The following is a 56,831-nucleotide window of genomic DNA, read 5'->3' on the forward strand; positions in this document are numbered from 1 at the left end:
CACACCGTGATCGAGAGCGCCGCGATCGCGATCGTCGCGTAGACGAGCGTCTTGTACCCGAAGATCGGCTTGCGGCTGAATACGGGGAAGATCTCGGAGACGATGCCGAAGAAGGGTAGAGCGATGATGTATACCTCTGGGTGCCCGAAGAACCAGAATAGGTGCTGCCAGAGGATCGCTCCTCCCGTCGCCGCATCGAATACGTGCGAGCCGAACATCCGGTCGGAGCCGAGGGCGAAGAGAGCCGCGGCGAGCACCGGAAACGCCATGAGGACGAGCAACGAGGTCACGAGGGTGTTCCACGTGAAGATCGGCATGCGCCACATCGTCATGCCCGGAGCGCGCATCGTAATGATGGTCGTGATGAAGTTCACAGCGCCGAGGATGGTGCCGAACCCGCTGAGGATGAGCCCAAAAACCCACATGTTGCCGCCGAGTCCCGGGGTGAAGGTCTGGGAAGACAACGGTGCGTACGCGAACCATCCGAACGAGGCCGCACCCTGCGGCGTCAGGAATCCCGCAACGGCGATGAGCGAGCCGAAGGAGTACAGCCAGTACGCGAAAGCGTTCAGGCGCGGGAAGGCGACATCAGGAGCGCCGATCTGGAGGGGCATGAGCACGTTCGCGAAGCCCGCGAAGAGCGGCGTCGCGAACATGAGGAGCATGATCGTGCCGTGCATCGTGAACAGCTGGTTGTACTGCTCCTTGGTGGCGACGACCTCGAGGCCCGGCGCGAAGAGCTGAACGCGAATGACAAGCGCCAGCACGCCGCCGATGAGGAAGTACACGAACGACGTGATCAGGTACATATATCCGATGGTCTTGTGATCGGTGGAGGTGATCCACCCGACGAAGACGTTGCCCTTGCGCCCGACGGTGGGAGATACGTGACCGGGCTCGCTCGTCGAGACGGTCGGCCTGGGTGCGGTCGTAGTCATGCCCGCCTACTCCTCTTCCGTGATGCCGGTCGTGCCCGGCAGGTTCGCGTTGGTGTTGAACTCTTCGCCGACGCTGCCGACGTTGCCCTGAGCCCGCAGGACGTCCATCTGGGCGTCGTACTCCTCCTGGGAGACGACCTCGACGTTGAACAGCATGAGCGAGTGGTACTCGCCGCACAGCTCAGCGCATTTGCCCGCGTACGTGCCCTCCTTCTGAGGGATGAAGTACCAGTAATTGGTCTTGGCGGGAATCATGTCCTTCTTGTACAGGAAATCGATGATCCAGAACGAGTGGATGACGTCGCGCGACTCGATCTTGATTTCGACCTTCTTGTCCACGGGAAGGTACAGGGTCGGTAGCGCGTCGACGTCGATCTCGTTGTTCGGGCCCGTCTCCTGAGCCTGGATGCCCTGGTAGAAGACGTCGTCGGTGATGTAGTTGAAGTCCCATGCCCAGCGCTTGCCGTAGACCTCGATCGTCACGTCGGGGTCGGCGAGCGGTGCTTCGATCTCGGCCTGGTCGCGCGCGGTGAAGGCGAAGAAGCCGAGGACGAGGATGAGGGGCACGACCGTGTAGAAGATCTCGATCGGCATGTTGTAGCGCAGCTGCACCGGCAGGCCGGTCTGGCCCTTGCGGCGGCGATAGACGATCGCCGCCCAGATGATGAGGCCCCAGGTGATGGCGCCCACGGCCAGGAGGACGATCCAGGACGTGACCCAGAGACCGATGACACGGTCGACCTGGTTGGTCGTGCCGGGTTCGGTCGGCAGCCAGCCGAGGGTCTGCTGCGTCGTGCAGCCCGCGAGGGCGACCGTAGTGACGATCGCGAGCGGTATGGCCGTCAATCGAAGACGTCGGTTGGAGCGCACCGGTGACCTCTCGAGCTGGGGAGCGGGGAACCGTTTCAGTCTATGTCACCGCGCCCTGCGGAACCGCCCTGCGACGCTCCGAGATGACTGCCAAACCGGTGCACGAACGACAGAAGGGCACCCTCATCAGATGAGGATGCCCTGCTCTCGGGTCTGGCGGGAGAGCCTCAGTGGAAGCTGTCTCCGCACGCGCAGCTGCCGCCCGCGTTCGGGTTGTCGATCGTGAAGCCCTGCTTCTGGATCGTGTCTTCAAAGTCGATCGAGGCGCCTTCGAGGTAAGGGACGCTCATCTTGTCGACGACGACCTCGACACCATCGAAGTCACGACGGCTGTCGCCGTCGAGCATGCGCTCGTCGAAGTACAGCTGGTAGATGAGCCCCGAGCAGCCGCCGGGCTGCACGGCGAGGCGCAGACGGAGGTCGTCGCGACCCTCCTGCTCGAGCAGCGAGCGGACCTTCGCGGCGGCCGCGTCGGTGAGCGAGACGCCGTGCGTGCTGGTCATCGTGTCGGTCATGAGACCTCCTAGGTATCGGGAAAGCTGACCCTCAGTGTACGCCTCTCCCCCGCGCGCTACGGCAGACTCACGGCTCCGTCCAGGCGCGCCAGCAGGAGAGCCTCAGTGAGGATCGCCCGGTGGAACACACCGAGGTGGAGCGACTCGTTGGGACTGTGCGCCCGCGTCTCCGGATCCTCCACGCCCGTCACGAGCACCTGAGCCTCGGGGAAGGTCTGCGCGAGCTGCGCGATGAAGGGGATCGAGCCGCCGACGCCCGTGAGCTGCGGCGTCTCGCCCCACGCCTCCTCCATGGCCGTGAGCACGTCGTCGACGGCCCAGCCCGAGGTGTCGACGAGGAAGGGGTTGCCGAGATCGACCGCCGAGAACGTCACGTGCGCCCCGAACGGCGTGCGTGCTCGGATGTGGCGCTCGATCGCCATGAAGGCTTCCCGCGCGGATTGGCCCGGCGCGACGCGGCAGCTGATCTTGACGGTCACCGAGGGCAGCAGGGTGTTGGACGCGTTCTGCACACTCGGCGCATCGATACCCGTCACCGTGATGGCGGGTTGCGCCCAGAGCCGGTGCAGGATCTCGCCGCGGCCGATCGACGAGACTCCCTCGAGAAGAGCCGCATCCTCACGGAGACGCACCTCCGTGAAGGGCGGCACCTCCTGGGTGTGCGAGGTGAGGCCCTCGACCGCTACGGCGCCATCATCGTCGTGAAGGCTCGCGAGCACGCGCACCAGGGCGAGCATCGCATCGGGCGCGGCGCCACCGAGCATGCCCGAGTGGGATGCATGGCCGAGGGTGGAGACGGTAAGCTGGAAGGCCGTGTTGCCGCGCAGGCCGATGGTGAGCGAAGGCGTCGTCGTCGTCCAGTTGTCGGAGTCGGCGACCACGATGACGTCCGCCGCGAGGAGCTCTCGATGCGCGGCGAGCATCGCCTCGAACGATCGTGACCCGAACTCCTCCTCGCCCTCGATGAAGACGACGAGACCGAGGTCGGGGTCAGAGCCCTGCACCTCCAGGAGCGCGCGGATCGCGGCAACGTGTGCGAGCACGCCCGCCTTGTCATCGGCGGCCCCGCGCGCGTAGAGCCGGTCACCGCGCAGGGTAGGCTCGAAGGGGGGCGACTGCCAGTCCCCCTCCTCCCCCGGGGGCTGCACGTCGTGGTGCGCGTAGAGCATGACGGTCGGGCGACCCCCTCGGGGCTCCCGGCGGGCGAGAACCGCGGGCTGACCCAACTCACCCGAGCCTGGCAGCGGAGCGCGCTCGATCGTGACCGTGTCGAACACGCCGAGATCGGTCAGGAGCGCGGCGACCGTCTCCGCCGACTCCTGGACGTGGCGGGGATCGAAGCCGTCCCACGACACCGAGGGGATGCGCACGAGCCTCGAGAGGTCGGCGATCGCCGCGGGGAGTCCGTCGCGCACGGCATCCGTGAGCCGCTCGCGGATCTCGGTCGGGGTCGACGGGCGGGCAGGACGAGCGTCGGAGGTCATGCCGGTAATCTTAAGACCCTGCCCCACAACGGAAGGATGTGCCCCCGTGGCCGCCCGAGACAAGACGAACGCCGAACCCACCGGCTCCGAGCAGGCGAGCGCCGACGCCGTCGAGCAGAACCCTGGCCCAGCATCCACGAGCAAGGGCCGCCCCACACCGACGCGCAAGGAGCGCGAAGCCGCCCGCAAGCGACCCCTCGTGCCCGATGACCGCCGCCAGGCCCGCAAGGAGGCTCGGGCGAAGATGAACGCCTCGCGCGAGCGCGCCCGCATCGGCATGGCTGCCGGTGAGGAGCGCTACCTGCCCCAGCGCGACAAGGGGCCGCAGCGCAAGTTCGTGCGCGACTACGTGGACGCCCGAACGAGCCTCGGCGAGTTCCTCATCCCCGTCATGTTCCTCGTGATCATCGCGACCTTCATCCCCTCCCTCGAGGCGCAGACCATCTCGATCCTCGTGCTGTGGGGCTTCTTCCTCGTCGCCATCATCGATTCCGTCGCGCTCTCGTGGCTCGTCAAGCGGAAGCTGACGAAGAAGTTCGGCTCCGCCGAGAAGGGCGTGGGGTTCTACGCCGGCATGCGCGCACTGCAGTTGCGCGTGCTGCGCCTGCCGAAGCCCCAGGTCAAGCGCGGCGAGTTCCCCGTCGTCTAGGCCGGCGAGTTCCGCTCGGCCGCGACCGGTCGGCGCAGCCGTGCGAGGCCGCGCGTGATGCCGCGGGCCCACAGCGGCCCGCGGTAGAGGAAGGCCGTGTAGCCCTGCACGAGCGTGGCGCCCGCTTCGAGGCGCGCCGCGACATCCTCCGCCGTGTCGACGCCGCCGACCGAGATGACGCAGAAATCGGCCGGAACGGCGGCCCGCACGCGCCGTAGCACGGCGAGCGAGCGAGCGGCGAGGGGCGCACCGCTGAGCCCCCCCTGACCCGCCTCGGCAACCAGCTCGGGGCTCGACTGCAGGCCGGTGCGCTCGATGGTCGAGTTGGTCGCGATGATGCCCGCGAGCCCCACCTGCACCGCGATATGCGCGAGCTCGTCGATCGTCGCGTCGTCGAGGTCGGGGGCGATCTTCACGAGGACGGGTGTCGACCCGGCCTCCTCGAGCACGCACCGCAGGAGGGGCTCGAGTCGCTCGCGGGCTTGCAGCCCGCGCAGACCCGGCGTGTTGGGCGAGCTCACGTTCACGGCGAGGTAGTCGGCGACGGGGGCCAGGAGGCGCGCGGAGGTGCGGTAGTCCTCGAGCGCATTCTCGACCTCCACCACGCGGCTCTTGCCGAGGTTGGCGCCGATCACGGGTCGCCGAGCGCGCGATCGCTCCCGCCGCAACCGCTCCGCCGCCTGCGCGGCACCCCGATTGTTGAAGCCCATGCGGTTGATGACGGCACGATCGGCGAGCAGCCGGAACAGCCGCGGGCGCGGATTGCCCTCCTGCGGTACCGCGGTGACGGTGCCGATCTCGATGTGGTCGAAACCGAGTGCGTACAGGCCCCGGATGCTCCGCGCATCCTTATCGAATCCGGCAGCCATGCCGAACGGGGAGTCGAAGCGCAGCCCGAGCGCGTCCACCGCGAGAGACGGGTCGGGGCGCGTGGCTCTGCGCAAGAGTCGCGTGAGACCGAGCTGAGGGATGGCGCGGATCGCAGCCACCGCGAGGCCGTGAGCGCGCTCGGGGTCGAGTCGTGCGAGCACCCCGCGGAACAGGAGGTCGTAGAGCGTCACGCGTTCAGGCCTCCGCCGCGCGGGCCGCATCCTCGCGCCGCAGCCGCGCGATGGCCTCTTCGAAGTCGTCGAGGTTCTCGAAGGCCTGGTAGACGCTCGCGAACCGCAGGTAGGCGACCTCGTCGAGCTCGCGCAGCGAGGGCAGGATCGCGAGGCCGATGTCGTTGGCGTCGAGCTGGGAGGCGCCCGTGGCGCGCAGCGTCTCCTCCACGCGCTGCGCGAGCAGGGCGAGGTCGGCGTCGGTGACGGGCCGACCCTGGCACGCCTTGCGCACTCCGGTCACGATCTTCTCGCGCGAGAAGGGCTCGGCGATGCCGCTGCGCTTCGTGACCGTGAGGCTTGCCGTCTCGGTCGTGCTGAAGCGCTTGCCGCACTCCGGGCACTGCCGGCGTCGGCGGATCGCCAAGCCGTCGTCGCTCGTTCGCGAGTCGATGACACGGGTGTCGGAGTGCCGGCAGAAAGGGCAGTGCATGGTGCCCTCAGCCTAGTGGAGCCCGCAGCACTGCTCGGGGAACCAGTGCTGCTCGGGGAGTCAGTTCTGATCGGGGAATCGCGCCCGCACGGCATCCCCGTGCGCGGGCAGCTGCTCGGCGGCGCTCAGCTGGAGCACGTGCTCGGCGACCTCGGCGAGAGCGTCACGGGAGTACTCGACGATCTGCTGCGGACGCAGGAACGTCGACGCGCTGAGCCCCGCGGAGAACCGCGCGTGCCCGCCTGTCGGCAGGACGTGGTTGGAGCCTGCGACGTAGTCGCCGAGACTCACCGGCGTGTGGTCGCCGACGAAGATGGCACCAGCGTTCGTGAGCAGCGGCAGGATGCCCCCGGCATCGCGCACGTGCACCTCGAGGTGCTCGGGCGCGTAGGCGTTGCTGAACGCGGCCGCCTGCGCCAGGTCGTCGACGAGCACGATCGCCGACTGGGGGCCGTCGAGAGCCGTCGCGACCCGGTCGTGGTGATGCGTGGCGGAGACAGCTGCCGGGAGCGCGCTCCGAACGGCGTCGGCGAGCGACTCGTCGTCGGTCACGAGAACGCTGCCGGCGAGCTCGTCGTGCTCGGCCTGGCTGATGAGGTCGGCGACGACGAGCGTCGGCGATGCGCTCCCGTCCGCGATGATGAGGATCTCGGTCGGGCCCGCCTCGGAGTCGATGCCGACGACGCCCTGCACAGCTCGCTTGGCCGTCGCCACGTAGAGGTTTCCGGGCCCGGTGATGACCTGCACCGGCTCGAGGCCGATCTCGGTGACCCCGTAGGCGAGCGCCGCGATCGCGCCAGCGCCGCCCATCGCGTAGACCTCGTCCACGCCGAGCAGAGCGGCGGCCGCGAGGATCGTCGGGTGCACGGAACCGCCGAAGGCGGACTGCGGCGGCGAGGCGAGCGCGATCGAGGGCACGCCCGCGACCTGCGCGGCCACGACGTTCATGACGACGCTCGAGGGGTAGACGGCCTTGCCGCCGGGCACGTAGAGGCCCACGCGATCGACGGGCTGCCAGCGCTGCACGATGCGAGCACCCGGGGCGACCTCGGTGATGCGCTGCTCGGGCACCTGCGCCGCCGACGCGACGCGCACCCGCTCGATCGCCACCTCGAGCGCCTTCCGCACGCCGGGGTCTAGCGACTCGAGGGCGCTCGCGAGCGCTGCGGCGGGCACGCGCACCGAGGTCGGTCGCACGCCGTCGAAGCGCTCCGCCTGCGCGAGGAGAGCATCCACACCCCTCTCGCGCACCTCCGCGATGATCGCCGCGACGGCGTCGACGGCGGAGCCCACGTCGCTCGTCGAGCGCGGCACGAGGGCCAGCAGCTCGGCGGTCGAGAGCTCGCGGCCGCGCAGATCAAGAGTCGTCATCATGGCGCCCTCATGCTATCCGGCGCCGAACCGGGAATACCTCCGAGCCGGCGTGGTTGAGTGGGGTGTGATGACTGAGACGACCGATACCGCCGACAGCACGGGCTTCGACGCCTTCGCGCAGGCATTCCGGCGCCACGCCGCCGGTGTCGCCGCGATCACCGCGCTCGATGCGAGCGGACGCCCGGTCGGGTTCACGGCGACCTCGCTCGCCTCCCTCGCCGCCGCTCCGCCGCTCGCCACCTTCAACTTGGCGCGCATCGCGAGCTCCTGGCCGGCAGTCGAGCAGACCGACCACGTCATCATCCACATGCTGGGTGCCCGCAACAAGGGTCTCGCCCAGAAGCTCGCCGCCGACCACGACGAGCGCTTCATCGGCGATCATTGGGCGCCCGGCCCCCTGGGCCTCCCCCTCCTGCAGGACGTGACGGCGTGGATGCTCGGGCGCATCGTCGCCCGCGTGCCCGTCGAGGCGAACGCCATGATCGCCGTGCAGATCCTGGAGGGAGCGCTCGGCGAGCCCGACGAGGCCCTGCTCTACCACGAGCGCGAATACCGCACGCCGGGCGACCCCGCGTAGTCCCGCGCTGCTCAGGCGAGGGCGCGAGGGCCGAGAAGGCTCTTGACCTCGCCGAAGAAGCCCGCGCTCGGATCGACGCGGTGCGGCAGCTCGAACACTCGCGCCGTGTCGTCCCGCAGCAGGCGCAGCCGCACCTCGGTGCCGCCGCGGTGGCGGCCGAGCACCGAGTCCAGCTCGCTCAGCACGTCCACCGTCGCCCGCGCCTCACGCAGGGTGAGCACGAGCGGGCCCGTGTCGGTCGGCAGACCCAGATCGGGCAGCTGCAGCGAGTTCGCGTGCAAGGAGACGCCGTCGTCCCGATGGTTCACGCGGCCGCGGATCACGACGATCGTGTCAGAGGCGAGCCGAGCACCGAACTCCTGGTGCGTCTTGCCGAGGAACATCACCGAGACGTCCCCGCCGAAGTCCTCCACGACGACGGTCGCGTACGGGTTGCCCGACTGCCGCGCCACCTTGTGCTGCACGCTCGTGATGAGGCCCGCGATCGTCACCTGCTCGCCGTCCGCCGGCGGGTTCTCGTTGAGCTCGGCGATGCTCGTTCCGGCGAGGCGCGCGAGCTGCTGCTCGAGCCCCGCGAGGGGATGATCCGAGACGTAGAGGCCCAGCATCTCGCGCTCGAACGCCAGCTTGTCCTTCTTGGCCCACTCCGGTCGGTCGGGTACGTGCTCGGAGGACTGGTCCGCCTCCTCGAAGAGCGAGTCGAAGTCGAAGCCGATGTCGCCGGCCTCTTCCGCGCGCTTCTCCTTCACGGCGGCCTCGACAGCACTCTCATGGATCTCCACGAGAGCGCGACGGGTCGACCCGAGGGAGTCGAACGCGCCCGCCTTGATGAGCGACTCGATCGCGCGCTTGTTGGCGACCGGGCCCGGAACCTTCTTGAGGAAGTCGTAGAAGCCGGTGAAGCGCCCCTTCTCCTCGCGCGCCCGGCGGATGCCGTCCACAACGTTGTGGCCGACGTTGCGCACGGCGCCGAGTCCGAAGCGGATGTCGTCGTCGACGGCCGCGAAGAAGCCGATCGATTCGTTGACGTCGGGCGGCAGCACCGTGATGCCCATGCGGCGGCACTCGTTGAGGTAGATCGCGAGCTTGTCGCGCGAGTCGCCGACACTCGTCAGCAGGGCCGCCATGTACTCCGCCGGGTAGTGCGCCTTGAGGTACGCCGTCCAGTAGGACACGACACCATAGGCGGCGGAGTGGGCCTTGTTGAAGGCGTAGTCGGAGAACGGGACGAGGATCTCCCACAGGGTCTTCGTCGCCTCCGCCGAGTACCCGTTGGCGGCCATGCCCGCCTCGAAGCCCTCGTACTGCTTGTCGAGCTCCGACTTCTTCTTCTTGCCCATGGCGCGACGCAGCAGATCGGCTTGCGCGAGCGTGTAGCCCGCAAGCTTCTGCGCGATTGCCATGACCTGCTCCTGGTAGACGATGAGGCCGTAGGTCGTGCCGAGCACCTCCTCGAGGGGCTCGGCGAGCTCCGGGTGGATCGGCGTGATCGGCTGTCGGCCGTTCTTGCGCAGCGCGTAGTTCGTGTGGGAGTCGGCCCCCATTGGCCCTGGCCGGTAGAGCGCCAGGACAGCGGAGATGTCTTCGAAGTTGTCAGGCTTCATCTGCCGCAGGAGCGAGCGCATCGGCCCGCCGTCGAGCTGGAAGACGCCGAGTGTGTCTCCCCGCGCCAGCAGCTCGTACGCACCTGGGTCGTCGAGGGCGAGGTCCTCCAGCACGAGGCGCTCGCCGCGGTTGCTCTCGATGTTGTCGAGCGCGTCGTCGATGATCGTGAGGTTGCGCAGCCCCAGGAAGTCCATCTTGATGAGCCCGAGAGACTCGCACGCCGGGTAGTCGAACTGCGTGACGATCTGGCCGTCCTGCTCGCGCTTCATGATGGGGATGATGTCGATGAGCGGCTCGCTCGACATGATCACGCCGGCGGCATGGACGCCCCACTGCCTCTTGAGGTTCTCGAGCCCGAGCGCCGTGTCGAACACGCGTCGCGCCTCGGCGTCGGTCTCGATCACGGCACGGAAGTCGTTCGCCTCCTTGTAGCGATCGTCGTTCTTGTCGAAGATTCCCGAGAGCGGCATGTCTTTGCCCATGACGCTCGGCGGCATGGCCTTCGTGAGCTTCTCGCCCATGCCGAAGGGGAACCCGAGCACGCGCGAGGAGTCCTTGAGCGCCTGCTTCGCCTTGATCGTGCCGTATGTGACGATCTGGGCGACGCGCTCGTCTCCGTACTTCTGCGTCACGTAGCGGATGACCTCGCCGCGTCGGCGGTCGTCGAAGTCGACGTCGAAGTCCGGCATCGAGACGCGGTCGGGGTTGAGGAAGCGCTCGAACAGGAGCCCGTGCTGGATGGGGTCGAGATCGGTGATACGCAGCGCGTAGGCCGCCATCGACCCTGCGCCGGAACCGCGACCCGGGCCGACGCGGATGCCGTTCTCCTTCGACCACGTGATGAAGTCGGCGACGACGAGGAAGTAGCCGGCGAATCCCATCTGCGCGATGATGCCGATCTCGTAGTCGGCGCGCGCCCTGACCTCGTCGGGGATGCCCCCGGGATAGCGCTGCGCGAGCCCCGCGTCGACCTCCTTCACGAACCAGGAGTCCTCAGACTCGCCCTCCGGAACGGGGAACCTCGGCATGTAGTTCGCGCCCGTGTCGAAGCGCGTGTCGACGCGCTCGGCGATGAGGAGGGTGCTGTCGCAGGCCTCGGGGTGGTCGCGGAAGAGCTCGCGCATCTGCGCCGGCGTCTTGAGGTAGAACTCGTCTGCGTCGAACTTGAAGCGATTGGGGTCGTCGAGGGTGCTTCCCGACTGCACGCACAGCAGAGCGGCGTGCGAGCTCGCGTCGCCCGCGTGCGTGTAATGCAGATCATTGGTGGCCACGAGCGGCAGCCCGAGGTCCTTCGCGAGGCGGATCAGGTCACCCATGACGCGACGCTCGATGCCGAGCCCGTGATCCATGATCTCGACGAAGTAGCTGTCGCGTCCGAAGATGTCGCGAAACTCAGCCGCGGCCTCGACGGCCTTCTCGTACTGACCGAGGCGGAGGCGGGTTTGCACCTCGCTGCTGGGGCAGCCCGTCGTCGCGATGACGCCCTTGCTGTAGCGGGTGAGGAGGTCGCGATCCATCCGCGGCTTGAAGTAGTAGCCCTCGATCGAGGCGAGGGACGACATGCGGAAGAGGTTGTGCATGCCCTCCGTGGTCTCGGCGAGGAGCGTGATGTGCGTATAGGCACCCGCTCCCGAGACGTCGTCCTCGCCACCGTTGCCCCAGCGCACGCGCGTCTTGTCGGTGCGGTGCGTGCCCGGCGTGAGATACGCCTCCGTGCCGATGATCGGCTTCACGCCCGCCTCGGTCGCGGTGCGCCAGAAGTCGAATGCGCCGAACATGTTGCCGTGGTCGGTGACCGCGAGAGCGGGCATGCCCTGCTGCGCCGCCTCGGCCACGAGGGGGGCGACACGCGCTGCGCCGTCCAGCATCGAGTACTCGCTGTGCACGTGAAGGTGGACGAACGAGTCGGCTCGAGGGGTCACGGCGTCTTTCGGGTCGAGGCGGGTCGGCGGATCCTCAGTCTAGATCGGCGCCGCCGACCGGCGGGCGCATCCCGGGGCGCGTCACGACTCCCGCAGAGCGTCGAGGGCCCGCTGCAGGTCGAGCGGGTACTGCGAGCGGTACGAGACGGCCTCGCCGCTGCCGGGATGCTCGAATCCCAGCTGCATCGCGTGCAGCCACTGGCGGCTCAGGCCGAGGCGCTCGCTCAGCACCGGATCTGCTCCGTACATGGCGTCGCCGACGCAGGGGTGGCGCTGCGCGGCCATGTGCACGCGGATCTGATGGGTGCGCCCGGTCTCAAGATGCACCTCGAGGAGGGACGCCGCGCGAAACGCCTCGAGCGTGTCGTAGTGGGTGATCGAGGGCTTGCCGCCGGCGACGACGGCGAACTTCCACGCCGAGCTCGGGTGCCGGCCGATCGGCGCATCGATCGTGCCGGACAAGGGGTCGGGATGACCCTGCACGACTGCGTGATAGACCTTGTCGACCTCGCGATCGTGGAAAGCCCTCTTGAGCTCTCGGTAGGCGCGCTCCGACTTGGCAACGACCATGAGGCCGCTCGTGCCGGCGTCGAGTCGGTGCACGATCCCCGCCCTCTCCGCGGGACCGGAGGACGCGAGCGTGTAGCCGCCCGCGGCGAGGGCACCGAGGACCGTCGGGCCCGTCCAGCCGACCGACGGGTGCGCGGCGACGCCGACGGGCTTGTCGATGACGACGAGATCGTCGTCGTCGTGGACGATGCGCAGATCGGCGACCTCGCGAGGCTCCACCACGGGCGCGCGGCGGGGCTCCCACGTGACCTCGAGCCACGCGCCAGCCGCGAGCCGGTCAGACTTGGCCGCGACGCGGCCGTCGACGAGTGCACCGCCTGCCTCGATGATCTCGGCCGCCTGGGAGCGTGAGAAACCGAGCAGAGTGGCGAGGGCCACGTCGACGCGCTCCCCCGCCCGACCCTCAGGAACGGGAAAGGAGCGCGACTCGGTCACCGTCGCGCTCCTCTTCTCGTGCTGGTAGTGGTCGAACGACTCCTGCTGCTCAGGAGCCGTAGCCCGGGAACTGGCCCGGAGGGGGCGACTGCGGTGCGGGCTGGGACGGCGCCGAGCCCGGGTACTGCCCATACGAGGGCTGCGAGCCGGAGTCGCCGAAACCGGGGGCCGAGCCGACGGCGGCCGACGACGCCATGGCGGGCGAGGCGGGCTGGGGCGCGGAGGCCTGGGGAGCGGACGGCTGCGATGCGGCAGCCTGCTGCTGGCTCGAGCCTTCGAGCTCCTGCAGCTGGGACTGGATGTACGAGCGCAACTGGGCGCGGTACTCGCGCTCGAAGACACGGAGCTCCTCGACGCGCTGCTCGAGTGCGACGCGCTCCTGCTCGAGCGCCTGCAGCTGACCCGCTTGGGCGCTCTGCGCCTGGTTCACGATGCGGGACGCCTCGGCCTGACCCTCGGCGATGAGCTCATCGCGCTTCTTCATGCCATCGCGCACATGCTCCTCGTGGAGGCGCCGCGCGAGCTGCAACAGGTTGTTCGTGTTCTCCGACTCGTCGGCCGCGGGCGCACTCGCGAGAGGAGCCGGGGCAGGTGCCGGGGCGGGCGCCGGCACGGGGGCCGAGGCGGGCGCCTCCATCGCGGCCTGCGAGCCTCCGCCGCGCTGCAGCTCGGCGACGCGGGCGTCCGCGGCGACGAGCCGCTGGCGCAGCTCGTCGTTCTCCTGCGTCAGACGGCGAAGCTCGACCACGATCTCGTCGAGAAAGTCGTCGACCTCGTCCTGGTCATAGCCCTCGCGGAACTTGGTGGACTGGAAGCGCTTGTTGACGACGTCCTCGGGCGTGAGTGCCATGTGCGTCACCTCGGTACTTTCTGGAGCGAGTGGATAACGATGGGGTAACGCTAGCAACATCTCGTCACATGCGTCACACCCGCGCCACCAGAGTACAGCCGCGCGGGAGGTCTGTCAGTGCGTACTCAGCGAGCACTCACAAGGGACATCAGGATCAGCAGGACGATGAGCACGATCGTCCAGGCGAGGTCGAGCCGGATGCTGCCGATCTGGAGCGGGGGGATGACGCGGCGCACGAGCCGGATGGGCGGGTCTGTGATCGTGTAGACGACCTCCGCGAGGATCACCACCGCGCCCTGCGGGCGCCAGCCGCGGTTGAGCGCCTGGATCCAGTCGAGCACGAACCTCCCCCACATCGCGATGAACACGATGAGGAGCGCGACGTAGATGATGTTCAGGATCACGGAGAAGACGATCGGCACGTCGTTCAGTCTCTCAGGTCACGCTGAGCGTTGCGGCTTCGCATACCGCGATAGGCCGCGATCAGTCGTGAGCGAGGAACGACGCGTCCACATCGGGCTCGACGTCGGCCGCGTCACCACTCACTGCGACGTGGGCGGGCGAGAGGAGGAACACCTTGCTCGTCACGCGTTCGATGCGACCGTACAGGCCGGTCGACAGACCGCTCGCGAAGTCGATGAGGCGCCGGGCATCCGGCTCGCTCATCTGCGTCAGGTTCATGATGACCGGGATGCCCTCGCGAAAGCTCTCGGCGATCGCCTCAGCGTCGTTGAAACGGCGCGGGTGCACCGTGAGGATCTCGTTCATGTCGTGGGACGGCGCCGAGCCGCGCGTCGACGAGGGCCGCCGGAGCGGCGTGACCGGTGCGCGCTGCCCTGAGCTCGAGCTCGAGGGGGCGGCGGGCGCCGCCGGTGCGTGCGCGGCGGCACTCTGCTCGTACTCGACCTCTTCGTCGGCGAGGCCCAAGTAGACCATGGTCTTGCGCAGCGGGTTGCTCATCAGTCGTCCTTACGTCGTGACGCCTCCGAGATTAACGGTCGGAGGGTCGGTTTCCGGTGATTGCGGTTCCGATCCGCAGGTGTGTCGCGCCCTCGGCGATGGCGTCCGCGAAGTCGCCCGACATGCCTGCCGAGATCTGCACGGCCTCGGGGGCGACGCGGCGCACTGCCTCCGAGTGCTCGCGCAGGCGCGCGAACGCACGCCGCGGCTCCTCCCCCCGCGGTGCGACGGCCATGACCCCGCGCAGCGTGAGGTGGTCGGAGGTCAGCACGCGCTCGGCGAGGTCAGGAAGCTGCGCAGGCTCCGCGCCGCCTCGCCCCGCGTCGTCCGTGAGATTGACCTCGAGGAAGACCTCAACCGGGGCTTCGGCGCGGTCGAGCGCACGCAGGAGCGACGAGCGATCCAGCGAGTGGATGACGCGGCAGTACTGCGTCACGGCGCGAGCCTTGTTCGACTGCAGCTGCCCGACGAAATGCCACGTGAGAGGCAGGTCGGTGAGCTCCCGAGCCTTGGGCTCGGCATCCTGGTGACGATTCTCGCCGATGTGCTGCACGCCCAGGGCTTGCAGCTGCCGCACGAGAGCCGCGGGGTGGAACTTGGTGACGACGATGAGCGTGAGCTCCTCGCTCGAGCGTCCGGTGCTCCGAGCGGCGGCGGCGATCGACGCCGTGACGCCCTCGTAGCGCTCGCGCAGCTCCGCATCGACCTCCACGGCTCAGCGCAGGAAGTCGGGAACGTCGAGATCGCCGTCGTCGTCGCTCTCGATCGGGCCGATCGGCGCTGTCGCTCCCAGGTCGGAGTCGTCGGCCCAGGCGCGGCCCTCGTGCGCCGGCTCGCCCGACTCGACGGCCACGGGCAGCGCCTCGCCCTCGCTCGCCGCGACGAAGCTGCTGCGGCGATCGCGCGTGAGAGCGCTGGGCTCTCCCCCGTCGAATCCCGCCGCGATGACCGTCACGCGCACCTCGTCGCCGAGAGTGTCGTCGATGACGGCACCGAAGATGATGTTCGCCTCGGGGTGCACCGCCTCCTGAACGAGCTTGGCGGCGTCGTTGATCTCGAAAATGCCCAGGTTCGAGCCACCCTGGATCGACAGGAGCACGCCGTGCGCACCGTCGATGCTCGCCTCCAGCAGCGGCGACGCGACGGCGAGCTCTGCGGCCTTGATGGCGCGGTCGGCGCCGCGGCTCGAACCGATGCCCATGAGCGCAGAGCCGGCGCCCTGCATGACGCTCTTGACGTCGGCGAAGTCGAGGTTGATGAGGCCGGGCGTGGTGATGAGGTCGGTGATGCCCTGCACACCGGCGAGCAGCACCTGGTCGGCGGTCGCGAACGCCTCGAGCATGGAGATGCCTCGGTCGGAGATCTCGAGCAGCCGGTCGTTGGGCACGACGATGAGCGTGTCGACCTCGTTCTTGAGCGAGAGGACGCCATCCTCCGCCTGTGCCTGCCGGCGCTTCCCCTCGAAAGCGAAGGGCTTGGTCACCACACCGATGGTGAGCGCGCCGATCGACTTGGCGATGCGCGCCACCACGGGAGCCCCTCCCGTACCGGTGCCGCCGCCCTCGCCGGCCGTGACGAACACCATGTCGGCACCCGCGAGCGCCTCCTCGATCTCCTCCGCGTGATCCTCCGTCGCGCGACGACCCACCTCGGGGTCGGCTCCCGCTCCGAGACCGCGCGTGAGCTCCCGCCCGACGTCGAGCTTCACGTCGGCATCGCTCATGAGGAGTGCTTGCGCGTCGGTGTTGATGGCGATGAACTCGACGCCCCTCAGCCCCAGCTCGATCATGCGGTTGACGGCGTTGACGCCGCCTCCGCCGATGCCGACGACCTTGATGACGGCGAGGTAGTTCTGGTTCGTGGTCACGTCGTGGCCTTCCGCGGTCAACCTTCACCTTCTACTTGAAGGCTAAAGTTATGCTCAGTATGTACTGTTGACTCGAACGGTAGGCCTGTCCGGGGCTCCGCGGCCTGAGGCCGTCCGCGTGTCGCGAATCCCCCGGGGCACACTCGGGCGCCGGTCAGCTCGCGCGGCGCACGACCAGGCTGTCGGGGGCCGAGACGTCGTACTCCCAGCTCACCGACTGGTCGGTAGACGCGAGTGCCGCCGCGAGCACGCGGGCCTTGAACGCCGACCTCTCGGCGCTCCCCCACACCACGGAGTGCTCCGCTCCCCCGAGCGTGAAGCGCACATCATCGCGCGTCGTCGCGCTGATCGTGACCACGGAGCTGCGCAGTTCGCGCGGGAGGGCGAGGAGGACATCCGCAAGGCCCCGGAAGGCGGGGTCGTCCGCGCGCGCACTCTCCACGCTCAGGACGGGGATGCCCGGCGGCACCGTCTCGGCCGTCTCCACCACGACGCCCGCGGCGTCGACGACCTCGAACCCGCCCGCAGTCCGCAGGGCACCGATCGGAGCCCGCTCCACGACGCGCACGATGAGGGTGTCCGGTGGCACGATCTCCGTGGAGAAGGAGCGGATGAGTGCGAAGCCCTCGAGGTCGGCGCGGATCTGCTCGTCGCTCACGAACGCGAGCGGCGCCCCTCGACGACTCTCCAGTGCCGCCGCGACCTCACCCGCGTCGAGGCGCTCCGTGCCGACGATGCGGATCGTCGTGAGCGAGAGCAGCGGTGACACCGAGATCGCGGCGGCTCCCCCGACGAGCGTCAGAAGCGTGCCGAGAGCGATCGTCACCGTGAGCCGACGACGACGAGACTGCCGCGTGAAACGGCGGACCTCCGCCCGCTCGGCACGCCGACGCTCGCGCGCTGCCCGCCGCTCGAGGCGCCGCGCCGACGCCGTGGAGCTGCCAGCGTCCGCCGTGCGCAGCGCCGCCGATGCGGCACGGTCGCGCGAGGAGCGCTCGCGCGGGGCGCGGGGCTCGCGCGCGGGGCGCGCACGAGACGCACCGGCGGTCGGGGTCGGTGCCGCGCCGGGCGACCCGCGCCGAGCATCCCGGGTACGACGCCCCTTCGGCGGCGTCGACGGTGGGTCCGGCGGAGTGCCCCGAAAGCCCTCCGGGCGCTTCATCCCGCCGCACCGCCCGAGTAGCCAGCACCACCCGCGATCGCGGGGCCCTCCCCCACGCGCTCGATCGCCGCGCGCAACCGGGGAATGATGCGGTAGACGTCGCCGCAGCTGAGAGTCATGACGATGTCGCCCGGACGAGCGATCTGCGCGACCCGCCTGGCCGCGTCGTCCCAGTCCGGCCGGAAGTCGACGCGCGCGGCATCGTCGAAGGCGTCCGCCACGAGAGCGCCCGTGACACCGGGGATCGGGTCCTCCCGCGCGCCGAAGACGTCGAGCACGACCGTGTGGTCGGCACCCGACTCGTACGCGGCGGCGAACTCGCCCGCCATCGCCTGCGTGCGGCTGTAGAGGTGAGGCTGGTGCACGGCGATCACGCGCCCCTCTCCGACGACCGAGCGCGCTGTCTGCAGAGCGGCGACAACCTCGGTCGGATGGTGGGCGTAGTCGTCGTACAGTCGCACGCCGCCGGCGTCGCCGTGGGACTCGAACCGTCGCTGCGTTCCGGCGAATCCTTCGAGCGAGGCCACCGCAGCCCGGGCATCATGACCGAGACCGATGAGCACTGCGACGACGCCCGCGGCATTGAGCGCGTTGTGGCGCCCCGGGACCGCGAGCGAACCCTCGAGCTCGACTCCGTCGACGCTGAGGACGAAGCTCACCGGCCCCTCCTCGCTGATCGACACGAGCCGCACGCGCGCGACATCGCTCTCGCCGAACGTCGTGATCTCGGCCGCCGGAAGCGATGCGGCGACACGTCGGGTGCCGTCGTCGTCGGCCGAGAGCACGACGCTCTCCGAGCACGCCCGGGCGAAATTCACGAACGCATCCTCGATCGCGGCCTCACTGCCGTAGTGGTCGAGGTGGTCGGTATCGATGTTGGTGATGAGACCGATGGCCGTCTCGAACAGCAGGAAGGAGCCGTCGGACTCGTCGACCTCCACCACGAAGAGCTCTCCCTGGCCCCACGCCGCGCTCGTGCCCGCATCGTGGATGACGGCGCCGTTGACGAAGCTGGGGTCAGCGCCGAGCCGACGCAGTGCGGTGACGAGCATGGCGGTCGACGTGGACTTGCCATGCGCTCCCGCGACCGAGATGAGCCGCTGGCCACGTGCGAGCCAGGCGAGCGCCTGAGCGCGATGCAGTACCGGGATGCCCCGTCGCAGGGCCTCCTGGTACTCGGGGTTGTCGAGCCACAGGGCTCCCGTCACCACGAGGGCCTCCGCATCGCCGACGTGCCGTGCGTCGTGGCCGATCGCGACCGGGATGCCGCGCTCCCGTAAGGAATCGACAGCTGCGGATCCCGCGCGATCCGAGCCCGTGACGGCGTGTCCACGGTCGTGGAACATGCGCGCGATACCGCTCATGCCGGACCCCCCGATGCCGACGAAGTGAAGACGGCCGAGAGTCTCGGGCAACGGCTGGGAGAGGTCAGGCTTGATCATCGGTCATCACCCTACGCCGGGTGCGCCGACAGCGTCTCGCGCACGAGCCGCAGCAGCTCGTCGGCTCCCTCGCGGCGGCCGACGCCCCTCGCGGCCGCGGCCATGCCGGCGATGACATCCCTCCGCTCCAGGAGTGGTACGAGTTCTCGGGCGACCCACTCGGGCGTGAACTCGGCGTCCTTCACGATGCGGGCGCCCGACGCGCTCACGAGTTCGCGTGCGTTGAGCTCCTGCTCGCCGTTGCCGACCGGATACGGCACGAGCACGGACGGCAGCCCGACCGCCGCGAGCTCCGAGACGGTCGCGGCACCGGCACGGCACACGACGAGGTCCGCGATCGCGAACGCGAGATCCATCCGGTCGCAGTAGGTCTGCACGACGAGCCCCGGAAGCGCTCCGGCGCCGTCGCCCCGGCCTTCCCCGGTGATGTGCAGCACCTGCCAGCCCGCGCCGAGGACGCGCGGCGTCGCGGCGGCCATCGTCTCGTTGAGTCGACGCGCTCCCGTCGAGCCCCCCGTCACGAGCAGCGTGGGGCGATCAGGGCGAAGCCCGAAGTGGTCAGCCGCCTCCGCCCGACGAGCGCGACGATCGAGCTCGACGACCTCCCGCCGCAGGGGCATTCCCACGACCCGCGAGCCGCCCAGCGGCGTGCCGGCGAAGGTCACTCCGACCACACCGCCGAGCAGTCGGCCGAGGCGATTCGCGAACCCCGGGCGGCTGTTGGCCTCGTGCACCACGAACGGCAGCCGCTCACGGCGCGCCGCCCAGTAGGCGGGCGCCGAGGCGTACCCTCCGAAGCCCACGACGACGTCGACGTGCCGCTCGCGCAGTGCCGCTCGCGTGATGCGCACGGCCTCGCGGAACCGCGCGGGAAACCGCAGAGCCGACCGGCCGAGGCGGCGCGGCAGCGGCACCCGCGGAATCGTGATGAGCTCGTATCCCCGCGCTGGCACGAGGCGCGCCTCGAGGCCCTCGGCAGTTCCGAGCACGAGCAGTTCGGCATCGGGCTCCTCCTGCCGCCAGTGGTCGGCGAGAGCGAGCAGGGGGTTCACATGGCCGGCGGTGCCGCCTCCGGCGAGAAGGGCCGTCGTCATGCCGCCCTCGCCTCGCGAGCCTCCGCCGAGCGCGCGAGCGACAGAACGACGCCGATCGCCAGCAGCGAGGCGATGAGCGCGGAACCGCCCACCGAGATGAGCGGCAGGGGCACGCCGAGCACGGGGAGGAGACCCAGAACGACGGCGACGTTGACGAACGCCTGACCGACGATCCAGATGAGCACCCCGCCCGTGACGATGCGGGAGAACGGGTCGCGGTGGGAGCGGATGAGACGCACGAGGCCGATCGCGAGCACGACGAAGAGCAGGAGTACGACCGAGGCGCCGATCAAGCCGAGCTCCTCGCCGATGACCGCGAAGATGAAGTCGCTCTCCGCATGCGGCAGCCACGACCACTTCGCGGCCGAATTGCCGAGACCCACGCCGAACACTCCGCCAGAGCCGAGCGCCCACGTGCCGTGCACGACCTGCCAGCACGACCCCTCGTAGTCCTCCGGGCGGCAGCCGTTGAGCCACACGTCGATGCGGCTGGACCGCGACGAGCTGGAGAGCGCGAAGAGCACGCCGCCGACAGCGACGACCCCGGCCATCGCCGCGAGCCGCCGGAGGGGAGCACCCGCATAGAACAGTGCACCCAGCACGATCGCGATCATGATGGATGCCGTACCGAGGTCCTGGCCGAGCAGCACCATGCCGATCGCCACGAGGGAGACGGGCACCGCTGGCACGACGAGGCTCGTCCAATCGGTGAAGGCATCCGCGCGGTCGGCAAGCACGGTACCGAGCCAGACGATGAGGGCGAGTTTGAGGAACTCCGAGGGCTGCGCCGTGAACCCGCCGATGGAGATCCAGTTCTGGTTGCCGCCGTAGTCGTACCCGAGCCCCGTGAAGACGAGCAGCTGCAGGCCGAGGCCGAGCATGACCGCGACGCGCGCCCAGCGACGCCAGAATCGCGCGGGCAGTCGAGCGATCGAGAGCATGATCGGGATCGCGACGAGGGCGTAGAGCCCCTGACGCAGGAAGATCGCGAAGAAGTCGCCGTCGTTGCTCTGCGAGGACACGATCGAGGAGGAGGAGAGGACCATGACGAGCCCGAACAGCACGAGGAAGACCGTCGTGCCGAGCACGATCATGTAGTCGGAGCTGTCGGATCCGAAGAGCGTGCGCACCGAGACGATCGCGCGCGCAGGGCTCCGCTGGGCCTCGGGCTCTGCGTCGCGCCCCGAGCGCGGTGGTCGCACTGTCGTCACGCGCCCACCCCCTCCTGCGGTCCTGCGAACGGCTCGCTCAGGAGCCGAGGGCCGCCACAGCCATGGCGAAGCGCCGGCCGCGATCGGCGTAGTCGTCGAACTGGTCCATGGACGCCGCGGCGGGCGCGAGGAGCACGGTGTCGCCGGCCTGAGCCACCGACGCCGCGAGCCTGACCGCTGCCGGCATCACCCGCTCAGTGTCGTGCTCCTCGACCTCGAACAGCGGCAGTGCGGGCGCGTGTCGCGCAAACGCCTCGCGCAGCGCATCCCGATCGAGTCCGATGAGGATGACCGCCCGCAGTCGTTCGCGGTGCTGCAGCACGAGTGGGGCGAGGTCCACGCCCTTGAGCAGCCCGCCCACGATCCAGACCACGGAGCGATAGGCGCTGAGCGATGCGGAGGCCGCGTGGGCGTTCGTCGCCTTCGAGTCGTCGATCCACAGCACCTCGTCGGACTCGGCCACACGCTCGGTGCGGTGCGCGTCGACGCGGAAGGCGCGCAGACCGTCGCGCACGGCGGCGGGGGGCGCACCCGCTGCGCGCGCCAGTGCCGCGGCCGCGAGGGCGTTCCCGAGACCGTGCGGCGTCGCGAGGCCAGCGTCACGCAGGTCGGCGAGCGTCGCGAGCTCGAGCGCGGTCGTCGCCCGCTCCTGGAGGAACGCCCGATCCACGAGCACGTCGTCGACGACCCCCACGTCGCTCGGCCCCGGCGTGTCGGCACCGAAGCCGATCGCCCGGCACCCTTCGACGACGTCGGCCTCCTCCACCATCCTCCGCGTGGCGGGGTCGGCGAGGTTGTAGACGCACGCGACGCGCGTATTCGCATAGACCTTGGCCTTCGCAGCGGCATAGGCGGCAGAGCCGCCGTGCCAGTCCAGGTGGTCGTCGGCGAGATTGAGGCACGCGCTCGCGAGCGGCTGCAGGGCGCCGGGGCCGGTCGTCGGCAACGCGTGCAGCTGGAAGCTCGACAGTTCGACGACGAGGACGTCGAAACCCGCAGGGTCGCGCACGGCGTCCAGAACGGGAGTGCCGATGTTGCCGCACGGTGCGACGCGCGTGCCGGCGGCGAGAAGCATCGTCGCGGCGAGCTGCGTAGTGGTGGTCTTGCCGTTGGTGCCGGTGATGGTGATCCACTCGGCTGCGCGCACCTTGTCGCGCACGCGCCAGGCGAGCTCGACATCGCCCCACAGCTCCGCTCCGCTCTCCCGGGCGGCGAGGACGAGGGGATGCTCGGGGGCGAAGCCGGGCGAGACGATCACGAGCTCGGGCTCTCGAGCGAGCAGCGCCTGACGTGCGGCGCGCTCATCGGCCTCGACGACGAGCTCGACCCCGATGACGGGCAGAATGCGCGCTCGCTCCTCGTCAGCGTCGCGGGTGAGGACGGTCACCGCGCAGCCGAGTTCGGCGAGCGTGTCGGCGGCGGCGAAGCCGGACACCCCGAGACCGAGCACGACGACGCGCACTCCGCTCCAGTCGTCGTGCCAGCTGCTGAGCGCGGAGACCCTGGCGCTCACTACTGACTGACCCACTCGAGGTAGAAGAGCCCCACTCCGACGGCGACGAACAGCCCGCCGATGAGCCAGAAGCGCACGACGACGGTCACCTCGGCCCAGCCCTTCAGCTCGAAGTGATGGTGGAGGGGGCTCATGAGGAAGATGCGTTTGCCGCCCGTGAGCTTGAAGTAGACGCGCTGCACGATGACGGAGCCGGTGACGATGAGGAAGAGGCCGCCGATGAGGATGAGCAGCAGCTCGGTGCGCGTGAGGATCGCGAGGGCCGCGATGGCCCCGCCGAGGGCGAGCGAGCCCGTGTCGCCCATGAAGATGTGGGCTGGCGAGGTGTTCCACCACAGGAACCCGATGAGACTCGCGGCGATGGAGGCGGCCACGATCGCGAGGTCGAGCGAGTCGCGCACCTCGTAGCAGCGTGCGGCGACGGAGGGGTCGGGGCCGTTGAAGCACGACTGGTTGAACTGCCAGAAGGCGATGAAGATGTACGCCGCGATCGAGAGGATCGAGGCTCCGGTCGCGAGCCCGTCGAGGCCGTCCGCGACGTTGACCGCGTTGGATGTGCTCACGACGATGAGGTTGACCCAGATCGCGAACAGGATCACCGCAGCGATGGACCCGAAGACGGCGAAGTCGAGCCACTCGATGTCGCGCACCGCCGAGATCATCGTCGACGCGGGTGTCTGACCGTCGGCATTGGGGAAGGAGAGGGCGAGTACCGCGAAGATGCTCGCGACGACGACCTGCCCGGCGATCTTCGCCCATCCCCCGAGACCGAGACTGCGCTGCTTGCGCGTCTTGGTGAAGTCGTCGAGGAAGCCGACGAGCCCGAGCCCGACCATGAGGAGCAGGACGAGAATCGCGCTGAGCGTCACTCTCTCGCCACTGAGCAGGTGCCCCACGAAGTAGCCCAGCACCGCGCCGAGGATCACGACGATGCCGCCCATGGTCGGGGTGCCGCGCTTCGTGTGATGGGACTGCGGGCCGTCGTCGCGGATGAACTGGCCCCACTCCAGCTTGTTGAACAAGCGGATGAACAGCGGCGTCATGAAGAGCGTGAACGCGAGCGAGAACGCTCCAGCGAGGAGCAGGGCGATCATGCGGTGCCGCCCGTGACACGGTCCACGAGGGATGCGAGCGGAGTTCGGGAGGCTCCCGTCACGAGCATCACATCCTCTTGTCTGACCCGAGTACGCAGCACATCGTATGCCTCGTCGGCGGAGTCGACGAGCATCGACTCTCCGTTCCACGAACCTTCCAGCCCCGCCGCATTGTGCACGTGACGGGCGCCGTGGCCGACGACGATGAGCTGACTGATGTCGAGGCGCACGATGATGCGGCCGAGCGCGTCATGGTCGTCGAACCACTCTCGCTCAGTCGACTCCAGCTCTCCCATGACGGCGATCGAGCGCCCGGAGTCTCGGGTGAGCTCGGCGAGGACGGAGAGGGAGCGACGCACGTCGAGCGGGGTCGACGCGCCCGTGTCGTCGAGGAGCAGGGCGCCGCTCGACGTGATGCGTCGCTCGCACCGGCCGGGCACCTCGCTCTGCCGCGCGGCACGAGCAAGCGCTGTCGACCATGGCTCCCCCGCCTCCAGCTCGCCGCGAAGGCGCGCGAGAGCCGCCTCGACGGCGGCGTCCCCGATGGCGTCGATCGCGAGCTCTGCTCGCTCGTGCGCGCTCCTCACGTGGATGACCGCGCCCTCGCGACGGTGCAGCACGTCGTCGACGATGATGACCGTGTCCACCGTCTACCAGCCCGCCTCGCGCAGCGCGGCTCGCGCCTCGTCGCGTGCCGAGTACTCGGTTCGGACCCCGCGAATCTCCCGGTAGTCCTGGTGCCCCGGACCGGCCCACAGGATGGAGTCGCCCTCCTTCGCGAGGCCCACAGCGTGACGAATGGCCTGCTCGGGCGGGCTGACCTCGTAGATCTCGGGGCGGTTGCTCGCTGCTCTCGCACCCTCGAGGAGCGTGCGGCGGATCGACACCGGGTCCTCGAACCGGGGGTGGTGGTCGGTGATGACGAGAACGTCGCACCCCTCGGCTGCCACACGCGCCATCTCGTGGCGCTTCGTCGCGTCGCGGTCGCCGTCCGCGCCGAACACCATGATCGTGCGCCCCGTGGTGAACCGACGCACCGCGGCGAGGGTGTTCTCGAAGGCGTCGGCGCTGTGCCCGAAGTCGACGTACACGCTCGGGCCGCGATCACCGGAGACGCGCTCGGTGCGCCCCGGCAGGTAGGCGTCTATCCCCCGGTCTGCGAGGGCGCGGGCGATGTCGTCGAACCCGTAACCGGCTTCGACGAGCATCACGAGAACGAGGCCGGCGTTGGCGGCCATGTGACCGCCGATGAGGGGGATGCGCGTCTCGAGCGCACGGCCGTCAGCGTGGCGGAGGCGGAAGCCGGTGTACGCGGCATTCTCCTCGGTCACATCGACGTGCCAGTCGGCATCGATGCCGGAACGGGAGGTGATCGTCGTGACGGGGATGCCGGCGGCCTCGACCACGCGGGTGCCGTAGTCGGAGTCGAGAGAGACGACCCCGCGACGACCCCGCTCCGCCGTGAAGAGCGGGAGTTTCGCGGCGAAGTACTCCTCCATGTCCGCATAGTCATCGAGGTGATCGTGGCTGAGGTTGGTGAAGCCCACGACGTCGAAGAGCACGCCGTCCACTCGGTGGCGGCTGAGAGCCTGCGCGCTGACCTCGACGGCCACCGCGCCCACCCCCGCCTCCCGCATGCGCGCGAGGAGTGCGTGGAACTCGGTCGCCTCGGGCGTCGTCAGTCGACTGACGACGGTGAGGCCGGCGATGTGCCGCTCGGCGGTCGAGCTCAGGCCCGTGACGACGTCGAGCTGCCGCAGAACGGCCTCGAGCAGATAGACCGACGAGGTCTTGCCGTTCGTGCCGGTCACACCGAACAGCTGACCCTCGAACTCGGAGGTGCGGTACACCCACGAGGCGAGAGCGCCGAGGACGCCTCGGGGGTTGTCGACGATGAGGATCGGGAGCCCGGAATCAGCCGCGATCTCTCCTCCCGGCACGTCCGTCACGAGCGCGACGGCGCCAGCGGCGCGCGCATCCGCCGCGTAGGACGCCCCGTGGGCGTGAGCGCCGCGCACACCGACGTAGACGTCGCCGGGGAGCAGATCGGTCGTGCTCAGCGTGATTCCCGTGAGTGTGACCCCCGAGAGATCCCCCCGGCTCTCGAGGCCGAAGTGCGCGGCGAGCTCGGCCAGCTCGCGCACGGGAGGGTGCTCCGGCCGCAGAACGGGTGGCGTACGACCGGACAACGGAACCTCGTTTCGTGAGTGGCGGCTACCAGGTCAGAGGATAGGCGGTCGCCTGCTGCGTCGACGGCGGCACCCGATAGGTCTTGAGCACCTGCGTCATGATCGTGCGGAACGTCGGTGCCGCCGCTGCGGACGTCTTCATCGTATCGGGGCGCACGTAGGTGACGACGACGACGAACTGCGGGTCATCGGCGGGCGCCATGCCGGCGACCGAGACGATGCGCTCATCTCCGTAGCCACTGGCGTCCGCCACCTCTGCCGTGCCCGTCTTGGCCGCGACTCGGTATCCGGGAATCTCCAGAATCGGGCGCAACCAACCCTCCGTGACGACCTCTTCGAGGATGCCGACCGTCGCGCGCGCCGCATTCTCGGAGACCACCCTCGTGGGCTCGGTGGCGGCGACATGCGTCGTCGAGCCGTCGGCGTGGTCGCAGCCCGTCACGAGCGTGAGCGGCGTGCGCACGCCGCCGTTCGCGATGGCCTGGTAGGCACTCGCGACCTGGGCACTCGTGGCCGTCATGCCCTGACCGAACATCTGGGTCACGGCACTGTGACCGTCGATGCTGTCCGGATCCCGCACGCTTCCGCTGGCCTCCCCGAGGAAGCTCACCCCGGTGCTCTCACCCAGGCCGAACCGCGTCAGGTAGTCGTAACGCTGCTGCAGGGAGAGTCGCTCGCTCAGCACCGCTGTGCCCGTGTTCGACGAGTTCATGAGCACGCCAGCGGAGGTGAGCCGCAGATCGCCGTGATCCCAGGCATCGCCGATGCGATAGGAGCCGATCGTCGGGTAGGAGCGCGGGGCGATGACCTGGTCGGAGGGCGTGGTCACCCCCGCGTCGAACATCGCGGCGAAGCTCAAGGACTTGATCGTGGACCCCGGTTCGTAGGGGGCTGCGAAGATGCGCGACCCGCGGTCGTCGGACTCACTGCCGTCGACGTCGTTGGGGTCGACCGAGGGCCACTCGGCGGCCGCGATGATGTGGCCGTCGTCGACGCTCACGACCATCGCGGTCGCCCAGTCGGCGCCGATCCTCGCACCTTCCTCGGCGATCGCCTGCTGCGCGAACCACTGCACGTCAGCGTCGATCGTGAGGTGCAGCGTGCCGCCGTCGACGGGCTCCTGCTGCACGATCGTCGTGCCGGGAAGCCGTACCCCGTCGGCACCGCGCTCGTAGGTCGAGGAGCCCGGGCTCGACGCGAGGCACTCCTCGAGGCCGAGCTCGAGGCCCGCGAGCGGGCCGTCCGTGCCCATGAAACCGACCAGATTGCCCGCGACCTGGCCGTTCGGGTAGGTGCGGCTCGGAACCCTCTCGGAGTAGACCCAGGGCACGCCGAGATCACGCACCGCCTGGAAGACATCCGTCTCGACACCGCGCACGAGGTACGCGTGATCGTCCTCGGGATCCTCGGCGAGCTCACCCTCGATGAGAGCGAGCATGGCGGCAGGATCCTCGCCCGTGATCGCGGCAATGCCCGTGAGGGCCTCCCACACCGTGCGCGTCGTGCGCTCCCCGGTCTCCTCGTCGAGCGTGTCGTAGTCCTTCACGAAGCGCGGAGAGACCGTGATGTCGTAGCGGAACACCGAATCGGCGAGCACGGCGCCCCGGCGATCGACGATGTCGCCTCGAGCCCCGTGGAGGGCCACCGGAATCGAGCGACGGGCTTCAGACTCCTGGGCGAGCTGCTCGGCACGGACGACCTGGATGTCGACGAGGCGGACGCCGAAGGCTGCGACGATCGCGACGACGACCAGAATCGTCGCAGCCAGTCGTCGCCGCGTTCTGCGCTGCTCGCTCACGTGCGCCCCCTCCCCCGTCGCGCGGTCCGCATCAGCGCGTGACCGGTGAGGGCAGCGACCCTGCGAAGCCCGGTTGCGCTGATTCGGAGGCTAACGACCCCGGCAGCGGCGGCGTCGACGCCACGCCCGACGCACCCCCGTCCGCTCCCGGGGTCGCGAGCTCCATGTCGGCCAGCAGCACGTTGCCGATCAGGGTGTCACGGCCATCGAGCACCCCCGCGCCCGCGCCAGCGGCGACGGGCGCTCCCAGAACTGTCGCGTCAGCGAGCCGCAGGTAGGCGGGGCTCGCATTGGAGACCATTCCGAGGGATTCCGCATTGGCCGCCAGGTACTGGGGCGACCGCAGCGCGTCGAGCGACTCGACGAGCACCTGAGCGTCCCGATCGAGTTCCGCGGCCTGCGTCTTGAGCGCCGAGATGCGGTAGGCGCCCTCGGAGAGGGTGATGCTCAGGAGCAGCTGGGTCACGAGGATCGCGAACACCCCGATGACCGCCACCGCGGCGTAGACGACGCGAGGTCGACGGCGCCGACGCTCGCTCGGCGCGATGACCGGTGCGAAGGTGGGAGAGGTGCGACCGGGAGCACTCCGTGCGACCCGCCCGGCGGTGGACGGGGCGAAGGCCGGTGCCGCGCTCATGCCGCGTTCCTCACGCGCTCCGCCGCGCGCAGGCGCACGGGGATGGAGCGGGAGTTGCTTTCGCGCTCGGCCACGTCAGCGAGCTCGGCGCCGCGAACGAGCAGTCGGAATTCGGGTCGGTGCTCGGGCAGCTCGACGGGCAGTCCCTCCGGCGCCGTGGAGCGCGCGCGCGCCGCCAGCTCGCGCTTGACGATGCGGTCTTCGAGCGACTGGTACGCCAGAACAACGATGCGTCCGCCGACCGCGAGGGAGTCGAGCGCCGCAGGCAGAGCGGCCTCGAGCGCGGCGAGCTCGCCGTTGACCTCGATGCGCAGTGCCTGGAACACGCGCTTCGCGGGATGACCGGAGCGCTGCACGGCACGCGGAGTCGCGTCGATGATGAGCCGGACGAGCTCCGAGGAGCGCGTGAGCGGCCGCTCGGCCCGGGACTCGACGATGCGACGGGCATACCGCGGTGCGAGCTTCTCCTCGCCGTATGCGTAGAAGATGCGCCGCAGCTCCGCCTCGGTGTAGTCGGCGAGGACTGCTTCCGCGGTGATGCCGGTCGTGCGATCCATGCGCATGTCGAGCGGGGCGTCCTGCGAGTACGCGAAGCCGCGGTCGGCCTCGTCGAGCTGCATGGAGCTGACCCCCAGGTCGAAGAGCACGCCGGTCACGCGCTCGATCCCGAGGCTGTCGAGCGCCGAGCGAAGCCCCGAGTAGACGGTGTGCACGAGGTGCACCCGGTCACCGAAGCGCTCGAGCCGCTGGGAGGATGCGTCGAGCGCGGCAGTGTCGCGGTCCAGCCCGACGAGGGTGAGTGCGGGATGCCGCTCCAGCGCGGCCTCGGCGTGCCCGCCGAGGCCGAGGGTGGCGTCGACGAGAACCGCGCCATCAGCGGCGAGTGCCGGCTCGAGGAGGGCGAGGCTGCGCTCGAGCAGAACGGGAGTGTGCGACGAGGATGCGGTCATGGCGCTGCCGGTCTGGCGCGGGGCCCGGATCCCCATCCGTGCGACCTGGCACCGGGGAAGGTGCGCCAGGGCGTCTCACGGCTGGGAGTCCGAGTCACGCGATCAGAAGAGTCCGGGGATCACCTCCTCGTCGGTGTTGGCGAAGGCATCTTCCTTCTCGGCGTAGTAGCTGTTCCAGGCGGGGGTCGACCAGATCTCGGCACGGTCGCCGGAACCGATGACGGTGAGCTCGCGGTCCAGCCCTGCGTACTGGCGCAGCACCGCGGGCACGGTGACCCGGCCCTGCTTGTCCGGCTCCTCCTCGCTGACACCGGAGAGGAAGAAGCGCTGGTATTCGCGCGCCGTCTTGCTGGTGAGCGATGCCGTGCGCAGCTTCTCCAGGACGTCGCCGAAGGTGGCACGGCTGAAGACGTAGAGGCAGCGCTCCTGACCGCGGGTGAGCACCACGCCGTCAGCGAGCTCCTCACGGAACTTCGCCGGGAGGATGACCCGCCCCTTGTCGTCGAGTTTGGGGGTGTGCGTGCCGAGAAACATCGCCTGGTCCCCCTCTCATCTCCGGCCCGAGATCAGGTTTTCTCCACTTTACTCCACTTTTCCCCACCAAGTAAAGGATCGGGCCCAGAACAGACGACTCATTGCCCACTGTCACCAGTAATTTCCTAGGCTCATTCCGGTGGAGGGCAGTGGAGGGCCGTGGGACTTACAGGCGCGATCCCGGGTGCAACAGCCTCGGACGGCACACAAGAAGACCGGCCCGAAGGCCGGTCGCGACACAAGAAAGACCGGCCCGGAGGCCGGTCGCAGCACAAAAAAGACCGGCCCGGAGGCCGGTCTAGAGCGGGCGGATGAGGCCCGGTGTCAGAGGTGGTGGATGGTGGGGTGGAGAGTGGGGAGTTCGGGAGGGACTAGCCCTCGCGGCCTTCCTGTCGACGATCCCAGCGCTCGTTCATGCGCTCGGTCCACGAGGACCGAGCAGCGCTCGGGCGGGCCGCCCCGACCGCAGCAGGACTGCTCGGCGACTCGGCGGCGTCACGACGCCCCGGCGAGAGCACGATGAGAACGCCCGCGAGCATGAGGCCGAACCCGACGACACCGATCACGGCCAGCTGCGTGATGACGCCGGCGACGAGCGCCGCGACACCCGCGATGGCCAGGAGCGCTCCGACGACGACGAGCGTGTAGTTGGGCTTGCCGCGTCGACCCGCCACGGTCGCGACGAAATCAGCGTCGTTCTGATAGAGGTTGCGCTCCATCTCATCGAGAAGGCGCTGTTCCTGTTCTGACAGCGGCATAATGACCCCTTAGTGGCGACTCGTCGGTACGGAGATCCCCGTCCGCGCACATTCTACGGTCGCGCTCCTGGATAGGCTAGGCAGGTGCCTGAGAGATTGCGGTTAGTCGACGTCGTGCACGACCGGCTCGAGCAGTTCCTCGACGAACGCGCGACGCACCTCGGCACCATCGCAGAAGATCTCGAGCGCTTCACCGATGCAAGCCGTGATCTTCTGAGCGGAGGCAAGCGCTTCCGCGCCCTGTTCTGCTACTGGGGCTGGCATGCCGTCGCCGGCACCGTGAGGCCGGACGATCTGCTCGCCGAGCTCGACGAGCACCCGGATCTGTCGAGCGTCGTCGACGCCGCCGCGGGGCTCGAGCTCTTTCACGCCGCCGCGCTCGTGCACGACGACATCATGGACAGCTCTGACACGCGCCGCGGCATGCCCTCGGCGCACCGTCGGTTCGAGGCAGAGCACGCGCGCCGCCACTGGGTGGGCAGCGCGAGCGGGTACGGCACGTCGTCGGCACTGCTTCTCGGCGACCTCCTGCTGGGGTGGAGTGACGAACTGCTCGATGCCGGGCTCGCGCGCCTCGACGACCAGGACGCGGCCCGGGCGGCGCGGGCTGAGTTCCAGACGATGCGCACGGAAGTCACGGTCGGCCAGTACCTCGACATCCTCGAGGAGGTCGCGTGGCGGGACGCCGAGGATGCCGACATGCTGCCGCGCGCGCATCGCGTGCTCGTCTACAAGTCGGCCAAGTACTCGATCGAGGCTCCCCTCGCGCTCGGGGCGCTCATGGCGGGCGGGACGCTCGAGCAGGTGACGGCTCTGCGCGCGTTCGGGCTGCCGCTCGGCGTCGCCTTCCAGCTGCGCGACGACCTGCTCGGAGTGTTCGGCGACCCCGAGGTCACCGGCAAGCCCGCGGGCGATGACCTGCGCGAGGGCAAGCGCACGGTCCTCATCGCCCTGGCGCGCGACGCTCTACCCGGCAGCGCGGTACGGCTCATCGACGAGCTGCTCGGCGACCCCGAGCTCACCGAGCACCAGATCCGCACGCTGCAGGCGACGATTCGGGATAGCGGTGCCGTCGAGACGGTCGAGTCGATCATCGCGCGGTCGGTCACCGAGGCTCTCGCGGCGCTCGAGTCGGCGACCATCAGTCGCTCCGCCCACGCCGAGCTCATCGGTCTCTCCGATCTCGTGACGCGCCGCTCGCACTAGGAGCGCCGCGCGTCAGCGGTGCACGGCGCTCAGAAGGCGAGCGCCTGCGCCACCCGCCGAACCTCGGCCTTGCGGCCGGCGCGCAGGGCGTCGATCGGCGTCGCGCCCAGGGCGTCCTCCGGCTCGAGCATCCAGCGCATCGCCTCATCGTCGCTGAAGCCGCTGTCGGCCAGCAGCACGAGCGTGCCGCGCAGCTCGCGCACGGGCTCGTCGTCGAGGAGGAACGATGCCGGGACGACGAGGACGCCGTCGCGGCGCACCGCGAGCAGCTGTCGATCCTCGATGAGGCGGTGCACCTTGCCGGGGCTCAGCCCGAGAATCTCGACGAGATCGGGGATCGTCAGCCAGGTCGGAGAGTCTGCATGCACGGTTACTAGAGTGCCACGCGCTCGTGTGGATCGCGCCCCCGGCACGAATCGGATTCCCTGATCACATTCGTCACATCCTTCACATTGGCCACGACGGGTAGTAGCCTGGGCTGCGGACGGATCGGGGGATCCTCCGCGCCCCTCGGGGGCAACACGGGTGAGAGAGGCCAGCGCCACATGACCGACACGCACCTCGCTGCTGGCGGGCGGCACGACTCGCGCGGCTGCGATGCTCCCACTGATCGCGCGCACATCGTCTTCGCCGGCCTCGCCCCCCGCCACCCCATCGCGGTGACGAGCGCACCGCGCCCCGTCGGCATGCGCACGCGCACCGCCCTCTCGAGCTCCGTGCCCCTCGTCCTCACCGGAGCCATCGCCCTGGGGCTCGGCGTCGCGGGCCCCGTCGAGGCGGCCCCGACCCGCAAGCCCTCACCGCCGCAGCCTGGCCAGGCCCCTGCATCAGGAGGCTTGCGGGCGATGCTCTCCCAGTGGGGCGCCGCCATCACTCCCGGCGCCCAGAGTCTCGATGCGGTGGCCAGCTCGGCGGCTCCCGCCAGCTACCTCGTGCAGCCGGGAGACACCGTGAGCGACGTCGCCGCGCGCTTCGGGCTGCCCACCGCGGTGGTGCTCGCCCGCAACGGGCTGAGCTGGAAGTCCACGATCTTCCCGGGCCAGGTGCTCTCGCTCGGCGCCGACGGGGTCAAGCGTGCCGGCCGCCCGGCGGTGCTCGCCGACGGCGGGCTGTACGCCATCGCACGCGGTGACACGCTGTCGAGCGTCGCGCAGCGCTTCGGCATCTCCGTGCGATCGATCCTCGAGCGCAACGGGCTGAACCCCGCGAGCATCATCTACCCCGGCCAGAAGATCGTCATCCCCGGCCACAGCCCGCGAGACGCCGAGCCCCAGCTCGCCCTCGCCCAGGATGAGGGCGAGGGCGTTCCGGAGCTCACCCTCGCCTCGGCTGACTCGAGCACCGCCTCCGAGAGCACGGCCGCTCTCGCCGCCGCTCCCGACGTCTCGGCGCTCGCGATCGCCGAGCGTCCCGTGCTACCGGCAGCTCTGCCGCGCCCCGCAGCGCCCGCCCCGGGAGGCACCGCGCCGAGCGGCCCGCCGAGCGGTGGCGGAAGCGTGACCCCGCTCACGGGCGAGATGCGGGGCCACGCGCTGACGATCATCCAGGTCGGGCGCCAGCTCGGTGTGCCCGACTACGGCATCGTCATCGCGCTCGCCACAGCGATGCAGGAGTCCACGCTGCGCAACCTCTCGTGGGGCGACCGCGACTCGGTCGGCCTCTTCCAGCAGCGGCCGAGCTCGGGGTGGGGTACCGCCGCCGACCTGCAGGTTCCGAGCCACGCCGCCCGACTCTTCTACGTGGGGCGCAGCGGGTACACGCGCGGCTTGCTCGACATCCCCGGCTGGCAGGGCATGTCGCTCACGCAGGCCGCGCAGGCCGTGCAGATCTCCGCCTACCCGAACCACTACGCCAAGTGGGAGGCGAGTGCGTGGGCGTGGCTCTACGAACTCACGTGAACGCGCGCCGCCGAAGCGCCGTGCGCCTCCCCTGCTCGACCGCCTGACCGACCTACACTGGCGCGGTGACTGCCTCCCCGACCGACCCCCTCATCGGGCGTCTGATCGACGGTCGGTACCGCGTGCGCTCGCGCATCGCTCGCGGGGGCATGGCGACCGTCTACCTCGCCACGGATGAACGGCTCGAGCGCCTCGTCGCGGTCAAGATCATGCACGGCCACCTCGCCGACGACAGTCAGTTCAAAGAGCGCTTCATCCAGGAGGCGCGGTCGGCCGCTCGGCTCGCACACCCCAACGTCGTCAACGTCTTCGATCAGGGGCAGGACACCGAGTCGGCCTACCTGGTCATGGAGTACCTTCCCGGCATCACGCTGCGCGATCTCCTGAAGGAGTACGGCGCGCTGACACCGGCCCAGACGATGGACATCACCGAGTCGGTGCTCGGCGGCCTCGCCGCCGCGCACAAGGCAGGCATCGTGCATCGGGATCTCAAGCCCGAGAACGTGCTGCTCGCCGACGACGGCCGCATCAAGATCGGTGATTTCGGTCTCGCTCGTGCCGCCACCGCGAACACGGCGACGGGCCAGGCGCTGCTCGGCACGATCGCCTACCTCTCCCCCGAGCTCGTCATGCGCGGTATCGCCGACACGCGCAGCGACATCTACGCGGTCGGCATCATGATGTTCGAGATGCTCACCGGCGAGCAGCCCTTCAAGGGTGAGCAGCCCATGCAGATCGCCTACCAGCACGCCAACGACTCCGTGCCGGCGCCGAGCACCCTCAACCCCGAAGTGCCCGCCGAGTGGGACGAGCTCGTGCTGTGGGCCACCGCGCGCAATCCCGACGATCGCCCCACCGACGCCCGCGCCCTCCTCGAACAGGTCACCGAGACCGGGCGGGAGCTGCAGACCGCTCTCTCGGCGACGGGCGCGCAGAAGACCATGCTGCTGACCTCCCCGATTCCCACCACTCCCGCCGCGCTGACCGGGGACGACAGCGAGACTCAGGTGATCGGCGGAGTTCCCTCTCCGGCGACGCGCCCCACCACGAGCGCCGCCGTTCTCGCCGAACGCGGGTCCAAGGGGCGGCGGCGCGGGTGGCTGCTCTTCGCCGTCGTCCTGGCTCTGGCCGGCCTCGCGGGCGGTGTCGGCTGGTGGTTCGGCGCCGGCCCAGGCTCGACGGTCACGATCGAGAGCGTGCGGGGGCTCGGCGAGGAGGCCGCGCGCGAGGTCCTCGTCGAGCAGGGCCTCGTGGTCGCCGACACCGTCGAGGAGGCCTTCGACCCCGAGGTGGAGGCCGGACTCGTCGCGGGAACCGACCCCGAGGCAGGTACGGTCGTCGATCGCGACGCTGCCGTCACCCTCGTGATCTCGAAGGGCCGCGAGCCGACAACGGTCCCCGACATCCTGGGGCAGCCCGAGGCGGATGCCCTGCTCGCGCTCGCGGAGGCCGGCTTCGAGCCCGGCGAGAGCATCGAGCAGTTCGACAGCGACGTCGCCGACGGCTCGGTCGTCGCCCTGCTCGACGACGCCGGCGAGCCACTCGCAGCCGGGACCGAATCGTTCGTCGGCACGGCCGTGCAGCTCGTCCTGTCGGTGGGCGCGATCCCCGATGTGCGCGGACTCTCGGTCGACGGAGCGCAAGAAGCGCTCTCGGCACGCGGGCTCGAGGGGATCGTGGGCGGCGACCCCGAGTTCGACAACGAGGTCGCGGAGGGCGACGTGCTGCGCGTGGAGGCGATCGGCGAGGGACCTGTGCGCCCCGGCGACACCGTCACGCTCATCATCTCGCGCGGCCCCGACCTCGTGACGGTGCCCGAGGTCGTGGGGCTCAGCATCAACGACGCTGTCGATCGGCTGCGGGCGGAGGGCTTCGAGGTCAACCTCGACACAAACGTGCCACCCGGTCTGCGGGGCTCCGCGCTCGCTCCCGTGCAGTCGACGGACCCCGAGGGTGGCTCGCAGGTCTTCCGCAGCCCGCGCCCTCCGGTCACTGTGACCGCCCAGTACTGAGTCTCGTCTCAGGACCGGCCAGTCACGCGCTAGGAGTCGGCGCCGAGCTCCTCCGCCACGAGGAAGGCGAGCTCGAGCGACTGCATGTGGTTGAGGCGCGGGTCGCACAGCGACTCGTAGCGGGTCGCGAGGGTCGCCTCGTCGATGTGCTCCGAGCCACCCAGGCACTCGGTGACATCGTCGCCCGTGAGCTCCACGTGGATACCGCCGGGGTGCGTGCCGACGGCGCGGTGCGCCTCGAAGAAGCCCTTGACCTCGTCGACGACGTCGTCGAACCGTCGCGTCTTGTAGCCGGTCGGCGTCGTGAGGCCGTTGCCGTGCATGGGGTCGGTGACCCACAGCGGTTGGGCGTCCATGCCCGAGATCGCTTCGAGGAGCGGTGGCAGGGCATCCCGAATCTTGCCGGCACCCATGCGCGTGATGAAGGTGAGTCGGCCCGGCTCCCGATCGGGATCGAGCACGTCGATGAGTCGCTCCATGTCATCGGCGCTCGTCGACGGGCCGAGCTTGACGCCGATCGGGTTGCGAATGCGGCGGAAGAAGTCGACGTGCGCTCCCTCGAGCTCGCGAGTGCGCTCGCCGATCCAGAGGAAGTGCGCGCTCGTGTTGTACGGGGTGCCCGTACGGGAGTCGATGCGCGTCATCGGCCGCTCGTAGTCCATGAGCAGACCCTCGTGGCTCGAGTAGAACTCCACGCGCTTGAGCTCGTCGAAGTCTGCTCCCGCCGCCTCCATGAAGCGCACGGCACGATCGATCTCACGGGCCAGGCCCTCGTAGCGCGCGTTCGCGGGGTTGGCGGCGAAGCCCTTGTTCCAGCTGTGCACCATGCGCAGGTCGGCGAAGCCACCCTGCGTGAAGGCGCGGATCAGATTGAGGGTCGACGCAGCCGTGTGGTAGCCCTGCACGATGCGGCGAGGGTCGGCCTCCCGCGACTCGGGCGTGAAGTCGTAGCCGTTGACGATGTCGCCGCGGTAGGCCGGCAGCGTGACGTCACCGCGCGTCTCGGAGTCGCTCGACCGCGGCTTGGCGAACTGCCCGGCCATGCGGCCCATCTTGATGACGGGCATCGAGGCGCCGTAGGTGAGCACGATCGCCATCTGCAGGATCGTCTTGACGCGGTTGCGGATCTGGTCGGCCGTCGCGCCCGCGAAGGTCTCGGCGCAGTCGCCGCCCTGCAGCAGGAACGCGTCACCGCGCGCGGCGCGCGCAAGGCGGTCACGCAGCATGTCGACCTCGCCGGCGAAGACGAGCGGCGGGAGCGTTGCGAGCTCTGCGGAGGCGGCCGCCGCCGCGGTGGCGTCCGGCCACTGCGGCTGCTGCTTGATCGGCAGCGTGCGCCAGTGGTCGAGACCGCGAATCACGTCAGGGTCAGCGTGCACGACGGTTTCGTCTGGGTCGACCACCGGGAGAGTCCTTTTCGATGCGGGGGCGGGATGCACGGCGCAAGAGGCCGCGACTATCCAGCCTAGCGGGCCTTCGCCGGGCGCTTGTCCTTCACGCTCGTCGCGTACACGTCGCGGTACTCCTGGCCGCTCAGGCGGCCGAGCTCGTACATGATCTCGTCGGTGACCGAGCGCAGTACGAAGCGATCGGACTCGAGGCCGCTGAAGCGCGTGAAGTCGAGCGGTTCGCCGAAGACGACCCCAGGCCGCATGACCTTGGGCAGCTTCGTGCCGATGGGCATGACCTTCTCCGTGTCGATCATGGCCACGGGCACAACGGGCGCACCCGACTCGAGGATCATGCGCGCGACACCCGTGCGGCCCCGGTACATGATGCCGTCCGGGCTTCTCGTGCCTTCCGGGTAGATGCCGAGGGCGAGACCGTCGGCGAGCACGCGCAGGCCCGTGTTGAGCGAGGCCTCGGAGGCTTTGCCGCCCGAGCGGTCGATCGGCAGCTGCCCCGTGCCGACGAAGAAGAGCTTGGTGAGCCAGCCGCGCAGGCCCTTGCCCGTGAAGTAGTCGCTCTTGGCGAGGAACACCACGCGACGATCGAGCACGAGGGGCAGGAAGACGGAGTCGACGAAGGAGAGGTGGTTGCTCGCCAGGATGACGGCGCCGTCCTTCGGCACGTTCTCAAGCCCGCGCACCCACGGGCGGAACGCGGTGAGGATGATGGGCCCCACCACGAGGTTCTTCATGAGCCAGTAGAACATCGTCGCGCCCTCCCGTCGTCGCCGTAGGAAGCCTACCCGGCAGTCGGGTCAGGCTGTGGCCGCGTGGATGCGCGCCAGATCCGCCGCGCCGACGACACCGGCGTCGTTGACGAGCTGGGCGACGGCGAACCGCGGCTCGGGGTGGTAGCCGCGGGCGGGGAGATGCGAGAAGTAGGACTCGCGCACCGGATCGAGTAGCAGGTCGCCGGCGACAGCGACACCGCCGCCGAAGACGAACAGCTCGGGGTCGAGCACGGCGCTGAGGCTCGCGCACGCCTGGCCGAGCCAGCCGCCGAGCTGGCGCAGCGCCTGCAGCGCGCCGGGGTCGTGCGCGGTGATGAGCTCGGCGAGCACGCCGCCCGTGAGCGCGCCCGCTCGCGCCCGCGCCTCCTCGAGGCCGAGACCGATGCCTCCGGCATCGGCGATCTCGTTCGCCATGCGCAGCAGGGCACGGCCGGAGCCGTACTGCTCGATGCAGCCGCGAGCACCGCAGCCGCACGGCAGCCCATCCGGGACCACGCGAAGATGACCGAGCTCCCCCGCTGTGCCGAAACCGCCGCGCAGCAGACGATCGCCCGCGACCACGGCGCCGCCGACGCCGGTGCCGATAGTCAGCATGGTCATATGGTGCGCGTCGCGCGCGACCCCGAACCGGAACTCCGCCCAGCCCGCCGCGTTCGCGTCGTTGTCGATCGTGACGTCGAGGTCGATGCGCTCGCGAAGGCGATCCCGGAACGGCTCGTGCCGCCAATTGATGTTGGGCGCGTAGTAGACGGTCGACTGGGCCGCATCGATGAATCCCGCGGCCGCGACTCCCGCCGCGATGACCTCGTGGCCGACGCGGAGTCGCTCGATCATCGCCACGACGAGATCCATGATCGCCGCCGGATCGCCCGCGGGGGTCGGCTGACGCAGCTCCTCGACGATGCGACCGTCGTCGCTCACGAGAGCCCCGGCGATCTTCGTCCCGCCGATATCGATTCCGATGGAGTGCATGAGCGAAGAGTCTACTGAGCACAGGCCGTTGCCTCGCCCGCCCGCTCGCCCGGGTAGAGTGTGGGCATCAGTTGCCCGCCCACCGGTGCCAAAGGAGTTGCCGTGAAAGAATTCGTCGTCCCAGCAGTGGTGACCGCAGACCCCGACGCCAACGCGTCAGATCTGCTCGTCGATCGCGTCGCCCTCGCCCCAGAAGGTGCACTCTTCTCGCTCCCCACCGCCGACGGCGGGTGGAGCGACGTAACGGCGCGCGAGTTCCACGACCAGGTCGTCGCCCTCGCCAAGGGCTTCATGGCGGCGGGAGTGAAGTCCGGCGACAAGATCGGCTTCATGTGCAAGACGCGGTACGAGTGGACTCTCGTCGACTTCGCCACCTGGTTCGCGGGCGCCGCCCTCGTTCCCATCTACGAGACGAGCTCACCGAGCCAGATCCAGTACATCCTCGAGAACTCCGAGGCGAACCACATCATCGTCGAGACTGCGGAGCACTTCTCGCGCTTCGACGAGATCGCGGGCGATGTGACCGGCGTGGGCCACGTCTGGCAGATGCACCTCGGCGATCTCGAGAAGCTCGCGGGCTCGGGCCACGGCGTGAGCGACGAGGACCTCGAGACGCGGCGCACGACGGCGAAGGGTGCCGACCTCGCGACCCTCATCTACACCTCGGGATCAACCGGAACCCCCAAGGGGGTCGTGCTGACGCACTCGAACTTCGTCGAGCTTTGCCGCAACTCCGCGATCGCGATGAAGGAGGTACTCGCTCCGGGTGCTTCGACGGTCCTCTTCATTACGACGGCGCACATTTTCGCGCGCCTCCTCTCGATCCTGTACGTGCACGGCGGAGTCCGCGTCGGCCATCAGGCCGACACCACGCAGCTCATGCCAGCGCTCGGATCCTTCAAACCTACCTTTTTGCTCGTCGTGCCGCGTGTGTTCGAGAAGGTGTACAACTCCGCGGAGCAGAAGGCGGAGGCGGGCGGCAGGGGCAAGATCTTCCGCAAGGCGGCCGACGTGGCAGTCGCCCACTCGCAAGCGCTCGACACCGGATCCGTACCGCTCGGGCTGCGTCTGCAGTTCGCGCTCTTCGACAGGCTCGTCTACAGCAAGCTTCGCAGCGCCATGGGCGGTAACGTCGTATACGCCATCAGCGGGTCGGCGCCCCTCGGTTTGCGCCTCGCGCACTTCTTCCGCAGCGTCGGAATCAGGATCCTCGAAGGCTACGGGCTCACCGAAACCACGGCGCCGGCGACCGTGAATCTCGTGGACCGCTTCAAGATCGGCACCACGGGGCCGGCGCTCCCGGGCGTGGGCATCAGGATCGACGAGGACGGCGAGATCCTCGTGTCAGGCATCAATGTCTTCGCCGGTTACTGGAAGAACGACGCTGCGACGGCCGAGGTCATGCAGGACGGCTGGTTCCGCACCGGGGATATCGGTGCGCTCGATGACGATGGGTACCTGACGATCACAGGCCGCAAGAAGGAGATTCTCGTGACTGCGGGCGGCAAGAATGTCGCACCGGCCAGCCTCGAGGATCCTATTCGCTCGAACCCCATCATCAGTCAAGTGGTCGTGGTCGGCGACCAGAAGCCCTTCATCTCGGCGCTCGTCACCCTCGACAGCGAAATGTTGCCGACGTGGCTGAGCAATAATGACGAGAACCCCTCTATTTCTCTCGCCGATGCCGCCTCGAATCCCAAGGTCATCGCCGAGGTGCAGCGCGCCGTCGACGCGGCGAACAGCCGAGTGTCTCGCGCCGAATCGGTGCGCAAGTTCACCATTCTCGCGACCGACTTCACGGAGGCGAGCGGCCACCTCACACCCAAGCTGAGCATCAAGCGCCACGTCATCGCGGCCGACTTCGCCGACGTCATCGAGGGTATGTACTCCGGGTCTCCGCAGACGCAGGGCGTCTCCATCCAGCACTGACGCAGGACGTTCCCATGCAGCACTGAGAGTCGCAGGCTACGCGAATGATTCGGGTCAGCGCCCGAACCACTCCGCGTCCCGCACGGCGCGCATGGCCTCACGTTTGACGTCGGGCTCGAGGCCCTCGATGTAGAGGCGTCCGCGCAGATGGTCGGTTTCGTGTTGCAGTGCTTGCGCGAGCAGGCCCTCTCCGCTCAGCTCGACGGGCTCCCCCTCCAGATCGATGCCCGTGACGCGCGCCCAGGGGTGTCGCAGGCGGGGGAAGCCGAGCCCGGGAACGGAGAGGCAGCCTTCGTCGACCGGCTCGGCGTCGCCGCGCACCTCGGCGAGCTCGGGGTTGAGCACGTACCCGACGACTCCGTCGACGTTGTAGCTGAACGCGCGCAGCCCGACGCCGATCTGCGGCGCCGCGACGCCCGCTCGGCCGGGCACCTGGACGGTGTCGAGAAGGTCGGCCACGAGCATTCTCACGCGGTCATCGATCATCGTGATCGTGTCTGCGGGGCTGCGGAGGACGGGGTCGCCGAAGAGGCGGATGGGGCGGACGGTCACGTGCGGCTCAGACGCCGCGACGCTCGGGCATGCCCTCGGCGACGAGCGCGGCCAGCTCCCGCGCGGCCGAACGCGTGAGGGGACGCAGGGAGGCCCAGTTGATGACCGACCCCGAGGCGAGGTGCTCGTCATAGGGCATGCGCACGATCGCGCGGACGCGAGAGGCAAAGTGCGCCTCGATCTCCTCGAGCTTGACGAGGTTCGTGCCCTGCGTACCCGTGTTGATCGCGACGATCGCGGATCGGACGAGCTCGCCGTATCCGTTGGCCTCGAGCCAGGTGAGGGTCTCGGAGGCGAGCCGCGCCTCGTCGACGCTGCCGCCGGAGACGATGACGATGGAGTCGGCGCGGCGGAGGGTCGCGCGCATGACGGAGTGCACGATGCCCGTTCCGCAGTCGGTGAGCACGATCGAGTAGTAGCGCGCTGTGAGGTCGGCGACGACGTTGTAGTCGTTCTCGTCGAAAGCCTCGGAGAGCATCGGGTCGGTGTCGGAGGCGAGGATGTCGAGGCGCGTCTCGTCGCGGGAGACGAAGGTCGAGAAGTCGGTGAAGCCCGCGATGCTCGGCCCGCGGTTCACGAGGTCGCGCACGGTCGCGCGCGTCTGACGGGCGACGCGCTCGGAGAGCGTGCCGCGGTCGGGGTTGGCGTCGATCGCGACGACGCGGTCGTCGCGCACGTCGGCGAGAGCCATGCCGAGGAGGGTCGTCACGGTCGTCTTGCCCACGCCGCCCTTGCGGGTCAGCACGGGCACGAAGCGGGCGCCGCCGACGAACGGAGTGGCGATGCGCGCGTCGAGCTCTTTGCGCGCCCGCACTCGAGCAGAGTCGCCGACATGGACGAGGTGGAAGCTGAGCGTATAGGCGAGCCGCGGCCAGAACCCCTCCGGCGCCGGGCGGCGGCCGCGCGGGTGGTCGAGCAGGCGATCGGCGGTGAGCATGGCGGCCGTCTCGGGCCCCTCGCCCGTGCCGTCGAGGCGTTCGCGACGCGTCGTCGCCGAGGGCAGATCGAGAGCACCCGTGATGGGCTCCGCGGGCGTCACGGCGGCGAGGGCCTCGTCGGAGAGCGAGATGGTCGTCACGCCGGAGGAGAGAACCTGCACGACCGCGGGGTCGATCTCGTGCTCCGCGAGGGCGACAGCCTGCTCGTCCTCCGGCGCCTCATGCACGGGGGCCGGCAGTTCGACATCGATCGACATGCTCGGCGGCAGTGCCGCGGCGAGATCGCCGTCAGCGGTCGGCTCGCGCCCGTCGTCGACGGTGTACTCCTCGTCGACGCCGACGCGGGAGCCGCGCGACGATGTCGAGCGCTTGGCTGCAACCACGAACTCCCCCTCGGTCAGTGAACGTGCTCGGTCGGCGACCGTGACAGAACACCACAGTCTACCGCCCTCCGCACTCGCGAAGCGGAGGGCCTCTCGGGTACCGCTCAGGCGTCGCCGACGACGACGAGCAGGTCACCCGCCTCCACCTGCTGCGTGGCCGGCACTGCGAGCCGCGAGACCGTGCCGGCGACGGGCGACGTGATCGCCGCTTCCATCTTCATGGCCTCGATCGTGGCGACGCTCTGCCCCGCCTCGACCGTGTCGCCCTCCCCGACCTGCAGGGTGACGACACCGCTGAACGGTGCGGCGACATGGCCGGGCTGCGCGGGGTCCGCCTTCTCGGTCTTGGTGCTCTCGACCTCGATCGATCGATCGCGCACGAGCACCGGGCGCAGCTGGCCGTTGAGGGTCGCCATGACGGTGCGCATGCCCTTCTCGTCCGGCTCGCTGATCGCTTCGAGGACGACGAAGAGGCTCACGCCGGTCTCGATCTCGATCGTGTGCTCGACGCCGGGCTGGAGCCCGTAGAGGTAGTCGGGGGTGCGCAGCACCGAGAGGTCGCCGTACTGCTCCCGCACCTGCAGGAACTGCTGGGTGGGCTGGGCGAAGAGCAGCTGGTTGAGCATGAGGCGCCGGTCGTCGGTCTCCCCCGCGAGCTTGGTTCGCTGCTCATCGGTGAGCTCCGTCACACCGACCTTCGGCGTGCGGCCCTCGAGCACCTTGCTGCGGAAGGGCTCGGGCCAGCCGCCGGGCAGGTCTCCGAGCTCTCCCGCCATGAACCCGATGACCGAGTCGGGGATGTCGTACTTGCCGGGGTTCTCCTCGAAGTCGGCCGGGTCGGCTCCCGCCGCGGCCATCTGCAGGGCGAGATCGCCCACGACCTTGCTCGACGGCGTGACCTTCGTGGGGCGCCCCAGGATGCGGTTGGCCTCGGCGTACCAGTCCTCGATGAGCTCGAAGCGGTCGGCGAGGCCGAGCGCGGTCGCCTGCTGGCGCAGGTTCGAGAGCTGACCGCCGGGGATCTCGTGCTTGTAGACGCGCCCGGTCGGGCCGGCGAGACCCGACTCGAAGGGCTTGTAGGCCCTGCGGACGGCCTCCCAGTACGGTTCGAGATCGCTCACCGCCTGCAACGGGATGCCCGTGTCGCGCTCGGTGTGCGCGAACGCCGCGACGAGGGCGGAGAGCGGCGGCTGGGAGGTGGTGCCCGCCATGGGCGCGCTCGCGGCATCCACCGCGTCGGCGCCCGCGCGCGAGGCGGCGAGCAGGGTGGCCAGCTGGCCGCCGGCGGTGTCGTGCGTGTGCACGTGCACGGGCACGTCGAAGCGCTCGCGGAGAGCGCCGACGAGCGTCTCGGCCGCGCTCGCGCGCAGCAAGCCCGCCATGTCCTTGATGGCGAGGATGTGCGCGCCGGAGTCGACGATCTGCTCGGCGAGCCGCAAGTAGTAGTCGAGCGTGTAGAGGTCTTCGGCCGGGTCGAGCAAGTCGCCCGAGTAGCACATCGCGACCTCCGCGACCGTGGAGCCCGTGCCGAGCACGGCGTCGATCGCGGGGCGCATCTGGTCGACATCGTTGAGTGCGTCGAAGATGCGGAAGATGTCGATGCCGGTCTCGGCCGCCTCGGCCACGAACGCGTCGGTGACCTCGGTCGGGTACGGCGTGTAGCCGACCGTGTTGCGTCCGCGCAGCAGCATCTGGATCGCCACGTTGGGCAGCGCTGCGCGCATGGCCGCCAGACGCTGCCACGGGTCCTCGCCGAGGAAGCGCAGGGCGACGTCGTAGGTCGCTCCACCCCAGGCCTCGACGCTCAGCAGCTGGGGGGTCATGCGGGCGACGTGCGGCATCACGGTCGTGAGGTCGGTCGTGCGCACGCGCGTCGCGAGCAGCGATTGGTGAGCATCCCGGAATGTCGTGTCGGTCACGGCGAGAGCGGTCTGCGCGCGGAGGTCCGCCGCGAACCCGGCGGGACCGAGTTCGAGCAGGCGCTGACGCGAGCCGCTCGGGGCCTCGGCCTCCAGGTCGACGGTCGGGAGCTTCACGGCCGGGTCGAGGATGCCCTCGCCGGGGCCGTTCGGCTGGTTCACCGTGACATCCGCGAGCCAGGTGAGCACCTTCGTGCCGCGGTCCTTCGAGGGGTTGGCGGTCACGAGCTCGGGGCGCTCGTCGATGAACGAGGTGCTCAGGTCGCCCGCGATGAACTCAGGGTCGTCGAGCACGGCCTGGAGGAACGGGATGTTCGTGGTCACGCCGCGGATGCGGAACTCGGCGAGTCCTCGCCGAGCGCGCGAGACGGCAGCGGCGAAGTCCCGGCCGCGGCACGTCATCTTGGCGAGCATCGAGTCGAAGTGCGGAGAGATCTGGGCGCCGGAGGCGATCGTGCCGCCGTCGAGCCGCACTCCCGCACCGCCGGGCGAGCGGTAGGTCGTGATCTTGCCCGTGTCGGGGCGGAAGCCGCTCGCCGGATCCTCGGTCGTGATGCGGCACTGCAGGGCGGCGCCGCGCAGATGGATCTGCTCCTGCTGCAGCCCGAGCTCGGCAAGGGACTGGCCGTAGGCGATGCGCATCTGCGACTGCACGAGGTCGACGTCGGTGACCTCCTCGGTCACGGTGTGCTCGACCTGGATGCGCGGGTTCATCTCGATGAAGACGTGCTCGCCCTTGCGCTCCCCCGCCGTGTCGAGGAGGAACTCGACCGTGCCGGCGTTGACGTAGCCGATCGACTTCGCGAACGCGATCGCGTCGCGGTACATGGCCTGACGCACGTCCTCGTCGAGGTTCGGCGCCGGGGCGATCTCGACGACCTTCTGGTGCCGTCGCTGCACGGAGCAGTCGCGCTCGAAGAGGTGCACGGTCTCGCCGCTCGAGTCGGCGAGAATCTGCACCTCGATGTGACGGGGGCGCACGACGGCCTGCTCGACGAACATCGTCGCGTCGCCGAACGCGCTGTCGGCCTCGCGCATAGCGGCCTCGAGCGCTTCCTTGAGGTCCTCCCGCTTCTCGACACGGCGCATCCCTCGACCGCCGCCGCCCGCGACAGCCTTCGCGAAGATGGGGAAGCCGATGTCGTCGGCGGCGTCGAGGAGCACCTGCATGTCGGTGGTCGCCGGGGACGACTTCAGCACGGGCACACCCGCGGCGATCGCCTTCTCCTTCGCCGTGACCTTGTTGCCCGCCATCTCGAGCACCGAGCGGGGCGGCCCTATGAAGGCGATGCCCGCGTCGGCGGCCGCCTGCGCGAGGTCGGGGTTCTCGCTGAGGAAGCCGTAGCCGGGGTAGATGGCGTCGGCACCCGATTCCTTCGCCACACGGATGATCTCGCTCACGTCGAGGTACGCCCGCACGGGGTGGCCCTCCTCGCCGATCTGGTACGCCTCGTCGGCCTTGAGTCGATGCATCGAGTTGCGATCCTCGAAAGGGAAGACGGCGACCGTCTTCGCGCCCAGCTCGTACGCGGCGCGGAAGGCGCGGATCGCGATCTCGCCGCGGTTGGCTACCAGGATCTTGCGGAACATCTTGTCCTTTCGCGGGCGGCGCAGGGCGAACCCTGGAAGCCGCCTGACGGTGGGGGCGGATAGCGTCGGCGCGGATGCACGCGACTCCAGACTAGTAAAGGTAGGGTCGGTGTTCGTGCACGTACTCAGCATCAGCTCCCTGAAGGGAGGCGTGGGCAAGACCACCGTCACCCTCGGCCTCGCGTCAGCGGCGTTCGCTCGGGGCTTGCGCACCCTCATCGTCGACCTCGACCCGCAGTCCGACGCCTCGACGGGCATGGACATCCAGGTTGCGGGCCACCTCACGATCGCCGACGTGCTGGGGGCACCCAAGGAGCGCACGGTGCGGCAGGCGATCGCCCCGAGCGGCTGGACGCGGGGGCGCCCCGGCACGGTCGACGTGCTCATCGGGAGCCCGAGTGCCATCAACTTCGACGGCCCGCACCCGAGCATCCGGGAGATCTGGAAGCTCGAGGAGGCGCTCGCCCACGTGGAGGCCGACTACGACCTCGTGCTCGTCGACTGCGCTCCCTCTCTCAACGCGCTCACGCGCACGGCGTGGGCGGCGAGCGACCGGGTGGTCGTCGTCACCGAGCCCGGCCTGTTCTCGGTTGCGGCCGCCGATCGTGCTCTGCGGGCGATCGAGGAGATCCGCCGCGGGCTCTCCCCCCGCCTGCAGCCTCTCGGCATCATCGTCAATCGCGCTCGCGTGCAATCACTCGAGCACCAGTTCCGCATCAAGGAGCTGCGCGACATGTTCGGCCCGCTCGTGCTCGCCCCCCAGCTTCCCGAGCGCACGTCTCTGCAGCAGGCTCAGGGCGCGGCGAAGCCCCTGCACATGTGGCCGGGAGACAGCGCGCTCGAGATGGCGCGCAACTTCGACCAGCTGCTCGACCGCGTCATGCGCACGGGCCGGCTGGGCGAGTACGCGGCAGGCTAGCGCGCGCCGTCGGGCTCGAGGCTCGAGGCTCGAGGCTCGAGACTCGAGGGGGATGGTCGCGGCTCAGCTCGCGCGGGTGGACCGCCGCGCGGCGAGCTCGTCCTGCGGGTCGGCCGCGGGCGTCGAGTCGAGGTCGACGAGGCTCGACTCGACTTCGCGCAGCACCTTGCCCACGGCGATGCCGAACACGCCCTGGCCGCGGCTCACGAGGTCGATGACCTCGTCATCGCTCGTGCACAGGTAGACGCTCGCACCATCGCTCATGAGCGTCGTCTGCGCGAGATCGTTGACGCCGGCCTCGCGCAACTGGTTGACGGCCGTGCGGATCTGCTGCAGCGAGATGCCGGTGTCGAGGAGCCGCTTGACGAGCTTGAGCACGAGGATGTCGCGGAAGCCGTAGAGGCGCTGCGTGCCCGACCCGGAGGCACCACGCACGGTGGGCTCGACGAGCTCGGTGCGCGCCCAGTAGTCGAGCTGCCGGTAGGAGATGCCGGCGGCACGAGCGGCGACCGCTCCGCGGTAGCCGGCCTGGTCATCGAGCTCGGGCAGACCGTCGGTGAACAGCAGCCCGAGGTCGTACCGCTCTGCACGGCCGCTGACGTCGCCCATTGCCCCACCTAACCTTCATGTTGAACGTGACAGTTGCTGTCCCGTCGTTCACAGTAGCGACCCGTCCCGCGTCGATCGGAGACATTCGCTCGGACACGTCGGCGTGTCGGGGCCCTTGCTACGACTGTAGCCTGCCGAGAGCCGATCGGATGAGACTCGACCGCACGATTTCGAGCTGCCCCGCGATCTCGCGAGCGAGCTCGGCCGCCTTCGCGCGGCTCGACGGATCGTTGCGCCGCGACACCGGCACGAGGGCAGACTCGATGAGCCCGAGCTCGCGCTCCGCGGCCGCCCGGAAGCCCCTCAGGTGCCGAGGCTCGATACCCGAGCGCTGCAGCTCGACGAGCGCGCGCACGACGGCGAGAGCATCCTCGCCGAACGTCTCGGCCGCGGGCACGAGCGATGCGCTCACAGCATCGTTCAGCAGCCCCGCGCTCGCACCGCTCTCGTGCAGAAGCTCCTCGCGGCTCAAGCGGCGCTCGGTCGCGAGCATCGACGGCAACGGCACCGAGCCGAGCGGCAGCGCGGGCATGCGACCCGCCTCGAGCTCCGCGAGATGGCTGCGGATGACCTTGAGCGGCAGGTAGTGATCGCGCTGGAGAGTGAGGACGAAGCGCAGACGATCGACGTCGCGCGGCGAGAACTTGCGATATCCGGACTCAGTCCGGTCGGGGGCGACGAGCTGCTGCTCCTCGAGGAAGCGCAGCTTCGACGGCGTCAGATCAGGAAACTCCGGACTGAGCTTCGCGAGCACCTGACCGATGCTGAGCAGGGCACCCTTGCCGGGCTCGCGAGCCGGGGCGGCGGCGGGCCGTGAGGGCATCAGGCGCTCGAGGGCAGGTCGTGCCGGGACGCGTAGAACGTGAGGTGGAACTTGCCGACCTGCACTTCGGAGCCGTCGACGAGAGGCACCGTCTCCTCGATGCGCTCCCCGGCCATGAAGGTGCCGTTGAGGGAGCCGAGGTCGCGCATGGAGAACTGCGAGCCGTGGCGCAAGAACGACGCGTGCTTGCGGGAGACGGTCACGTCGTCGAGGAAGATGTCGGCGTCGGGGTGGCGGCCGGCGACCGTGACATCGGAGTCGAGCAGGAACCTCGCGCCGGTGTTCGGCCCGCGGCGCACGATGAGAAGACCCGAGGATGCCGGCAGGGCCGCGATGACCTCGAGCTCCTCCGGCGAGATGCCCGCCTCCATCGCCGCGAGCTGCGCTGCGAATTCGGGCCCGTAGTGCACCGTCGTCTCGTGCGGGCGGTACTCGGTCGACTCGTCACCGGTACGACCGTTCTGCGGGGCCTCAGCCATCAACTCACCTCCTCACGAACCCAGCGTATCCGATGCTCCGGGTGCCGGTTGCGCCGATTCGGCCAGCAGCGCGAGCGTCTGACGGAGGTAGAGGGCGCCCGCCCACCAGTAGAGGAAGCCGCCCCAGAGGATGAACGCCCAGCCGATGGGATCGCTCACCGCAGCGACCTGCGGGAAGGCCTGGCCGAGCACGAGGATCGGGAGGGCGTAGAACAGCGCGAAGGTCGCGAGCTTGCCGAGATGGTGCACCGGCAGGGGGCCGTAGTCGTGCTGGGCGAGGACGACGCCGAGCGCGGCGAGCAGCACGTCCCGGCCGACGATGACGATGACGATCCACCAGGGAACGACCTCGCGCACGGCGAGAGCGATGACCGCGGCGAAGATGAAGAGGCGGTCAGCTGCAGGATCGAGCAGCTGCCCGAGCTTCGTGATCTGGCCGAACCGACGCGCGATGATGCCGTCGAGATAGTCGGTCGCGCTGGAGATGACGATGACGACGAGTGCCGCGAGGTCGTTCCCGGTGAGAACGAGGGCGAGGAAGACCGGCACCAGCAGCAGTCGAACGGTGCTCAGGGCGTTGGGGATCGTGACGATGCGATCGCTCACGACCGCGCTCGCCCCGCTCGACTCCGCCTCCTGCTTGGCCACGCCGTCAGTCTAGTGATGCTCGTCTCCCGCACAGAGTGCACTATCCGGTACCGCGCGCGAGTCGCTACCATGCGGGCATGGACCCCCTACTCGTGACCATCGGCATCGCCGCCGGAGTCAGCCTCGTCACCTGGATCGCTTCTCTCCTCACGGGAGACCACTCGTGGGTCGACCGCATCTGGTCGATCGTGCCGGTCGTCTACGTCGCGGTCTTCTGGGCCGCGAGCGGCTTCACGGATGCTCGGCTCACGATCATGACGGTGCTCGTCGCTCTGTGGGGAGCGCGGCTGACGTTCAACTTCGCCCGCAAGGGCGGCTACCGCGGCGTGGAGGACTACCGCTGGCCGATCCTGCGCGAGCGCATGACGTCCGGTCAGTTCCATGTGTTCAACATCGTGTTCATCGTGCTCTTCCAGAACGCGCTCCTGCTGCTCATCGCTCTCCCCGCGCACGTCGCCTTCGAGAACCGCGGCACGCCCGTCGGTGCGCTCGATCTCGGCCTCGCCGCGCTCTTCCTCGCCCTGCTCGTGGGCGAGTTCGTCGCCGATCAGCAGCAGTGGTCGTTCCAGCAGGCCAAGGCCGCGACGATCGCGGCGGGCCGGGAGCCTCGGGAGCGCTTCGTGACCTCGGGCCTGTGGCGCGTGAGCCGGCACCCGAACTTCTTCTTCGAGCAGGCGCAGTGGTGGGTGCTCTACGCGATGGGCGCAGTCGCGCTCGGTGCGGCGCTGCACTGGTCTCTTGTGGGCCCCGTGCTGCTCACGGCGCTCTTCATCGGGTCCACCGTGTTCACGGAGTCGATCACGCGGAGCCGGTATTCCGAGTACGCCGAGTACCAGCGGGCGACCTCGATGCTCATCCCGTGGATTCCCCGTGACCGTCGTGGCGCTCCCGCCGACGCGACGGCCTCCTGACTACCCTCGCCCCCATGTCGTGCATTCGCTTCAACACGCCCGCGCAGCGCCGGCAGCTCGCTGCGAACGCCCCCGCGATGCAGTCGCCACGCGCGGACGACCCCGCCGACGAGCCGGTCGCGCGCTTCCTCTCCCCCGCGGTGACCGCCTCGAAGGTCGCGCGCATCCGGCGCCTCGCGGCCGACCGCGACCCGAAGATCCGCGCGAGCGCGGCAGCGTCGTACCACGCGCCCGAAGAGGTCTACGAGGCGCTCTCGCGTGACGAGGACGCCGAGGTGAGGGCATGCATCGCGAAGAACGAGCAGGTTCCCTGCGACATCCTGCGCCGCCTCGCGCATGATCCGGACGAACGGGTGCGCGGGTTCGTCGCCCTCAACTACTTCGTGCCGGCCGATGCCATGACCGAGCTCGCGGAAGACCCGAGCGCCGTCGTGCGCGGCCTCGTCGACTGGAAGGCGCGCCTCGCGGAGGAGGAATCGGCTGACGACACCGAGCGCGCCCGCGAGCTCGCGTCGGCCTAGCTCCGACCCTCGTCGACGTCGCGGTCGCCGCGCGAGCGGAACCCGCCGGACCCCGCGACTCGATCGGGAAGCACTCGCGCGAGACCAGCGATCACGCGGTAGCGCACCGTGGGAATGACGACGGAACGGCCGCGCTCGATGCCGCGAAGGGCAAGCCTCACGACCCGCGCGGCGTCGAGCCAGAGGAACGCCGGAATGCCCGCGGTCGAGACCTCCATGCGCTCGTGGAACTCCGTGCGCACGAACCCCGGACAGACGGCGGTGACGCTCACGCCGCGTGCGCGGTACGCGAGGTTCGCCCCGCGAGCGAAGGAGACGCCCCAGGCTTTGGCCGCGGCGTAGGTGCCGCGCGGGGTGAACGCGGCCACGGAGGAGATGAGCACGATGCGCCCCGAGCCTCGGTCGAGCATGCCGCCGAGCGCCGCCTGGGTGAGCCGCAGCGGCACGCTCACGTGGATGTCGAGGTGGCGCTTCTCCTGCTCGACCGTGTTCTCGTGCAGCTCCCCTCGTATTCCGTACCCGGCGTTGTTGACGAGCAGGTCGACGGGGCGGCGGCGCTCGAGGAGGCGCGCCGCGACGGAGTCGAGCCCCTCCGGGTCGAGCAGGTCGGCGGGCAGCGCCTCGACGCGCACCCCGAATTCGTGCTGCAGGGCCGCTGCGCTGTCGGCGAGGCGCGAGGCATCACGAGCGACGAGAACGAGATCGTGACCCTGCGCGGCGAGCTGCCGCGCGAACTCGGCGCCGATGCCGGCGGTGGCCCCCGTGATGAGTGCGGTCGTCATGAGCCCACGCTAGCGAGTGCTCCAGCCTTCGGGCCCTGCACTGCCGGCCGCGTACTCCTCGAGGGCCACATCGTCGCTGCGCCACGCTTCGAGCACGGGCTCGACGATGCGCCAGCACTCCTCGGCGAGGTCGCCGCGCACCGAGAGCGTGTCGTCGCCGTTGAGGATGCCCGAGAGCACCTCCCCGTAGGCGCTCAACTGGCCGGCACCGAACTCCGCCTCGAGCCGGACCCGGTCGAGGTCGAACGGGTCGCCCGCGCCATTGATGTCGAGGTCGAGCGAGAGCCGCTCGGGCATGAGGGCGATGCGCACGACCGCGGGCGGCTGGTCTCCCCGCAGCCCGCGGGGGCGATCGTCCACCGGCCGCAGCGTGAGTCGCAGCTCGGTGAGCGGCGACCCGAGCGCCTTGCCGCTGCGCACCGTGAAGGGCACTCCGCGCCACCGCGGTGCGTCGACCTCGAGGTCGAGCTCGGCAAGGGTCTCCGTGCCGCGATCCGGCTCGACGCCCTCCTCGCTCGCGTAGTCGGGAACGCTGCGACCCTCCACGTCTCCCGCGGTGTACCGGGCGCGGCGGCTCGACGTCGCGGGGTCGCTCGAGACGCGCGTGCGCGCGAGCGCCTCGACCATCGCGTCGTGCAGGTCGTCTGCCTCGATGCTCGCGGGCGCGTCCATGGCGACGAGCGCGTGCACGAGCAGCAGGTGGCTCTGGATCATGTCGACGAGCGCTCCCGCGCCGTCGTAGTACCCCGCGCGCCCCTCGAGCGCGAGAGTCTCGTCGAAGACGATGTCGACCCGCTCGACATGCTCGGCGCTCCACAGCGCCTCGAGCGCGCGGTTGGCGAACCGCAGGCCGAGCAGGTTGATGACCGTGGCGAGCCCGAGGAAGTGGTCGATGCGGAAGGTGCGGGACTCGGGCAGCAGCTGCGCGAGGGCGGCGTTGAGCCGGGCCGCGGAGGCGCCGTCGACCCCGAAGGGCTTCTCGAGCGCGAGTCTCGTGCCGGGCGGCAGGTCGACGCCGCGCAGCGCCTCGACGGCGTGCTCGGTGACGGCGGGCGGAAGAGCGAAGTACAGGATGGGAGGATGCTCGGCGGCCTCGAGGAGGCGGCGCAGGGCATCCGGCTCGGTCGCGTCGGCCTCCTCGAACCGCGTCCCCTGCACGACCGCGTCCCGCAGCGGGCCGCTGCCGAGGGCGGTGCGCACCTGCTTGCGCCAGTCGTCCTGAGGCATGGCGTGGTGGCCGACGCCGACGAGCTCGACAGGCTCGGGGTGATCGTCCGCCTCCGACTGCGCGAGAACGCCGTCCAGCCCCGGCAGCAGGAGCCGTCGCGTGAGGTCGCCGCCGGCGCCGAGGATGATGAGGGTGCGTCCGGTCATCCCTCTACGCTAGCGAGGCGACCTGCACGGCGCGTCTGATTGGATGGAGCGCATGCCTGAGCCCCTCGAGAACTACGCCCTCATCGGAGACTGCCGTTCGGCAGCGCTCGTCGGCCGCACCGGGTCGATCGACTGGTTGTGCATGCCCCGATTCGACTCCGCCTCCCTCTTCGCCCGCATCCTGGGCGATGAGACGCACGGGCACTGGTCCCTCAACCCCGTCGGGGCCGTCGAGTGCACGAGCCGGCAGTACGAGGAGGACACGTTCATCCTCGTCACGCGCTGGGTGACCGAGTCGGGCGAGGTCGAGGTCATCGATTCGATGCCGCACGGCGACGGGGCCGCCGATGTCGCACGCCGCGTGGTGGGCATCAGCGGCGAGGTGGTCATGGAAGAGGTGCTGCGCATTCGCTTCGACTACGCGGACGCGATGCCGTGGGTGCGGCAGGCCGGCACCGAGGAGGAGCCGGAGCTCGTGGCGATCGCCGGGCCGGACGCCGTGATCGTGCGTGGACCCCACTTCCAGTCGATCGACCACGCCCACCGCGCCGAGTTCACGGTGCGCGAGGGCGAGACTGTCGACACGGTGCTCACGTGGTTCCCGAGCCACAAGACGCCGTACCCGCCCCTCGACCTCGACCAGCAGCTCGCCGACACGCGCGCGTGGTGGCAGCGCTGGGCACGGGCGTGCCGCGAGCCTGGAGCCTACGACACCGAGGTGCGCCGCTCGCTCCTCGTGCTGCGAGCACTCACCCACGAGACGACCGGCGGCATCGTCGCCGCCCCCACGACGAGCCTGCCGGAGGACATGGGCGGCAGTCGCAACTGGGACTACCGCTACGTGTGGTTGCGGGATGCCGCTCTCACGCTCGAGGCGCTCATGCTGCACGGCTACGAGCGGGAAGCCCATGAGTGGCGCGACTGGCTGCTGCGCGCGATCGCCGGCGACCCGGAGGACGTGCAGATCATGTACGGCCTCTCGGGCGAGCGCCGGCTCGACGAGCGGGAGCTGCCGAGCCTTCCCGGCTACCGCGGCTCCTCCCCCGTGCGCAAGGGCAACGGCGCCTACACGCAGTTCCAAGGCGACATCTTCGGCGAGGTCATGATCGCGCTCGAGGATGCGCGCGACCTCGGCGTCGCGGAGGATGACTTCTCGTGGTCCCTGCAGGTGGCACTGCTCGAGCACATCGCGCAGAACCTCGATCGGGAGGACAACGGCATCTGGGAGATCCGCGGCCCGCATCAGCGCTTCACGCACTCCCGCGCGATGATCTGGGCGGCCTTCGACCGGGGCATCGCCGCCGTGCGCACGCACGGGCTGCGAGGCCCGGTCGAGCGCTGGGAGCTTGTGCGGGCACAGCTCGGCGACGAGATCGAGCGCCTCGGGTTCAATGCGGAGCGCGGGCACTACGTGCAGCACTACGCCACGACGGAGGTCGACGCCTCGCTGCTGCAGCTCGCGCAGATCGGCTACGTCGCCTACGACGACCCGCGCATGCTCGGGACTGTCGCCGAGATCGAGCGCACCCTCCTGCGGGACGGGCTGCCGCTGCGGTACCGCACGGAGAGCGGGGTCGACGGCCTGGAGGGGGACGAGCATCCGTTCCTCACCTGCGCGTTCTGGCTCGTCGAGCAGTACGCGCGCTCCGGTCGCCTCGACGACGCCGTCGTGCTCATGGACCGGCTCGTGGGGCTCGCGAACGACGTCGGCCTGCTCTCGGAGGAGTACGACACCGTGAACGAGTGCCACATCGGCAACACGCCTCAGGCGCTCTCGCACCTCTCCCTCGTGCGCGCAGCCGACTCGATCGCGTTCGCGAGGCAGGAAGCGGTCTCCGCGTGAGCAGCCCCGCATGAGCGAGAGCGCCCGCGTGGATGCCTGGGTGTGGGCGATCCGCCTGTACTCCACGCGATCGGCAGCGACCGCGGCGTGCAAGGCCGGGCACGTCAAGGTCAACGGTGCCTCTGCCAAACCGGCGCAGGTCGTGCGGCCCGGTGACACCGTGCGCGCTCTCACCCCGGGTGGCGAGCGCATCGTCGAGGTCGCGGGCATCATCACGAAGCGCACGAGCGCGCCGCTCGCCGTGAAGAACTACGTCGACCGCACGCCTCCCCCGCCACCGAAGGCGGAGCGGCCCGCCGCGATCGTGCGAGAGCGCGGAGCGGGGCGCCCGACGAAGCGCGATCGCCGACTCACGGAGCGCCTGCGCGGGCGCGACCGCACCCCCGAGACGGACTACTGAGAACGCCGACCTCAGGGCAGCCCGCTACTCGAGGTCGAGAGCCTCGAGCGAGCGCTGGATCGTCTCGGCCGAGTGGTGGAAGGCCCGCTCCTCCTCGGCCGAGAACGGCACGTCGATGACCCGCGAGACGCCCTGGGCGTTCACGACGCTCGGCACCGAGAGCGCGACGCCGCTCACACCGTGGTAGTCGGTGAGCACCGAGCTCACGGGCAGGATCGCACCCTCGTCGCCCAGGATCGCCTCGACGATGCGGGCTCCCGAGAGACCGATCGCATAGTTGGTGGCGCCCTTGCCCGCGATGACCGCGTAGGCGGCGTTCTTGACCTCCTCGGCGAGGATGTCGAGCTCTTCGACGGTCAAGCGCGCGCCCGAGTCGTCCGCCCACTCGCGGATGGGCACGGGGCCGATGCGGGCCTGCGACCAGAGCGCGAACTCGCTGTCACCGTGCTCGCCGACGATCATCGCGTGCACGCTCGAGGCTGCGACACCGAGTCGCTCCGCGAGACGCCAGCGCAGGCGGGACGAATCGAGCACGGTACCGGAGGAGAAGACTCTGGCCGGATCGAGGCCGCTGACGCGCTGCGCGGCCACGGCGAGCACATCGCACGGGTTCGTGACGAGCATGTAGATGGCATCAGGTGCGCGCTCGAGGAGGCGCGGCATGAGGTCGCGCAGAATCCCGATGTTGGTCGCAGCGAGGTCGAGCCGACTTTGCCCGGGGTGCTGCTTCGCGCCGGCCGTGATGACGACGACGTTGGCACCGGCGACAGCGTCAAGGTCGCCGCCGCCCTCGATCGTGGAGGAGCCCACGAAGGGCGTGCCGTGTGCGAGGTCCAGCACTTCGGCCTCAGCGCGGGAGGCGTCGATGTCGTAGAGCACGACCTCGCGGGCGGAGCCCCGGATGAGCGAGGCGTATACGAGTGATGAGCCGACGGCCCCGGCACCGATGATGGCCAGGCGGGAGTTCTCGGTCGCAGTCATGATGCGACCACCTTAGCCACTCGGCGCGCGGGGCCGTGCGGGTGCGAGCGCTGCTCGTGAACGTGCGGCGCGTGCTACTGGGTGGGAGCCTGGTCGCCGATCGCGAAGCGCACGGCGCCCTCTTCGCTGACCTGCGCGTCGAGCACCTTCTCGTCGAGCGCGACGGAGGCGTTCGACTCGAGGAAGACGCGCGCGGCTCCGGCCTCGACGACCTGGTCGCCGGGCTGCGGCTCGGGGGCGACGGCCACGGCGAACTCGGTCGACTGGGGGCCGCCGCTGTCGATGCGCAGGCCGGCGGTCTGCGGGTCGGCCTCGCGCGAGACGAGGTTCTCGATGACGGTGCTGGCGGTCGGGGTGAGAGTAAGCATGAAGGATCCTTTCGGCGGTGCGGTCGACGGACAGCGAGCCACGCTTCCGAGACTTGCCGCCGGG

Annotated in this window: 53 protein-coding genes (1 of these 53 only partly in view); 11 read left to right on the forward strand and 42 right to left on the reverse strand. The window is 69.7% G+C overall.

Annotation, left to right across the window (positions count from 1 at the left end):
* From ctaD to HUJ41_RS06885, 4 genes are all read right to left on the reverse strand, one after another.
* A protein-coding gene (gene ctaD, locus HUJ41_RS06870) for an aa3-type cytochrome oxidase subunit I (RefSeq protein ID WP_152583496.1) crosses the window boundary here: on the reverse strand, positions 1–938 show its 5' portion. 799 nt of this gene lie to the left of the window's left edge; only the first 938 of its 1,737 coding nucleotides appear in the window; the start codon lies at positions 936–938; the stop codon falls past the left edge of the window.
* A 6-nt stretch (positions 939–944) separates the two neighbouring features.
* Positions 945–1,808 (reverse strand): aa3-type cytochrome oxidase subunit II, encoded by an 864-nt coding sequence (gene ctaC, locus HUJ41_RS06875; RefSeq protein WP_152583497.1) that lies wholly within the window; start codon positions 1,806–1,808, stop codon positions 945–947.
* A 167-nt stretch (positions 1,809–1,975) separates the two neighbouring features.
* Entirely contained in the window at positions 1,976–2,323 is a 348-nt protein-coding gene (locus tag HUJ41_RS06880; protein ID WP_152583498.1) for a HesB/IscA family protein, read from the reverse strand.
* A 56-nt stretch (positions 2,324–2,379) separates the two neighbouring features.
* Positions 2,380–3,807 carry a dipeptidase gene (locus tag HUJ41_RS06885; protein ID WP_179871934.1) on the reverse strand — a complete coding sequence of 476 codons (1,428 nt, stop codon included), beginning with the start codon at positions 3,805–3,807 and terminating at the stop codon, positions 2,380–2,382.
* 46 nt (positions 3,808–3,853) lie between these two features.
* On the opposite strand from HUJ41_RS06885, the gene HUJ41_RS06890 reads away from it, so the two are divergent.
* Positions 3,854–4,456 carry a DUF3043 domain-containing protein gene (locus HUJ41_RS06890; RefSeq protein WP_246299179.1) on the forward strand — a complete coding sequence of 201 codons (603 nt, stop codon included), beginning with the start codon at positions 3,854–3,856 and terminating at the stop codon, positions 4,454–4,456.
* Here the strand turns inward: HUJ41_RS06890 and HUJ41_RS06895 are convergent.
* Genes HUJ41_RS06895 through hisD form a run of 3 tightly spaced genes read right to left on the reverse strand, consistent with a single transcriptional unit; the run spans position 4,453 to position 7,363 of the window.
* Complete coding sequence (locus HUJ41_RS06895; RefSeq protein ID WP_152583501.1) at positions 4,453–5,547, reverse strand: quinone-dependent dihydroorotate dehydrogenase; 1,095 nt, start codon at positions 5,545–5,547, stop codon at positions 4,453–4,455. The two genes, HUJ41_RS06890 and HUJ41_RS06895, sit on opposite strands and share 4 nt — an antisense overlap.
* On the reverse strand, positions 5,522–5,989 hold the full coding sequence (gene nrdR / locus HUJ41_RS06900) for a transcriptional regulator NrdR (RefSeq protein ID WP_152583502.1): 468 nt from the start codon (positions 5,987–5,989) through the stop codon (positions 5,522–5,524). The genes HUJ41_RS06895 and nrdR overlap by 26 nt, the downstream gene beginning before the upstream one ends.
* 60 nt (positions 5,990–6,049) lie before the next feature.
* Positions 6,050–7,363 (reverse strand): histidinol dehydrogenase, encoded by a 1,314-nt coding sequence (gene hisD, locus HUJ41_RS06905; protein WP_179871935.1) that lies wholly within the window; start codon positions 7,361–7,363, stop codon positions 6,050–6,052.
* A 67-nt stretch (positions 7,364–7,430) separates the two neighbouring features.
* Here hisD and HUJ41_RS06910 point away from each other — a divergent pair, with 67 nt between their 5' ends.
* Positions 7,431–7,940, forward strand: a complete 510-nt coding sequence (locus HUJ41_RS06910; protein ID WP_179871936.1) for a flavin reductase family protein — start codon at positions 7,431–7,433, stop codon at positions 7,938–7,940.
* Between the two features lie 11 nt (positions 7,941–7,951).
* Here HUJ41_RS06910 and dnaE read toward each other — a convergent pair whose 3' ends face one another.
* The 20 genes from dnaE to HUJ41_RS07010 all read right to left on the reverse strand — a co-directional run bounded on the left by dnaE (position 7,952) and on the right by HUJ41_RS07010 (position 30,531).
* On the reverse strand, positions 7,952–11,467 hold the full coding sequence (gene dnaE / locus HUJ41_RS06915) for a DNA polymerase III subunit alpha (protein ID WP_281363089.1): 3,516 nt from the start codon (positions 11,465–11,467) through the stop codon (positions 7,952–7,954).
* An 81-nt stretch (positions 11,468–11,548) separates the two neighbouring features.
* Entirely contained in the window at positions 11,549–12,472 is a 924-nt protein-coding gene (locus HUJ41_RS06920; RefSeq protein WP_246299181.1) for an RluA family pseudouridine synthase, read from the reverse strand.
* Positions 12,473–12,521: 49 nt separating this feature from the next.
* Positions 12,522–13,322: a DivIVA domain-containing protein gene (locus HUJ41_RS06925; protein WP_179871938.1), complete on the reverse strand. Its 801-nt coding sequence runs from the start codon at positions 13,320–13,322 to the stop codon at positions 12,522–12,524.
* A 125-nt stretch (positions 13,323–13,447) separates the two neighbouring features.
* Entirely contained in the window at positions 13,448–13,744 is a 297-nt protein-coding gene (locus HUJ41_RS06930; RefSeq protein WP_224744394.1) for a YggT family protein, read from the reverse strand.
* A gap of 61 nt (positions 13,745–13,805) precedes the next feature.
* The gene (locus HUJ41_RS06935) at positions 13,806–14,282 is read right to left on the reverse strand and encodes a cell division protein SepF (RefSeq protein ID WP_179871939.1); all 477 of its coding nucleotides are present in this window, start codon (positions 14,280–14,282) and stop codon (positions 13,806–13,808) included.
* A 31-nt stretch (positions 14,283–14,313) separates the two neighbouring features.
* A complete protein-coding gene (locus HUJ41_RS06940; RefSeq protein WP_179871940.1) occupies positions 14,314–14,994 on the reverse strand; it encodes a YggS family pyridoxal phosphate-dependent enzyme in 681 nt (226 codons plus the stop codon).
* A gap of 3 nt (positions 14,995–14,997) precedes the next feature.
* Positions 14,998–16,149 (reverse strand): cell division protein FtsZ, encoded by a 1,152-nt coding sequence (gene ftsZ / locus HUJ41_RS06945; protein ID WP_179871941.1) that lies wholly within the window; start codon positions 16,147–16,149, stop codon positions 14,998–15,000.
* A gap of 154 nt (positions 16,150–16,303) precedes the next feature.
* Positions 16,304–17,311: a cell division protein FtsQ/DivIB gene (locus HUJ41_RS06950; protein WP_179871942.1), complete on the reverse strand. Its 1,008-nt coding sequence runs from the start codon at positions 17,309–17,311 to the stop codon at positions 16,304–16,306.
* Positions 17,308–18,753, reverse strand: coding sequence for a UDP-N-acetylmuramate--L-alanine ligase (murC, locus tag HUJ41_RS06955; RefSeq protein WP_179871943.1), 1,446 nt, complete (start codon positions 18,751–18,753; stop codon positions 17,308–17,310). Before murC ends, HUJ41_RS06950 begins: the two co-directional genes overlap by 4 nt.
* 11 nt (positions 18,754–18,764) lie before the next feature.
* Positions 18,765–19,847 (reverse strand): UDP-N-acetylglucosamine--N-acetylmuramyl-(pentapeptide) pyrophosphoryl-undecaprenol N-acetylglucosamine transferase, encoded by a 1,083-nt coding sequence (locus HUJ41_RS06960; protein ID WP_179871944.1) that lies wholly within the window; start codon positions 19,845–19,847, stop codon positions 18,765–18,767.
* The gene (gene ftsW, locus HUJ41_RS06965) at positions 19,844–21,058 is read right to left on the reverse strand and encodes a putative lipid II flippase FtsW (protein ID WP_224744395.1); all 1,215 of its coding nucleotides are present in this window, start codon (positions 21,056–21,058) and stop codon (positions 19,844–19,846) included. The genes HUJ41_RS06960 and ftsW overlap by 4 nt, the downstream gene beginning before the upstream one ends.
* Before the next feature lie 37 nt (positions 21,059–21,095).
* Entirely contained in the window at positions 21,096–22,571 is a 1,476-nt protein-coding gene (gene murD, locus HUJ41_RS06970; RefSeq protein WP_179871945.1) for a UDP-N-acetylmuramoyl-L-alanine--D-glutamate ligase, read from the reverse strand.
* Entirely contained in the window at positions 22,571–23,665 is a 1,095-nt protein-coding gene (mraY, locus tag HUJ41_RS06975; protein ID WP_179871946.1) for a phospho-N-acetylmuramoyl-pentapeptide-transferase, read from the reverse strand. Before mraY ends, murD begins: the two co-directional genes overlap by 1 nt.
* On the reverse strand, positions 23,662–24,312 hold the full coding sequence (locus HUJ41_RS06980; RefSeq protein WP_179871947.1) for a glutamate ligase domain-containing protein: 651 nt from the start codon (positions 24,310–24,312) through the stop codon (positions 23,662–23,664). The genes mraY and HUJ41_RS06980 overlap by 4 nt, the downstream gene beginning before the upstream one ends.
* A gap of 3 nt (positions 24,313–24,315) precedes the next feature.
* A complete protein-coding gene (locus HUJ41_RS06985; protein ID WP_179871948.1) occupies positions 24,316–25,854 on the reverse strand; it encodes a Mur ligase family protein in 1,539 nt (512 codons plus the stop codon).
* 25 nt (positions 25,855–25,879) lie between these two features.
* Positions 25,880–27,652 (reverse strand): peptidoglycan D,D-transpeptidase FtsI family protein, encoded by a 1,773-nt coding sequence (locus HUJ41_RS06990; RefSeq protein ID WP_224744397.1) that lies wholly within the window; start codon positions 27,650–27,652, stop codon positions 25,880–25,882.
* 31 nt (positions 27,653–27,683) lie between these two features.
* Positions 27,684–28,289 carry a cell division protein FtsL gene (gene ftsL, locus HUJ41_RS06995; protein WP_179871949.1) on the reverse strand — a complete coding sequence of 202 codons (606 nt, stop codon included), beginning with the start codon at positions 28,287–28,289 and terminating at the stop codon, positions 27,684–27,686.
* Positions 28,286–29,239 carry a 16S rRNA (cytosine(1402)-N(4))-methyltransferase RsmH gene (rsmH, locus tag HUJ41_RS07000; RefSeq protein WP_179871950.1) on the reverse strand — a complete coding sequence of 318 codons (954 nt, stop codon included), beginning with the start codon at positions 29,237–29,239 and terminating at the stop codon, positions 28,286–28,288. Before rsmH ends, ftsL begins: the two co-directional genes overlap by 4 nt.
* Positions 29,240–29,341: 102 nt before the next feature.
* The gene (mraZ, locus tag HUJ41_RS07005) at positions 29,342–29,773 is read right to left on the reverse strand and encodes a division/cell wall cluster transcriptional repressor MraZ (protein WP_179871951.1); all 432 of its coding nucleotides are present in this window, start codon (positions 29,771–29,773) and stop codon (positions 29,342–29,344) included.
* Positions 29,774–30,144: 371 nt separating this feature from the next.
* Positions 30,145–30,531 (reverse strand): SCO2097 family morphological protein, encoded by a 387-nt coding sequence (locus HUJ41_RS07010; protein WP_179871952.1) that lies wholly within the window; start codon positions 30,529–30,531, stop codon positions 30,145–30,147.
* Between the two features lie 84 nt (positions 30,532–30,615).
* On the opposite strand from HUJ41_RS07010, the gene HUJ41_RS07015 reads away from it, so the two are divergent.
* Positions 30,616–31,737 carry a polyprenyl synthetase family protein gene (locus tag HUJ41_RS07015; RefSeq protein WP_179871953.1) on the forward strand — a complete coding sequence of 374 codons (1,122 nt, stop codon included), beginning with the start codon at positions 30,616–30,618 and terminating at the stop codon, positions 31,735–31,737.
* A gap of 29 nt (positions 31,738–31,766) precedes the next feature.
* Here HUJ41_RS07015 and HUJ41_RS07020 read toward each other — a convergent pair whose 3' ends face one another.
* Entirely contained in the window at positions 31,767–32,105 is a 339-nt protein-coding gene (locus HUJ41_RS07020; protein ID WP_246299182.1) for an Rv2175c family DNA-binding protein, read from the reverse strand.
* 477 nt (positions 32,106–32,582) lie between these two features.
* On the opposite strand from HUJ41_RS07020, the gene HUJ41_RS07025 reads away from it, so the two are divergent.
* Positions 32,583–33,635, forward strand: a complete 1,053-nt coding sequence (locus HUJ41_RS07025; RefSeq protein WP_431356483.1) for a LysM peptidoglycan-binding domain-containing protein — start codon at positions 32,583–32,585, stop codon at positions 33,633–33,635.
* A gap of 65 nt (positions 33,636–33,700) precedes the next feature.
* Positions 33,701–35,647 (forward strand): Stk1 family PASTA domain-containing Ser/Thr kinase, encoded by a 1,947-nt coding sequence (gene pknB / locus HUJ41_RS07030; RefSeq protein WP_179871954.1) that lies wholly within the window; start codon positions 33,701–33,703, stop codon positions 35,645–35,647.
* 29 nt (positions 35,648–35,676) lie between these two features.
* On the opposite strand, the gene HUJ41_RS07035 is transcribed toward pknB, so the two are convergent.
* The 3 genes from HUJ41_RS07035 to HUJ41_RS07045 all read right to left on the reverse strand — a co-directional run bounded on the left by HUJ41_RS07035 (position 35,677) and on the right by HUJ41_RS07045 (position 38,798).
* Positions 35,677–37,050 (reverse strand): class II 3-deoxy-7-phosphoheptulonate synthase, encoded by a 1,374-nt coding sequence (locus HUJ41_RS07035; RefSeq protein WP_431356460.1) that lies wholly within the window; start codon positions 37,048–37,050, stop codon positions 35,677–35,679.
* Between the two features lie 62 nt (positions 37,051–37,112).
* Positions 37,113–37,802, reverse strand: a complete 690-nt coding sequence (locus HUJ41_RS07040) for a lysophospholipid acyltransferase family protein (RefSeq protein ID WP_179871955.1) — start codon at positions 37,800–37,802, stop codon at positions 37,113–37,115.
* 48 nt (positions 37,803–37,850) lie between these two features.
* Positions 37,851–38,798, reverse strand: coding sequence for an ROK family protein (locus HUJ41_RS07045; RefSeq protein ID WP_179871956.1), 948 nt, complete (start codon positions 38,796–38,798; stop codon positions 37,851–37,853).
* A gap of 102 nt (positions 38,799–38,900) precedes the next feature.
* Here HUJ41_RS07045 and HUJ41_RS07050 point away from each other — a divergent pair, with 102 nt between their 5' ends.
* Entirely contained in the window at positions 38,901–40,727 is a 1,827-nt protein-coding gene (locus HUJ41_RS07050; protein ID WP_179871957.1) for an AMP-dependent synthetase/ligase, read from the forward strand.
* A gap of 54 nt (positions 40,728–40,781) precedes the next feature.
* Here HUJ41_RS07050 and HUJ41_RS07055 read toward each other — a convergent pair whose 3' ends face one another.
* The 3 genes from HUJ41_RS07055 to HUJ41_RS07065 form a co-directional block, all read right to left on the reverse strand.
* Positions 40,782–41,279, reverse strand: a complete 498-nt coding sequence (locus HUJ41_RS07055; RefSeq protein WP_179871958.1) for a peptide deformylase — start codon at positions 41,277–41,279, stop codon at positions 40,782–40,784.
* A gap of 7 nt (positions 41,280–41,286) precedes the next feature.
* Complete coding sequence (locus tag HUJ41_RS07060) at positions 41,287–42,600, reverse strand: MinD/ParA family ATP-binding protein (RefSeq protein ID WP_224744400.1); 1,314 nt, start codon at positions 42,598–42,600, stop codon at positions 41,287–41,289.
* A gap of 104 nt (positions 42,601–42,704) precedes the next feature.
* Positions 42,705–46,109, reverse strand: coding sequence for a pyruvate carboxylase (locus HUJ41_RS07065; protein WP_179871959.1), 3,405 nt, complete (start codon positions 46,107–46,109; stop codon positions 42,705–42,707).
* A 115-nt stretch (positions 46,110–46,224) separates the two neighbouring features.
* On the opposite strand from HUJ41_RS07065, the gene HUJ41_RS07070 reads away from it, so the two are divergent.
* Positions 46,225–47,028, forward strand: coding sequence for a ParA family protein (locus HUJ41_RS07070; protein ID WP_179871960.1), 804 nt, complete (start codon positions 46,225–46,227; stop codon positions 47,026–47,028).
* Between the two features lie 63 nt (positions 47,029–47,091).
* On the opposite strand, the gene HUJ41_RS07075 is transcribed toward HUJ41_RS07070, so the two are convergent.
* From HUJ41_RS07075 to HUJ41_RS07090, 4 genes are all read right to left on the reverse strand, one after another.
* Positions 47,092–47,637: a MerR family transcriptional regulator gene (locus HUJ41_RS07075; protein WP_179871961.1), complete on the reverse strand. Its 546-nt coding sequence runs from the start codon at positions 47,635–47,637 to the stop codon at positions 47,092–47,094.
* Between the two features lie 118 nt (positions 47,638–47,755).
* A complete protein-coding gene (ftsR, locus tag HUJ41_RS07080; protein ID WP_179871962.1) occupies positions 47,756–48,460 on the reverse strand; it encodes a transcriptional regulator FtsR in 705 nt (234 codons plus the stop codon).
* Positions 48,460–48,939 carry an FHA domain-containing protein gene (locus HUJ41_RS07085; protein ID WP_179871963.1) on the reverse strand — a complete coding sequence of 160 codons (480 nt, stop codon included), beginning with the start codon at positions 48,937–48,939 and terminating at the stop codon, positions 48,460–48,462. The genes ftsR and HUJ41_RS07085 overlap by 1 nt, the downstream gene beginning before the upstream one ends.
* 12 nt (positions 48,940–48,951) lie before the next feature.
* On the reverse strand, positions 48,952–49,587 hold the full coding sequence (locus tag HUJ41_RS07090) for a CDP-alcohol phosphatidyltransferase family protein (RefSeq protein WP_224744401.1): 636 nt from the start codon (positions 49,585–49,587) through the stop codon (positions 48,952–48,954).
* A 77-nt stretch (positions 49,588–49,664) separates the two neighbouring features.
* Here HUJ41_RS07090 and HUJ41_RS07095 point away from each other — a divergent pair, with 77 nt between their 5' ends.
* Positions 49,665–50,498 carry a DUF1295 domain-containing protein gene (locus tag HUJ41_RS07095; protein ID WP_179871964.1) on the forward strand — a complete coding sequence of 278 codons (834 nt, stop codon included), beginning with the start codon at positions 49,665–49,667 and terminating at the stop codon, positions 50,496–50,498.
* A 14-nt stretch (positions 50,499–50,512) separates the two neighbouring features.
* Positions 50,513–51,019, forward strand: coding sequence for a hypothetical protein (locus HUJ41_RS07100; RefSeq protein ID WP_179871965.1), 507 nt, complete (start codon positions 50,513–50,515; stop codon positions 51,017–51,019).
* On the opposite strand, the gene HUJ41_RS07105 is transcribed toward HUJ41_RS07100, so the two are convergent.
* The gene (locus HUJ41_RS07105) at positions 51,016–51,801 is read right to left on the reverse strand and encodes an SDR family NAD(P)-dependent oxidoreductase (RefSeq protein ID WP_179871966.1); all 786 of its coding nucleotides are present in this window, start codon (positions 51,799–51,801) and stop codon (positions 51,016–51,018) included. The genes HUJ41_RS07100 and HUJ41_RS07105 overlap by 4 nt on opposite strands.
* A 9-nt stretch (positions 51,802–51,810) precedes the next feature.
* Complete coding sequence (locus tag HUJ41_RS07110; RefSeq protein ID WP_179871967.1) at positions 51,811–53,175, reverse strand: glucose-6-phosphate dehydrogenase; 1,365 nt, start codon at positions 53,173–53,175, stop codon at positions 51,811–51,813.
* Positions 53,176–53,227: 52 nt separating this feature from the next.
* Here HUJ41_RS07110 and HUJ41_RS07115 point away from each other — a divergent pair, with 52 nt between their 5' ends.
* Together HUJ41_RS07115 and HUJ41_RS07120 are read left to right on the forward strand one after the other, a co-directional pair.
* Positions 53,228–55,018 (forward strand): glycoside hydrolase family 15 protein, encoded by a 1,791-nt coding sequence (locus tag HUJ41_RS07115; protein ID WP_179871968.1) that lies wholly within the window; start codon positions 53,228–53,230, stop codon positions 55,016–55,018.
* 10 nt (positions 55,019–55,028) lie between these two features.
* Positions 55,029–55,418, forward strand: a complete 390-nt coding sequence (locus tag HUJ41_RS07120) for an RNA-binding S4 domain-containing protein (protein WP_179871969.1) — start codon at positions 55,029–55,031, stop codon at positions 55,416–55,418.
* 24 nt (positions 55,419–55,442) lie between these two features.
* Here the strand turns inward: HUJ41_RS07120 and HUJ41_RS07125 are convergent, their stop codons facing one another.
* Positions 55,443–56,399: an L-lactate dehydrogenase gene (locus HUJ41_RS07125; RefSeq protein WP_179871970.1), complete on the reverse strand. Its 957-nt coding sequence runs from the start codon at positions 56,397–56,399 to the stop codon at positions 55,443–55,445.
* A gap of 74 nt (positions 56,400–56,473) precedes the next feature.
* Positions 56,474–56,767, reverse strand: a complete 294-nt coding sequence (locus HUJ41_RS07130) for a Fe-S cluster assembly protein HesB (RefSeq protein WP_179871971.1) — start codon at positions 56,765–56,767, stop codon at positions 56,474–56,476.
* Positions 56,768–56,831: the final 64 nt, after the last annotated feature.

The organism is Microcella indica, assembly GCF_013414345.1.
Taxonomy (GTDB): Bacteria; Actinomycetota; Actinomycetes; order Actinomycetales; family Microbacteriaceae; genus Microcella; species Microcella indica.

Coding starts and splice junctions, on each gene's coding strand:
- HUJ41_RS07095 (WP_179871964.1), top strand. CDS start 49,665: ATGGACCCCCTACTCGTGACCATCGGCATCGCCGCCGGAGTCAGCCTC.
- murC (WP_179871943.1), bottom strand. CDS start 18,753: ATGATCAAGCCTGACCTCTCCCAGCCGTTGCCCGAGACTCTCGGCCGT.
- HUJ41_RS06880 (WP_152583498.1), bottom strand. CDS start 2,323: ATGACCGACACGATGACCAGCACGCACGGCGTCTCGCTCACCGACGCG.
- HUJ41_RS07120 (WP_179871969.1), top strand. CDS start 55,029: ATGAGCGAGAGCGCCCGCGTGGATGCCTGGGTGTGGGCGATCCGCCTG.
- rsmH (WP_179871950.1), bottom strand. CDS start 29,239: ATGACCGCATCCTCGTCGCACACTCCCGTTCTGCTCGAGCGCAGCCTC.
- HUJ41_RS06895 (WP_152583501.1), bottom strand. CDS start 5,547: ATGCGGCCCGCGCGGCGGAGGCCTGAACGCGTGACGCTCTACGACCTC.
- HUJ41_RS07125 (WP_179871970.1), bottom strand. CDS start 56,399: ATGACTGCGACCGAGAACTCCCGCCTGGCCATCATCGGTGCCGGGGCC.
- mraY (WP_179871946.1), bottom strand. CDS start 23,665: ATGATCGCCCTGCTCCTCGCTGGAGCGTTCTCGCTCGCGTTCACGCTC.
- HUJ41_RS06960 (WP_179871944.1), bottom strand. CDS start 19,847: ATGACGACGGCCCTTCTCGCCGGAGGCGGCACCGCCGGCCATGTGAAC.
- HUJ41_RS06950 (WP_179871942.1), bottom strand. CDS start 17,311: ATGAAGCGCCCGGAGGGCTTTCGGGGCACTCCGCCGGACCCACCGTCG.
- HUJ41_RS07010 (WP_179871952.1), bottom strand. CDS start 30,531: ATGCCGCTGTCAGAACAGGAACAGCGCCTTCTCGATGAGATGGAGCGC.
- HUJ41_RS06910 (WP_179871936.1), top strand. CDS start 7,431: ATGACTGAGACGACCGATACCGCCGACAGCACGGGCTTCGACGCCTTC.
- ftsL (WP_179871949.1), bottom strand. CDS start 28,289: ATGAGCGCGGCACCGGCCTTCGCCCCGTCCACCGCCGGGCGGGTCGCA.
- HUJ41_RS07100 (WP_179871965.1), top strand. CDS start 50,513: ATGTCGTGCATTCGCTTCAACACGCCCGCGCAGCGCCGGCAGCTCGCT.
- nrdR (WP_152583502.1), bottom strand. CDS start 5,989: ATGCACTGCCCTTTCTGCCGGCACTCCGACACCCGTGTCATCGACTCG.
- HUJ41_RS07105 (WP_179871966.1), bottom strand. CDS start 51,801: ATGACGACCGCACTCATCACGGGGGCCACCGCCGGCATCGGCGCCGAG.
- HUJ41_RS07085 (WP_179871963.1), bottom strand. CDS start 48,939: ATGGCTGAGGCCCCGCAGAACGGTCGTACCGGTGACGAGTCGACCGAG.
- HUJ41_RS07040 (WP_179871955.1), bottom strand. CDS start 37,802: ATGTTCTACTGGCTCATGAAGAACCTCGTGGTGGGGCCCATCATCCTC.
- HUJ41_RS07130 (WP_179871971.1), bottom strand. CDS start 56,767: ATGCTTACTCTCACCCCGACCGCCAGCACCGTCATCGAGAACCTCGTC.
- mraZ (WP_179871951.1), bottom strand. CDS start 29,773: ATGTTTCTCGGCACGCACACCCCCAAACTCGACGACAAGGGGCGGGTC.
- HUJ41_RS06925 (WP_179871938.1), bottom strand. CDS start 13,322: ATGGCACTCACGCCCGAGGACGTCGTCAACAAGCGCTTCCAGTCCACC.
- HUJ41_RS07075 (WP_179871961.1), bottom strand. CDS start 47,637: ATGGGCGACGTCAGCGGCCGTGCAGAGCGGTACGACCTCGGGCTGCTG.
- HUJ41_RS07115 (WP_179871968.1), top strand. CDS start 53,228: ATGCCTGAGCCCCTCGAGAACTACGCCCTCATCGGAGACTGCCGTTCG.
- HUJ41_RS07045 (WP_179871956.1), bottom strand. CDS start 38,798: ATGCACTCCATCGGAATCGATATCGGCGGGACGAAGATCGCCGGGGCT.
- HUJ41_RS07025 (WP_431356483.1), top strand. CDS start 32,583: ATGCTCTCCCAGTGGGGCGCCGCCATCACTCCCGGCGCCCAGAGTCTC.
- HUJ41_RS06935 (WP_179871939.1), bottom strand. CDS start 14,282: ATGAGCAACCCGCTGCGCAAGACCATGGTCTACTTGGGCCTCGCCGAC.
- ftsR (WP_179871962.1), bottom strand. CDS start 48,460: ATGCCCTCACGGCCCGCCGCCGCCCCGGCTCGCGAGCCCGGCAAGGGT.
- hisD (WP_179871935.1), bottom strand. CDS start 7,363: ATGATGACGACTCTTGATCTGCGCGGCCGCGAGCTCTCGACCGCCGAG.
- HUJ41_RS07110 (WP_179871967.1), bottom strand. CDS start 53,175: ATGACCGGACGCACCCTCATCATCCTCGGCGCCGGCGGCGACCTCACG.
- HUJ41_RS07065 (WP_179871959.1), bottom strand. CDS start 46,109: ATGTTCCGCAAGATCCTGGTAGCCAACCGCGGCGAGATCGCGATCCGC.
- HUJ41_RS06885 (WP_179871934.1), bottom strand. CDS start 3,807: ATGACCTCCGACGCTCGTCCTGCCCGCCCGTCGACCCCGACCGAGATC.